The organism is Lunatimonas salinarum (genome assembly GCF_017811155.1).
Lineage (GTDB): Bacteria > Bacteroidota > Bacteroidia > Cytophagales > Cyclobacteriaceae > Lunatimonas > Lunatimonas salinarum.
Window position 1 is genome coordinate 403,698 of the sequence record NZ_JACVCV010000001.1, and the last position, 57,671, is coordinate 461,368.

At 46.2% G+C, this 57,671-nt stretch carries 45 protein-coding genes (2 of these 45 cut by a window edge); 15 read left to right on the forward strand and 30 right to left on the reverse strand.

All coding sequences use genetic code 11. The features are described from left to right. Both IAQ59_RS01645 and IAQ59_RS01650 read right to left on the reverse strand, forming a co-directional pair. On the reverse strand, positions 1 to 426 hold the 5' portion of the coding sequence (locus IAQ59_RS01645) for a hypothetical protein (protein WP_209329010.1). It extends 162 nt beyond the left edge of the window; only the first 426 of its 588 coding nucleotides appear in the window; its start codon is at positions 424 to 426; its stop codon lies beyond the left edge, outside the window. Between the two features lie 661 nt (positions 427 to 1,087). Next, positions 1,088 to 2,323 carry a DUF6786 family protein gene (locus IAQ59_RS01650; RefSeq protein WP_209329011.1) on the reverse strand — a complete coding sequence of 412 codons (1,236 nt, stop codon included), beginning with the start codon at positions 2,321 to 2,323 and terminating at the stop codon, positions 1,088 to 1,090. A 277-nt stretch (positions 2,324 to 2,600) separates the two neighbouring features. Here IAQ59_RS01650 and IAQ59_RS01655 point away from each other — a divergent pair, with 277 nt between their 5' ends. From IAQ59_RS01655 to IAQ59_RS01670, 4 genes are all read left to right on the forward strand, one after another. After that, entirely contained in the window at positions 2,601 to 3,248 is a 648-nt protein-coding gene (locus IAQ59_RS01655) for a helix-turn-helix domain-containing protein (protein WP_209329012.1), read from the forward strand. Continuing rightward, positions 3,217 to 3,450 carry a HepT-like ribonuclease domain-containing protein gene (locus IAQ59_RS01660; protein ID WP_209329013.1) on the forward strand — a complete coding sequence of 78 codons (234 nt, stop codon included), beginning with the start codon at positions 3,217 to 3,219 and terminating at the stop codon, positions 3,448 to 3,450. The genes IAQ59_RS01655 and IAQ59_RS01660 overlap by 32 nt, the downstream gene beginning before the upstream one ends. After that, entirely contained in the window at positions 3,413 to 4,459 is a 1,047-nt protein-coding gene (locus IAQ59_RS01665; RefSeq protein ID WP_209329014.1) for an amidohydrolase family protein, read from the forward strand. The genes IAQ59_RS01660 and IAQ59_RS01665 overlap by 38 nt, the downstream gene beginning before the upstream one ends. Positions 4,460 to 4,705: 246 nt before the next feature. Further along, on the forward strand, positions 4,706 to 5,716 hold the full coding sequence (locus tag IAQ59_RS01670; protein WP_209329015.1) for a helix-turn-helix domain-containing protein: 1,011 nt from the start codon (positions 4,706 to 4,708) through the stop codon (positions 5,714 to 5,716). Between the two features lie 37 nt (positions 5,717 to 5,753). Here IAQ59_RS01670 and glgP read toward each other — a convergent pair whose 3' ends face one another. Then, positions 5,754 to 8,279 (reverse strand): alpha-glucan family phosphorylase, encoded by a 2,526-nt coding sequence (glgP, locus tag IAQ59_RS01675; RefSeq protein WP_209329016.1) that lies wholly within the window; start codon positions 8,277 to 8,279, stop codon positions 5,754 to 5,756. Positions 8,280 to 8,459: 180 nt separating this feature from the next. Between glgP and IAQ59_RS01680 the strand changes: the two genes are divergently transcribed. Then, entirely contained in the window at positions 8,460 to 10,052 is a 1,593-nt protein-coding gene (locus tag IAQ59_RS01680) for a purple acid phosphatase family protein (RefSeq protein WP_209329017.1), read from the forward strand. Positions 10,053 to 10,345: 293 nt separating this feature from the next. Then, on the forward strand, positions 10,346 to 11,077 hold the full coding sequence (locus IAQ59_RS01685) for a hypothetical protein (RefSeq protein WP_209329018.1): 732 nt from the start codon (positions 10,346 to 10,348) through the stop codon (positions 11,075 to 11,077). A 190-nt stretch (positions 11,078 to 11,267) separates the two neighbouring features. On the opposite strand, the gene IAQ59_RS01690 is transcribed toward IAQ59_RS01685, so the two are convergent. The 3 genes from IAQ59_RS01690 to IAQ59_RS01700 form a co-directional block, all read right to left on the reverse strand. Continuing rightward, entirely contained in the window at positions 11,268 to 11,474 is a 207-nt protein-coding gene (locus IAQ59_RS01690; protein WP_209329019.1) for a hypothetical protein, read from the reverse strand. 202 nt (positions 11,475 to 11,676) lie between these two features. Next, positions 11,677 to 13,098 (reverse strand): sulfatase family protein, encoded by a 1,422-nt coding sequence (locus tag IAQ59_RS01695; protein WP_245189359.1) that lies wholly within the window; start codon positions 13,096 to 13,098, stop codon positions 11,677 to 11,679. A gap of 123 nt (positions 13,099 to 13,221) precedes the next feature. Continuing rightward, positions 13,222 to 13,926, reverse strand: coding sequence for an L-ribulose-5-phosphate 4-epimerase (locus IAQ59_RS01700; RefSeq protein ID WP_209329020.1), 705 nt, complete (start codon positions 13,924 to 13,926; stop codon positions 13,222 to 13,224). Between the two features lie 389 nt (positions 13,927 to 14,315). Here IAQ59_RS01700 and IAQ59_RS01705 point away from each other — a divergent pair, with 389 nt between their 5' ends. The 3 genes from IAQ59_RS01705 (at position 14,316) to IAQ59_RS01715 (ending at position 17,174) form a co-directional block, all read left to right on the forward strand. After that, a complete protein-coding gene (locus tag IAQ59_RS01705) occupies positions 14,316 to 15,065 on the forward strand; it encodes an NUDIX hydrolase (RefSeq protein ID WP_209329021.1) in 750 nt (249 codons plus the stop codon). Positions 15,066 to 15,234: 169 nt separating this feature from the next. Next, positions 15,235 to 16,251 carry a hypothetical protein gene (locus IAQ59_RS01710; protein ID WP_209329022.1) on the forward strand — a complete coding sequence of 339 codons (1,017 nt, stop codon included), beginning with the start codon at positions 15,235 to 15,237 and terminating at the stop codon, positions 16,249 to 16,251. Beyond that, positions 16,248 to 17,174 carry an NAD-dependent epimerase/dehydratase family protein gene (locus IAQ59_RS01715; RefSeq protein WP_209329023.1) on the forward strand — a complete coding sequence of 309 codons (927 nt, stop codon included), beginning with the start codon at positions 16,248 to 16,250 and terminating at the stop codon, positions 17,172 to 17,174. Before IAQ59_RS01710 ends, IAQ59_RS01715 begins: the two co-directional genes overlap by 4 nt. Here the strand turns inward: IAQ59_RS01715 and IAQ59_RS01720 are convergent. The 8 genes from IAQ59_RS01720 to IAQ59_RS01755 all read right to left on the reverse strand — a co-directional run bounded on the left by IAQ59_RS01720 (position 17,171) and on the right by IAQ59_RS01755 (position 36,277). After that, positions 17,171 to 18,862: a potassium channel family protein gene (locus IAQ59_RS01720; protein ID WP_209329024.1), complete on the reverse strand. Its 1,692-nt coding sequence runs from the start codon at positions 18,860 to 18,862 to the stop codon at positions 17,171 to 17,173. The two genes, IAQ59_RS01715 and IAQ59_RS01720, sit on opposite strands and share 4 nt — an antisense overlap. 207 nt (positions 18,863 to 19,069) lie before the next feature. Then, positions 19,070 to 21,127 (reverse strand): alginate lyase family protein, encoded by a 2,058-nt coding sequence (locus tag IAQ59_RS01725; protein ID WP_245189360.1) that lies wholly within the window; start codon positions 21,125 to 21,127, stop codon positions 19,070 to 19,072. Between the two features lie 15 nt (positions 21,128 to 21,142). Then, positions 21,143 to 21,679, reverse strand: coding sequence for a HEAT repeat domain-containing protein (locus IAQ59_RS01730; protein ID WP_209329025.1), 537 nt, complete (start codon positions 21,677 to 21,679; stop codon positions 21,143 to 21,145). A 148-nt stretch (positions 21,680 to 21,827) separates the two neighbouring features. Then, the gene (locus IAQ59_RS01735) at positions 21,828 to 22,274 is read right to left on the reverse strand and encodes a lysozyme (protein WP_209329026.1); all 447 of its coding nucleotides are present in this window, start codon (positions 22,272 to 22,274) and stop codon (positions 21,828 to 21,830) included. Between the two features lie 50 nt (positions 22,275 to 22,324). Further along, positions 22,325 to 23,212 (reverse strand): dienelactone hydrolase family protein, encoded by an 888-nt coding sequence (locus IAQ59_RS01740; protein WP_209329027.1) that lies wholly within the window; start codon positions 23,210 to 23,212, stop codon positions 22,325 to 22,327. A 103-nt stretch (positions 23,213 to 23,315) separates the two neighbouring features. Next, a complete protein-coding gene (locus tag IAQ59_RS01745) occupies positions 23,316 to 23,972 on the reverse strand; it encodes a 4'-phosphopantetheinyl transferase family protein (RefSeq protein ID WP_209329028.1) in 657 nt (218 codons plus the stop codon). A 69-nt stretch (positions 23,973 to 24,041) separates the two neighbouring features. Further along, positions 24,042 to 31,325, reverse strand: a complete 7,284-nt coding sequence (locus IAQ59_RS01750; protein ID WP_209329029.1) for an amino acid adenylation domain-containing protein — start codon at positions 31,323 to 31,325, stop codon at positions 24,042 to 24,044. Positions 31,326 to 31,336: 11 nt separating this feature from the next. After that, complete coding sequence (locus IAQ59_RS01755) at positions 31,337 to 36,277, reverse strand: polyketide synthase (RefSeq protein WP_209329030.1); 4,941 nt, start codon at positions 36,275 to 36,277, stop codon at positions 31,337 to 31,339. Between the two features lie 530 nt (positions 36,278 to 36,807). Here IAQ59_RS01755 and IAQ59_RS01760 point away from each other — a divergent pair. Both IAQ59_RS01760 and IAQ59_RS22690 read left to right on the forward strand, forming a co-directional pair. Then, the gene (locus IAQ59_RS01760; RefSeq protein WP_209329031.1) at positions 36,808 to 38,049 is read left to right on the forward strand and encodes an MFS transporter; all 1,242 of its coding nucleotides are present in this window, start codon (positions 36,808 to 36,810) and stop codon (positions 38,047 to 38,049) included. 66 nt (positions 38,050 to 38,115) lie between these two features. After that, a complete protein-coding gene (locus tag IAQ59_RS22690) occupies positions 38,116 to 38,355 on the forward strand; it encodes a CDGSH iron-sulfur domain-containing protein (RefSeq protein ID WP_425342591.1) in 240 nt (79 codons plus the stop codon). 271 nt (positions 38,356 to 38,626) lie between these two features. On the opposite strand, the gene IAQ59_RS01770 is transcribed toward IAQ59_RS22690, so the two are convergent. Genes IAQ59_RS01770 through IAQ59_RS01785 form a run of 4 tightly spaced genes read right to left on the reverse strand, consistent with a single transcriptional unit; the run spans position 38,627 to position 43,253 of the window. Further along, on the reverse strand, positions 38,627 to 39,055 hold the full coding sequence (locus IAQ59_RS01770; protein WP_209329033.1) for a (deoxy)nucleoside triphosphate pyrophosphohydrolase: 429 nt from the start codon (positions 39,053 to 39,055) through the stop codon (positions 38,627 to 38,629). Between the two features lie 45 nt (positions 39,056 to 39,100). Next, the gene (locus IAQ59_RS01775) at positions 39,101 to 40,582 is read right to left on the reverse strand and encodes a TolC family protein (RefSeq protein WP_209329034.1); all 1,482 of its coding nucleotides are present in this window, start codon (positions 40,580 to 40,582) and stop codon (positions 39,101 to 39,103) included. Then, positions 40,575 to 41,891, reverse strand: a complete 1,317-nt coding sequence (locus tag IAQ59_RS01780; protein ID WP_209329035.1) for an ABC transporter permease — start codon at positions 41,889 to 41,891, stop codon at positions 40,575 to 40,577. Before IAQ59_RS01780 ends, IAQ59_RS01775 begins: the two co-directional genes overlap by 8 nt. A gap of 48 nt (positions 41,892 to 41,939) precedes the next feature. Beyond that, the gene (locus tag IAQ59_RS01785) at positions 41,940 to 43,253 is read right to left on the reverse strand and encodes an efflux RND transporter periplasmic adaptor subunit (protein WP_209329036.1); all 1,314 of its coding nucleotides are present in this window, start codon (positions 43,251 to 43,253) and stop codon (positions 41,940 to 41,942) included. 175 nt (positions 43,254 to 43,428) lie between these two features. On the opposite strand from IAQ59_RS01785, the gene IAQ59_RS01790 reads away from it, so the two are divergent. Further along, positions 43,429 to 44,193 (forward strand): class I SAM-dependent methyltransferase, encoded by a 765-nt coding sequence (locus tag IAQ59_RS01790; protein WP_209329116.1) that lies wholly within the window; start codon positions 43,429 to 43,431, stop codon positions 44,191 to 44,193. A 43-nt stretch (positions 44,194 to 44,236) separates the two neighbouring features. Here IAQ59_RS01790 and IAQ59_RS01795 read toward each other — a convergent pair whose 3' ends face one another. From IAQ59_RS01795 to IAQ59_RS01820, 6 genes are read right to left on the reverse strand one after another with little or no spacing between them, the layout of a single operon-like run. Further along, positions 44,237 to 45,190 carry a glycosyltransferase gene (locus IAQ59_RS01795; RefSeq protein ID WP_209329037.1) on the reverse strand — a complete coding sequence of 318 codons (954 nt, stop codon included), beginning with the start codon at positions 45,188 to 45,190 and terminating at the stop codon, positions 44,237 to 44,239. Further along, on the reverse strand, positions 45,190 to 46,152 hold the full coding sequence (locus tag IAQ59_RS01800; protein WP_209329038.1) for a glycosyltransferase family 2 protein: 963 nt from the start codon (positions 46,150 to 46,152) through the stop codon (positions 45,190 to 45,192). Before IAQ59_RS01800 ends, IAQ59_RS01795 begins: the two co-directional genes overlap by 1 nt. Before the next feature lie 9 nt (positions 46,153 to 46,161). After that, positions 46,162 to 46,713: a DUF4199 domain-containing protein gene (locus IAQ59_RS01805; protein WP_209329039.1), complete on the reverse strand. Its 552-nt coding sequence runs from the start codon at positions 46,711 to 46,713 to the stop codon at positions 46,162 to 46,164. A gap of 12 nt (positions 46,714 to 46,725) precedes the next feature. Then, positions 46,726 to 47,241: a DUF4199 domain-containing protein gene (locus IAQ59_RS01810; protein WP_209329040.1), complete on the reverse strand. Its 516-nt coding sequence runs from the start codon at positions 47,239 to 47,241 to the stop codon at positions 46,726 to 46,728. Continuing rightward, positions 47,234 to 48,484: a dihydroorotase gene (locus tag IAQ59_RS01815; protein ID WP_209329041.1), complete on the reverse strand. Its 1,251-nt coding sequence runs from the start codon at positions 48,482 to 48,484 to the stop codon at positions 47,234 to 47,236. The genes IAQ59_RS01810 and IAQ59_RS01815 overlap by 8 nt, the downstream gene beginning before the upstream one ends. A 55-nt stretch (positions 48,485 to 48,539) precedes the next feature. Next, entirely contained in the window at positions 48,540 to 49,304 is a 765-nt protein-coding gene (locus IAQ59_RS01820; RefSeq protein WP_209329042.1) for an SDR family NAD(P)-dependent oxidoreductase, read from the reverse strand. 564 nt (positions 49,305 to 49,868) lie between these two features. Here IAQ59_RS01820 and IAQ59_RS01825 point away from each other — a divergent pair. From IAQ59_RS01825 to IAQ59_RS01835, 3 genes are all read left to right on the forward strand, one after another. Next, complete coding sequence (locus IAQ59_RS01825; RefSeq protein WP_209329043.1) at positions 49,869 to 50,255, forward strand: hypothetical protein; 387 nt, start codon at positions 49,869 to 49,871, stop codon at positions 50,253 to 50,255. A gap of 268 nt (positions 50,256 to 50,523) precedes the next feature. Further along, positions 50,524 to 51,471, forward strand: a complete 948-nt coding sequence (locus tag IAQ59_RS01830; RefSeq protein ID WP_209329044.1) for a nitrilase family protein — start codon at positions 50,524 to 50,526, stop codon at positions 51,469 to 51,471. A 13-nt stretch (positions 51,472 to 51,484) separates the two neighbouring features. Beyond that, a complete protein-coding gene (locus IAQ59_RS01835; protein ID WP_209329045.1) occupies positions 51,485 to 51,895 on the forward strand; it encodes an NUDIX domain-containing protein in 411 nt (136 codons plus the stop codon). 41 nt (positions 51,896 to 51,936) lie between these two features. On the opposite strand, the gene IAQ59_RS22695 is transcribed toward IAQ59_RS01835, so the two are convergent. The 6 genes from IAQ59_RS22695 to IAQ59_RS01860 form a co-directional block, all read right to left on the reverse strand. Continuing rightward, entirely contained in the window at positions 51,937 to 52,542 is a 606-nt protein-coding gene (locus IAQ59_RS22695) for a glycosyl-4,4'-diaponeurosporenoate acyltransferase CrtO family protein (RefSeq protein ID WP_425342592.1), read from the reverse strand. 186 nt (positions 52,543 to 52,728) lie between these two features. Beyond that, positions 52,729 to 53,112 carry a hypothetical protein gene (locus IAQ59_RS01840; protein WP_209329046.1) on the reverse strand — a complete coding sequence of 128 codons (384 nt, stop codon included), beginning with the start codon at positions 53,110 to 53,112 and terminating at the stop codon, positions 52,729 to 52,731. A 677-nt stretch (positions 53,113 to 53,789) separates the two neighbouring features. Beyond that, positions 53,790 to 55,187, reverse strand: a complete 1,398-nt coding sequence (locus tag IAQ59_RS01845) for an arginine decarboxylase (protein ID WP_209329047.1) — start codon at positions 55,185 to 55,187, stop codon at positions 53,790 to 53,792. A gap of 190 nt (positions 55,188 to 55,377) precedes the next feature. Continuing rightward, the gene (locus IAQ59_RS01850; RefSeq protein WP_209329048.1) at positions 55,378 to 55,812 is read right to left on the reverse strand and encodes a hypothetical protein; all 435 of its coding nucleotides are present in this window, start codon (positions 55,810 to 55,812) and stop codon (positions 55,378 to 55,380) included. Positions 55,813 to 56,027: 215 nt separating this feature from the next. Continuing rightward, entirely contained in the window at positions 56,028 to 57,452 is a 1,425-nt protein-coding gene (locus IAQ59_RS01855; protein ID WP_209329049.1) for a phytoene desaturase family protein, read from the reverse strand. A 123-nt stretch (positions 57,453 to 57,575) separates the two neighbouring features. Then, on the reverse strand, positions 57,576 to 57,671 hold the final stretch of the coding sequence (locus tag IAQ59_RS01860) for a DUF2911 domain-containing protein (RefSeq protein WP_209329050.1). 567 nt of this gene lie beyond the right edge of the window; 96 of the gene's 663 nt are visible here — the last part of the coding sequence; the start codon falls outside the window, past its right edge — the gene reads right to left on this strand; the stop codon is at positions 57,576 to 57,578.

Consider the following 57,671-nt stretch of genomic DNA (forward strand, 5'->3'; position numbering starts at 1 on the left):
GCGGGTCTCTAACTCTACCACACCAAAACCCAAAGTATCCCGCTTGGGTAGCTGATCCACTTCCTTTACGATCGCTTCCAAGTCAAGGGTTTTCCTTTGGATTGCCTGAGCTAGGGGAACTAGTTTTCTTCCTGTAGGTACTTTTCCCGGAGTAGATTCAAAAAACCAATTCACCTGAGTTCCCCTCGTTTCTTCAAAGCGGCACTGAGGAATCAGGTAAAGCTGATTCTCCTTGCACAAGCGGTGCAGAAATTCCCGAAACTTGACCCCCTGATGCCGGTCCCGCTCAATCAGCCCCTGCCTTGCCAAGATCTCATAAACCTCATTCGAACGCAAAGGCCCCACCATCCGCTCCCGATCAAAATATTCTTGAAGGGCTTGGGAAATGCGAAGGGCAAGGGTGGTATCGGCGGTGGAGATGGTCATTTTATTTTCTTATAATGAAATTGGAATTACTTGCCTCAGTTCGCTTAGATTTATTTTACCTATGGTATAGGCTTTTAGTATGATCTTTGTACTTTTGAATCATTATCAAGATTTACAGCGTTCTACGCTAGAACATTCTATATAAACCGATCAATCTTCCAATCGGTAAAGATAAGTCGACTCGGTTTGGGCCGCTAGCCCAGATCGGGCCGCAACAAAGTCCTCGGTTCTTGAACCGAGGCTTTTTATTTTCTAACAATTCCAAATTCATCAGATCTACTGGCTTGCTTTAACAGAATAGGTTCTAACTTTTCGAATAGATGTTCAATTCCAAATTTTTTCAAACTTCCCTTTGGATATTCTTTGCGGTAAAGAAGGTGAGCAACCAAATCCACCGATTGAAGAAAATAGGAATGATACGAGGATCTCGAAAAGGTGTCTTCGATAACATTATCAATTGGGGCATTATAGGGTTCGGAAAAATGAGACGGCGTAGGATTATAAATTCTCATTTTACGCTGCAAAGCCATCAGTTTTAGACTATCCGTAACCTCTAAATTAGGTAACATCACCCTTAAAATGACACTTCCGCTGATAAATTACCTGTAGAATCTTCGGATAGGCTTTCCGGCCTGGGTTTACGTTTAATGAAGTCGATCTATTAAAAAAACCCTTTCAAGCTGTCAAGCGTAATACCAAAAATCTCCCCGAGGAGACTATCCATTTGCTCAGCAGGACCCTCAAAGTGATAGGTGCGGTGAACATGTTCCAACCGCCCCCCGGGCGAAAGGAATGCCGCAGGGGACACCGTTTCCAACTCATAGAATGGCCCCATCTGTGTGCCGTCCTCTAATGGTCCATCGTTATAGGAATTAATCGCATCGCCAGCATATGGAAAATCCTGCGGACCCCACACTTGATTCAAATAAGGCAGATCCTCCATTGGCTTATTGTAGGTGACCACAGTCAATACATTATTTTCCACATCAAAACTTCCCAGCAGGGATTTGGCCCTCTTTGGCGACAGCCCCAATTTGCTTCGATATTTTCCGTCTCCCCGAAAAACCAACAGACCATCAGCGGCACGAATCCGGTCATCCGGAATTTCTCCGAAATAGTCCGTGGTTGCGATGTCTCCAAGCTCATCCTCAGACCCGTCGACGTATGGAACTAATACCAGCAAATTATCTGAGGGATTAAACATCCCCAAAACCCACAAGCAAAGGGCGCCCTTTTCCTCCTCCCATGGTGACAGACCCGTATTCGTCACTCCGTTCACCGATTCGAATCCTACCCACGAAACCGATCCGGGAAGTGAAATGCCCAAATCCTCCTGCATGCTTTCTGTGGCAACCAAGCTGACTGTTCGGTCCAGCTTCGCTCTAAACGTTGTTCCCGAGTAGTTTTCTAATTCCAAACTTTTAGTCATAACCACACTTTTTTCGGTGGATTCAACCAAGTCCCAAGCCTCACTATCGATGCCTGCCGGTGTCTGCCAGTTTTCAAAGACCATCTCAGATCCCGGTGGAAAATAGATGGAAAAAGGGCCTCCCTCCGGACCAAGCCACAGTCTGTCCTCTCCCCCATAAGCATTGATATGAGCTGCAACAGTTCCTGATCCAATGGCGTCGTAGTTCATCCATCCGTAACTGGTGCCCGATAGGCCCTTTGCAGTGCTGGTAAAAACCTTCCCTTGAAACCGCGGAGAAAGCAGGATCTGGGAGCCTCCATCCGCCAAGACAATAAAACTCTCATCAACGCCAGCCAAAAAATCTACATCGTAGCCAAAACTTCCTTCCGCATAGGGTTGGATTTCTTCCTCCTGAATATCTCCTTTCTGGCAGGAGCAAAAGCAAAGGAACACAATGGGAAAAAACAGGATTCTCGCCAAATTCATACGTATCATGGTTTTATAAGTAAAAATAGTCAATTTTGAGTAACACCAGGGACAAAAGCGTACAAAGGTTGCTGTAGAAACATAAAATCGGCAAATCAACAACCCATCGACAAAATGCGCCACACTGGTTCCGTCCATGAAAAACGCACCCAAAAGTGTCCTTTAAAATAAAACCGTTCGGATGGGATACCTCCATGGGTGAAACCATCGATCCAAATTTAATTGCTCTGTGACAACACGCTATCCGTATTTGAAATCCTGCCAAAAAAAGTTAGACTTGACAAAATTATTCAAAGCAAAATTGATCAAAATGGACAGCTTCGGCGAAACGATAAGAAAACTTCGGGTCGATATGGAATTGCCCCTGCGTACCGTTGCCGCATACCTCGATATTGACCAGGCGATTTTGAGCAAAATTGAACGAGGGCATCGGAAGGCGAGCCGTGAACAGGTGATAAAACTTGCCGAGTATTTCAAGATTAAAGAAACGGAATTGCTTGTTTCCTGGCTGTCTGACAAGCTGATGCATGAAGTGGCGAATGAAGAGGTGGCTTTGCAAGCGTTGCAAGTGGCAGAGGAAAAGGTAGGTTATCAAACATTATCAAAAGACACGATAAACACACTGATATCAAACATAAAAGGCATACTCGAAAGTGATGGCAGGGTAGCTTCTGCTTGGCTTTTTGGTTCAATGGCAGGGTTAGATGCCAAATCAACGAGTGATGTTGATATAATAATTGAATTCAACGAGAGAAAAAGGTATTCAATGTTTGATCTTTTGGATATTGCTTATCTCATAGAAACCAAGATTAACAGGAAAGTGGACATCACAGAAAAAGGGCAATTGAAAACTTTTGCGCTTGAAACTGCAAACAAAAATTTGAAAAAAATCTATGGACAAGCCCACACCAAGAGAAAGGGCTGAACATGTCCTTGAAGCAATTGAATTAATCAAGGAATATGTTGATGGTGTGGACGAAAACACCTCTTTGGAAGACCTAAAAATTCAAAGTGCCGTTCAGTATCAGTTTTTAATTATAGGTGAAGCTAGCCGTCATACAGATGACCGCATTTTAAATAAATACGAATATGACAACCCAATACTATACGCTAGAAGATTTCCGTAAAGTGGAAAAAATAGATGCCCATATGCATATGTGGGAGGATTTTGACACCTTGTTTGCCGATCAGGCGATCCTTGATCATTTTTCGCTGGTAAACGTAAGCGTTTTTACCACCCCCACCCAAAGTCCGAGACAACAGGATGAATTCTCGCTCAGCATACTCCCCCGATACCTTGGCAAGGTCCATTTTATCACTACATTTTCGTTGGAGGGCTTTCACCAACCCGGATGGGTGGAATCTGTGGTAGTTTATCTGTCCGAGATGGTAGGCAAAGGCGCAATTGGGGTAAAGGTCTGGAAAAACATCGGAATGGACCTGAGGGATAAGAACGGCGATTTTGTCATGATCGACCATCCTGCCTTCAAACCGATCATCGAGTTCCTCATCCAACAAAACATCCCGCTACTGGCACACCTAGGTGAACCAAAAAATACTTGGCTGCCCCTCGAACAAATGACGGTGCAAGGCGACCGGGCTTATTTCAGGGAAAATCCCGAATACCACATGTTTTTGCATCCTGAATACCCCAATTACGACCAACAAATTGCGGCCCGTGACCGCCTCCTTGAGAAACATCCGACGCTTAATTTTATCGGGGCCCACTTGGGAAGCTTGGAATGGAGTGTGCAGGAACTGGCCAAAAGGCTAGATAGATACCCGCACATGAACGTGGACCTTGCGGAACGCATCTCTCACTTGCAGCATCAGGCAGTAAGCGACGGGCAAAGTGTCCGCGATTTTTTGATCAATTACCAAGACCGTATTTTATACGGGACCGACCTTAGAAGCAACGCTCTCGATATAACGACGAAAGGGCTAACTACTAAATCCGACCTGATGGAACATGCCCATCAGGTTTGGCTTCGGCATTGGCGCTTCTTCGTGACCGACGAAAAGATGGAGGCGCCCAAAGTTACAGGAAGCTTTCGCGGAATGAAGCTCCCGAAAACGGTTGTAGACAAAATTTATCGGACAAATGCACTTCGTTGCTATCCAAAGTTGGCAGAATAGGAATAGGTAGCCCTATACCTATCCAGCTTCGTGCAGCAAATCCTACAAAAGGACAAAATTATCTATTATATTTTTTGACAAATTTAAAAAGATACCTAACTTATGAAGCCATAAGCCACTATTATTTCGGCATTTGCGAAGATATGCGAATCAATCCCTACTTTGGGAATTTGATGTGAAAAGTGTTGCCTGAAGCCGAGCAAACCATTTGTTTGTTTCACCCGATTTCGCTGCTTTTAATCAACTATGCAGGACGCTGACTTCCAACAAGGGTTTTTTGATCACTTGAAACCCCTTATCGCCCCACACAAATCTTTGGTCCATGAAATTTCGGACATGTTGAACATCAGCCTGGATTCTGCATATCGCCGGATACGAGGAGAAAAAATAATTAACCTGAATGAGATTCGAAAGATCTGTGAGTACTTCCAACTTTCGTTGGATCAATTGCTAAACCTGAACACCAAAGCGATATTGTTTCATGGAAAGCTAAATAATAGCGGGCCAGATCGCTTTCAAGTATGGTTGGAGGATATGCTGTTGCAATTGGAAATGGTAAATAGATACAAAGAAAAACACGTATATTTCCTATTGAAGGATATCCCACCGTTTTACCACTTTTACCATCCAGAGTTGGCCGCTTTTAAGTTTTTCTTCTGGATGAAATCGATACTACATTATGACGAACTAAAAGACCAAGTATTCGATTCATCTGTACACAGATACCCAAACCTGTACCATCTTGGCCTGCAAATAACAAAACTCTACAACCAAATCCCCTGCACAGAAATCTGGAACCCGGACAATATCCAAACCACCCTTCGCCAAATAGAGCTGTACGAGGAAATGGGAAATTTCGTGCGTCAGGAGGATTCCAAAATTCTCTACCAACAGGTTTTGGAAATGATCGAACACATCGAACAGCAGGCCGAAAGCGGACTCAAATTCGGTATGCATGGCCACCCGGACGAGTCATCGGGAACTTTCCGGCTTCTCACAAACCAGTTCATCTTGGGAGACAACACATTTATGGCTGAGTTGGACGGGCAACGGATCACCTACCTTAACCACAGCGTCATCTATTTTCTTGGTTCCTTTGATCCCAATTTAAACGATACCATGTTCAAAAGCTTGGATAACCTCATCCGCAAATCCACTCTGATCAGTTCGGTGGGAGAAAAAGAAAGGTACCGGTTTTTTCGAAATATGAAGGCCCAGATAGGTGAGAAACTCAATCGGTTTGAAATAATCCCTTAACAACCCGGTCATTCCAAGATACCACGCCCTAACACCGCTATTCCCACCAACGGATCAAATCGACCTCCAACGGATAGGATAACCCCTGTAACTTAGGAATCATTCGAACCGAATAGTGCTCCTGCGAACGATCAGTTGCAAAATACAATGAATAGGATGTATGTCCGTTTTTTTCGTCAAAATCTCCCTTGTCGAAAACCCATGTTTCTTGCTGATACCCATCGGTTGCCTCGGCATACAATTGGAATGCTATCCAATCCGGGTTCATCCGACCAAGCCCGACCACAAGGGACACCCGCCGCCCCGATGTTTCCTCAGTCCAGACTTTATGTTCAAACATGATTCCATCCCAATTTGCATGCAGCTCCGCCCTTTCCTGCAAAAACCGCTCCGAACGCTCCCCGCTTTGGATGGCCCTTTCCATGTAGCGGGTTGCAGCGGGAAGATAGTAGGATTCGGTATATTCGCGGACAGCCCTGTTTGCCGAAAAGCGCGGCGTAAGGACTGACATACTGCACCGTATTTTGTCCACCCATTTTTCCGGAATCCCATGCGCGTTTCGCTCATAAAATTCAGGCACCACCTGCTGTTCCAGCAGCCGAATCAACTGCTCTGCTTCCCAATCATCCCATGTAGGATCCCCTTCATGATCCTGCTGATCTCCCAAGGCCCACCCAAACGAAGGTTCATAGGCCTCTGCCCACCACCCATCCAGTGTGGACAGGTTGAGACCACCATTTACTAAAACCTTCATACCACTCGTTCCCGATGCTTCCCAAGGGCGTTTGGGAGTGTTAAGCCATACATCTACCCCGCGCACAAGCTGCTTGGCTACTGCCATATCGTAATCACTTAAAAACCCTACCTTGCCGTGTAGTCCAAACTCACGAATAAAGGTCACCCACTCCCGGATAAGGCCGGTACCCACTTGATCCCCCGGTCCCGCCTTACCGGCAATAAATAGCTGAACCGGCCGATCTGAGTTTCTTAGCAACGCGGCAAACCTGTCTTTTCTCATTAGCAGCAAATTGCTTCGCTTATAGGCTACAAACCTCCGGGCAAAACCCAAAGTTAGGGCATCTTTCGAAAATAGCTGCTCCGACTGTGCGGCTAGGCTTTCCTGCCCCCCCAACTTATATTGATTTGCCAAATGCCGTCTTGCAAAATTGACCAGATGCGACCTTGATTCATTTCTCATCTCCCACAAATCGATCGATGGCACCTTGGATATCTTGGCGGACACCGTCTCCAAATCGCCTCGCCACCGGTCCTTCCCACAGGCCTCCGTCCATAGTCTGTCTGAAAACTTACCATCCCAAGTGGCCATATGAACACCGTTGGTAACGTGTCCGATGGGAACTTCAGATAGAGGCCACCGTGGAAACAGTCCGCTAAACAACTTTCTACTGACCTCACCATGTAGTTTGCTTACCGCATTTACCCCCGTACTTCCCCTAATGGCCAGAAAGGCCATGTTGAAAGGCTCATTTTCGTCATGCGGATGCCTTCTCCCCAATGTCATCAGGGAATGAAGATCGATGTTTAGCTCGCTCGTCGCATAATCACCTAAAAATTGCCCAACGAGACTGGCATCAAACCGGTCAAACCCTGCCGGTACGGCAGTGTGGGTGGTAAAAACGTTTCCTGCTCGGGTCAATTCCAGGGCATCCCAGAAAGAAACCCCATACGTTTCTTTGTACCAATTAGCCCTTTCGAGTACCAGAAAGGCAGCATGCCCTTCGTTTAGATGGCATACATCCGGCAGCTCACCTAGCGCTTGCAACAGCCTCCACCCCCCAATGCCCAAAATGATCTCCTGCTTGATGCGGTGGTCGGGGCCACCGCTGTAGATTTCGTTGGTAATCGTTCGGTGCACAGGGAGATTTGCCGGATCATTGCTATCCAACAGATACAGCTTCACTCTTCTGGCGCAAACTTCCCAACACCTCAACCAAATGGTGAAGCCGCCAAATCGAACCTGCACGCGTAACCACTCCCCATCCGCCTTACGCAAAGGAGACACGGGCACCTGACCTGGTTCGTTGTATGGCTGCCGCACTTGCTGGTTCCCAAACCGATCAATTTCCTGACGGAAATACCCCTGCTGATAAAACAGCCCCACACCGACCACCGGAACACCCAGCTCACTGGCAGCCTTGAGTTGATCGCCCGCCACATTACCCAGCCCTCCCACATAGATGGGAAGGCCCTCATCCAGCATAAATTCCATGCTGAAATAAGCCACTCGCCGCAAGTGGCTTTCCAAATAGGTTTGCTGAAACCAAGCTGGACATTGGTAAGCGGCTTCCCTTTCCTTGATTAATTCCTCCAAAAGTTCCAAAAATTGCGGTTGGGAGAACACATAAATAAGCCTATCCATGGAAACACGCTTCAACATCAACCACGGATTTTTGGTGGCCCGCCAGAGTGCCGGGTCAATCTGTCTCCATAATGTGTCCGTCACGTGGCTCCATGACCAACGAATATCCAGCGCCAACTTTTTTAGCAGGCCCAATTCGCGGCTATATTGATGGTGGAAATCTTCTAGTGCGGAATTGTCCATAAGAAAATCGGTAGTAGTTAAAAAGAAATCAAGGGTTTGTAAACTCCAATATATCGAAAAATGACGAAATTTACCGCGTATCCAAAAAAAGGGTGAAAATCAACGAAACACTAGTCGTTTTCTCCGGGCACGAAGTATTCTTCATAATTCAATACTCCCCTTATAACCCACTTATCACCAATGTCCTACACTTCCCTCATTATCCGAAAAAGCCTCGTCCAAGTAATTGCACTATTCGTTCTCTCCATGGCACCCACTTTGGCGCAGCGTGTGGTCGTAAATCCTTATCTGCAAAATGCCAGGCCTAACAGCATACACATAAGCTGGGAAACAGACAGCGGAGAGGAAAGTATCGTCGAATACGGACTGTCCAAAAAACTTGACCTGAACACAACGGGAATCCACACCTATGTGGCGTATGAAAACTCTATCCTACACCATGTCGGGTTAACCGAATTGCAGAGTAACACCCGGTATTTTTACCGCGTAAAAACCGGAGGCTTTACTTCCGCCCTATACGAGTTTACCACCCCTCCGAACCCCACCACCGACCCGCTGTCTCCGTTTCAGATAGTCGTATTCAGCGACTCTCAAATTGATGGACAGTTACCTGACAAGTTGGAAGAAACCGTGCATCAGGGCATTCTGAAATACTTTAATGCCAGTCCACAAAACCCTTTGAATGACAACTTGGCTTTCGTCATGGTAACTGGTGACTTGGTAGCTAGGGGAAAAATCTACGAACAATGGCCTCAGCATTTCTTCCGGCCAACGGCTCCTCTTTTCAACCATGTGCCCGTTTACCCGGTAACGGGCAACCACGAAGATAATTCTGATTATTTTTTCAAATACTTTCACCTGCCCCAAAACGGAAATGCCGCCTACGATGGCCATTGGTGGTACAAGGACCATGCAAACGTCCGGGTCATTGGCCTGGATTCGAACACACCCTATCGTATCAAAGAGCAAATCGACTGGCTGACGGAGGTATTGGAAAAAACCTCCTCTGATCCCCATATAGATTTTGTTTTTCTACAGATACATCACCCCTTCAAGACAGAGTTTTGGCTGGTGGGTGAATTGGAATATACCCGACAGGTCATCGACCTATTGGAGAAATTTACCGAAGTGTCGGGAAAACCCTCGGCCCATTTGTTCGGACACACCCATGCGTATTCACGGGGGCAGTCCAGGGACTACAGGCATCTTTGGGTCAATGTGGCCTCCGCAAGCGGGCGAATTGACTATTGGGGCGAATACGCACAGCGCAACTACGCGGAATTCAGCGTATCCCAGCCGGAATACGGATTTGTCGTCATCGAGGTAGACCCAAACAAGGACAACCCTTCCTTCACCCTCAAGCGCATCAGCCGGGGAAATGAATATACCCCAAAAGACAACGAACTAAGCGACCAAGTAACGGTTTGGAGGTATGGAATCAAACCCGACCAGCCTAGTACCAAGGGCGTAGTCGGAAATGGGGTGGACGGTCAGACCATTTTAAAGGCCTCCGGCTTTGCCAGCAAGCGACAGGGAGCCGTTCATTATGCCTCCCATTGGCAGATTGCTACTACACCAGATTTCCAGGAAATACTTCACGAAAGCTGGAAACAATCCGAAGACTACTTCTACAACGTAAACCAGCAGGCCGGTGACGATCTCACGGATGAGCTGATTCTGCGGGTACCTCGTGTTCCAGACCGTTACTTCCGAGTAAGGTACCGCGACCAACACCTGGAATGGAGCGACTGGTCCGAACCAGAAAAGTTTTAGGATAGGCCACTGTCTTTTGACAATCCATGGCGTTCGCAGCGTCCAGAAAGACGTCCAAGTCGTCTTTCTGGACGCTCTTTTTTTAGCTAGACCAAAAACGGGTTGGATAAAGTGACTAAGACTTACCTCTGCGGTCGATATCCCATTAGCATATATTAACACGGAAATTTTTCGCAGGTGAAAGGCAGGCTGTACCTTAGTCAGTCAAAGTCTGGTGGTATATAAACTGGTCGGAGGGCATTTCACATGCCGTAGATAGGATTTTCTTTACCACTGTAAACAATCGCTTGTCTATGAGATCCATCCTACTTTTTTCCTTACTATTCACTACCGCCTTTTCTGTTCAGAGCCAAGTGCTGACAGGGAATATCATAGATGTATTCGATCATTCCTACCTACAGGGAGTAAAGGTGGAGAATATGCGGACAGCTGCAACTTTCACCAGTGGTCACCTTGGGCATTTCCGCATGGAGGTGGTACCGGGAGATTCAGTAGTGTTTAGCAAAGAGGGCTATGTTACCCATACAATAGTGGTTAATGAAACAAACCACCAAGTGGTTTCCATGATCTTTGATGCTGTGGGGTTGCCTACCGTTAGCGTTTATGGCGAACGACCATCTATCTATATACCGGGTGTTTCCCTTGACAAGGATCCGACCAGAAAACCAATGGGCCCGGGAAGGATTATGCCCGGCCACAGTGGGTCTCTTACAGAGATGACACCGGGCTTCACCATAGACGGCCCTATCTCCTATTTTACCAAAAGAGAAAGAAACAAAAGACAGTACAAGCGGGCTTTGGAAAAAGCCACTAGGCAAGCCGCCTATTTGGAGATCATACGATCAGATTCCATAAAGCAGGTTTTAATGGACCGCTTCGAGCTTCGCGAACCCGAGCTGGACGAATGGATCATCGGATTCAATAGGTACCACCGTGAACACGAATTTTTGGATATGGACCATGAGACGGTTCTCGGACTGCTGTATGAGTACCTAAACCAACATGCCATAAGGGGCAGGGAATAAAAAGCTGTTTGGACAATAAAATCCTTTAGGTGATTCAAAAAAACACCCTCAATTTGAGGGTTGCTAGGGGGACTTTGCTCATCTATTTCCCTGCCGGCACTGAGCAATGCTATGGATATAACGTGAAAGAAAATCAGGAGTGAAAAACCTATTGCTTTATTGCCATCTAGACGTGAGGGTGGTCTTCTACCTAGGCATCTCCCTTCTTCAGGTGACCAAACCTGAACAGTGCGAACAACTTAAGTACAATCGATAGACTGAAGAAAATAATCCATACGGCCACGTTAAGCTTCCCATAGATCATCCCATAGAGCATGTATAACCATCCCAAGATTAAGATCAACGCCAATAACAGAAATTGGAAGTTGTTCAGAAATCGAAGAACCAATCTAAGCAAACGTTTTATTCCCATAACTCAAAGAAAGAACTCCTCACTGAAAAAACATTTCAGTGGCAAAATAAAATGCTCATTTTTTGATCGACATCATTTATAGTGAAAGCACTAATCCAGTATCAAAACGCAGCTCGGATATGCCAGAATAAATGGAATCTGATGGTGTGAGGTTGGTTATCCAAAACTTTACTATACACATCCCCTATTAGGGTGTTTCTAGACGTGACTCAAGGTTTGTAGGGGCAGGAACCAAGTTGCTTCGGTGTTTCTCTACCATCTCAGCTATTTCCTCCAATACCTCCGGATGCTCAGCGGCAAGGTCATATTGTTCTCCGGGGTCATGCTGTACCTGGTACAGTTTAGCCTGGTCCAAAACCTCCATTCGCTCGGGATAGCCACGGGGATTGTTTTGGAAAAAATGGGCCTTATAGGAACCCTTTCTGGCTCCAAAGAGCCGGGTACCATGATAGAAATACATTTCCTCGCGCGGGGATGGCAATCCTTCAATCAAGGATCCACTCAAGTCGTAGCCATCGTAAACTCGGTCATCCGGCAGGGCGATATTGGCAAGCGAGGCAATAGTAGGCAACAAATCCAAAGTACTGCCCATGCCCGTCACCATTCGTGGATGTATCGTTCCCGGCCACCAAAAAATTGCCGGTTCCCGCACACCTCCCTCGTAACTGGTCCCCTTGGCTCCATAAAACAAGCCTGCACTTCCACCATGATCATCATAGGCGACCCAAGGTCCGTTGTCCGAGGTAAATACCACCAGGGTATTTTCTGCCAGTCCGCTGGATCGCAGGTAATCTAAAATCTGTCCTACACCCCAATCAATTTCCTCCACCACATCCCCATATAAACCCCGGTCACTAATCCCAACAAAATCCTCGGAAACGAAAAGGGGAACATGGGGCAGGTTGTGCGCCAAATAGATAAAAAACGGTTGTTCCTTGTGCGAGTTCATAAATGCAATGGCCTCTTCCGTATACCGCTTGGTAATAGTAGTCTGGTCTGCCGGTCTTTCGATGATTTCGGTATTGCGCATAAGGGGTACGTGGAAATACTCGATTTTGGCGTTCCAAAACCTCTCCCGTCGATCCAGATCGTTTACGGCGTCCATATCGTTACTGTAGGGAATGCCAAAATAGTAATCGAATCCGTGGCTGGTAGGAAGGAATGGCTCCAAATGGCCCAGATGCCACTTTCCTATCGCGGCTGTTGCGTAGCCCGCCGGCTTAAGAATTCTGGCGATGGTGTTTTCGGTTTGGGGCAGACCTCCAGCAGAATTTGGAAACAGCACCCGGCGAACATCACTGCACATACCGTTTCTAATCGGATATCTACCGGTCAGCAGGGCGGCCCTAGAGGGCGTGCACACATTTGCTGCCGAATAAAAATTGGTCCATTTCTGTCCTTCGGCTACCATGCGGTCTAGATGGGGCGTTTTTATACTGGGATGCCCGTAACTGGAAAGGTCCCCGTAACCCAAATCATCGGCAAATATAATCACCACATTGGGCGGACCCTCCCGATGAAAACCAGCATCAGAAGAGGGGTTACTGCAGGCAATAACGAATATCGAAAACAAGGCTCCAGACAGCACATTAGACAAAAAGGTTCGCATATGATTTTTCTACTTAAGATTTACATGTATTAAATTACTAAAATGCTCCGCCAACAAAAGGATTGGCGCCTAAATTTTCATGCAAGAAGCTGTTTAGCAAGGCATTCCTGTTTCAGGTGTATCTCAACAGCCTTGCCCATAATAGGCATCTTTACCGTGTTTCCGATCATAATGTTTTCTGACCAGGGAATCCTTTAGACGGGGCGCATTTGGGTTAATTTGCAGGGTCAAATAAGCCATTTTAGCGATTTCCTCCAATACCCTGCTATTGTATACTGCTTTAGCGGCATCCTTTCCCCAAGTAAATGGGCCGTGATTTCCGATCAGCACCATTTCCACCTCTCGGTAGGAAAGCTTCTTTGATGCAAAACAATCCACTATTTGGCGGCCGGTATTGTGTTCGTAATCGCCTGCAATCAGCTCGTCTGCCATAGGGGGGGCACAGGGAATATCGCTGGTATTGTGATCGGCGTGGGTGGTACCAAGTAAGGGAATATCCAGCTGGGATTGGGCCCAAGCGACCGAATAGGTGCTGTGCGTGTGGCAAATGCCTCCTATGTCCTCCCAATTTTTGTATAAAAAAGCATGGGTTTTCGTATCCGATGACGGCCGCATAGCCCCAGCTACTATCCGGTTTTCAAAATCCACCACGACGATATCTTCTGGCTTCAACTTTTCGTAGGGAACGCCACTTGGTTTAATGGCAAAGACCCCTTTTTCTCTATCCACTGAACTGACATTTCCAAATGTGTAAACAACCAAATCCATTTTTGGCAGTTCCATATTGGCTTCGTAACATGCTTCCCTTAATTGCTTGTAAGATCCCATATTGAATATTTTTTATACTGTATCCCCTACCGCCTTCCCATGCCTGTGATATGGAGACAGCCCCAATACGCAAGGAACAGTAGTCCAATTCCCAAATCTGTGGGTATATTACCCATAAAGCTGTAATTAGCACCAATCCTACTTGTTCCCCAATTACCGCCCATTCTCATTTAGTGTATGCAATATCCAAAGTTATATTGCCAATTTCAGAATAGAAAGATGAATCTAACAAAGGTTGGCAAAGAAGGTAAAATAAATTTTCAACTTGTTTCCTTGGCATAATAGTTTAATTTTGGTTGCGATTTTCAAAAAAACAGTACGCCAAGCTATCATTGCGGCTATTAAACTAACCAATTCACCAATTATCCAAATCAATTTCAACCATTTATATGATCAAATATTCAAATCAAACCCGCATGTTGGTATCGGTAGACTGCGTTGTAATTGGGTTTGACGGCGAAGACTACAAATTACTGCTTATCCAACGAGGATTCGAACCGGAAAAGGACAAATGGAGTCTAATGGGTGGATTTCTCCAGCCGGATGAATCCTTGGATGAAGCGGCACAACGAATTCTAACAACGCTCACGGGATTGAAGCATGTGTACATGGAGCAGCTGCACGCATTTAGCCAGCCACACCGAGACCCTGTGGAACGCGTCATTGGCGTGACCTATTACGCATTGATAGACATCAAGCAATATGCCAAGCAGCTAAGCGACCATTACCAACCAAAGTGGTTTAAGATGAAATCACTGCCCAACCTGATTTTTGACCACCAAGAGATGGTAGATCTATCCCTGAAACAACTTCGGTACAAGGCGGCAATGCACCCGATATTATTCCAACTTCTTCCGGATAAATTTACCCTACCACAGCTTCAAATTCTGTACGAGGGACTTTACGATATCAACATTGACAAGCGAAACTTCTCGCGAAAAGTGCTATCCACCGGTATTATCAGCAAAGAGGAGGAAAAAGACAAATCTAAATCGAAAAAGGGGGCCTACTATTATACCCTCAACAAGGAAAATTATCAAGCACAATTTCAGCGGGTGCTAAACTTCATTCCCAGAAACGAAATACCACTAAGCGTGGAAACGGATCGGAAGGAGTCCGTGGCATTTATCGATAATTAGTCCTTACACGTAAACACGCCATCGCATTGACACTCGGTTTCCTCAAATGGATTCCTTCATGCGGTAGCGCATCAAACACAAACAGCCGGTATGCGATTAACTTGGGAAGAAATGCCATTTTTCTTTTTGGGCTAGAACACCTAACTTACTTCTTTATATTCAGTCAAGTATGATACATTCTTCCCATTTATTCAAGCAACCTTACTGGATTGCCTGGTTGTTGGTGCTGACCAGTTGGGTTGGCATGGCAAAAGCCCAGGATTTCCCATCCACAGAGATCCAAAGCGATCACCTTCGGGTCAGCCTGTATCTTCCCGATGCCTCAAAAGGATATTATAAAGGCTCCCGATTTGATTGGTCTGGTGTCATCTCCCAACTTACTTTTCAGGGGCACACGTACTTCGGGCAGTGGTTTCAGCGGTATGACCCGTACCTGCACGACGCGATTTTAGGGCCAGTGGAAGCTTTTGACCCGATCGGATACGAGGCGGCAAAGCCCGGTGAAGCGTTTCTTAAAATCGGCATTGGGTGGATACGGAAAATAGACGAACAGCCCTACCGCTTTACAGCTCCCTTTGAGATCACCGATCATGGAAAGTGGCGGGTCAAAAAAACTAAAACCAGTGTCACATTCCGGCAGAGCCTTTCGGAAAAAAACGGCTATGGCTACCAATATACCAAGACAGTGGAACTGGCAAAAGGTCAGCCGGAAATGAAGTTGGTGCACCGACTGGAAAATACCGGCAAAAATCCCATCAAAACCCGCGTATACAATCACAATTTTTTTATGTTTGACAATCAGCCCATAGGCCCTGCTTACGAGGTCTCATTCCCTTTTCGGCCGACGCTGATTTCAAATACCCGGGGCATGGGCACAGTCACCGAAATTTCCGGCAATAAAGTGGTATTTAAGGAGGCTATCCCACCCGGAGAAAGCATCTATTTTGTGTTGGGAGGCTACTCGGAAGAAGCTTCGGATTACGACATCACCCTAACCAACCGAAAGAGCGGCTATGGAGTACGAATCACCAATGATCACCCCATCGTATTTTTGCCGCTTTGGGCCATTCACACGACCCTATGCCCAGAACCGTACATGGATGTACACGTAATGCCAGGCGAAAGCCAAACCTGGACCACCACCTACTCATTCTTTTCTACCCATTCGTCACTACAACAGCCATGAGCCAACCACTTTACCACACCATCTTGGGATCTACCGGAAATATCGGAAAAGCCCTGGCGATGGAACTCGCTAAAAATGCCCTCCCTCTCCGATTGGTCAGTAGAAACCCTTCGAAAGTCAACCCAAGCGATGAGGTGTTCACCGCCAATTTATTGGACGCGGAAGCAACTGATCGCGCTGTAGCTGGTTCAGACGCGGCTTACTTAGTAGTGGGAATAACCTACAAAACCAACATTTGGGAAAAACAGTGGCCCGTCATCATGAGAAATGTCTTGGACGCTTGTATTGCCCACGGCACCAAGTTGGTTTTTTTTGACAACATGTACGCATATGACCCCGCACATGTAGGGAAACTCACGGAGTCCAGTCCCATCAATCCGTCCAGTAGAAAAGGAATAGTTCGCGCCAAAATTGCCCAAGAGATGTTGGATGAAATCCGTTCGGGCAGACTCAAGGGAATGATCGTTCGCGCAGCCGATTTTTATGGGAAAGATGCCCGGTTTTGTATGTTGAACGAATCAGTCATCAACCGCATGAAAGCGGGGAAATCCGCGCAGTGGCTCTACCAAACCAATAAAAAGCACTCCTTCACCTATATCCCTGATGCTGCAAATGCCACCGCATTTCTAGCCCAACAGGATGCCGCCTACAACCAAGTTTGGCACTTACCCACAGACCGCAGATATCCTTCAGCGGAAGATATTGCAGCTATTTTAAGTAGATATCTGGGCATGGAGGCAACCATTCGGCGTATGCCACCCCTGTTGATGACACTCTTATCGCCCTTTATACCCATTCTCTCCGAAATAAAAGAACTGAGTTACCAGCTTGAAAACAACTATTGCTTTGACTCTTCCAAAATTGAAAAGGCCTATGGTTTGAAGCCAACCCCTATCGAAGAAGGCTTGAAGGCGTGCCTTTAGTTTGAACCGTACCGTTCAAAAAACTTCTTTTCGGCCTCTACCGTGCCTATCAGGATAATCTCGGCATCCTTTTGCAGTACCATATCGGGTGCTGGATTTACATGGGTGATGCCCTCCGCCTTCACGGCAATAACAGTACAGCCGGTTTCCTTCCGTATACAGGATGCCGCTATGCTTCTTCCCTCCAACGACTCCGGAACGGCCACTTCGATGAGGTCCAATCCCTCGGCCACCATCAGAATGCCACTACGCTCCAACAGGTTAAAGATCGTGTTGGCGCCCATGGAGGCATAGGACATGACAAAATCGGAACCTGCCCTATGCATGATTCCGATATTCCGCTCCAAATTTGACCGTGTGATCACCTGTACATCCGGGCGCAAAAGCCTGCAATAGATGGTCAGGTAAACGTTGACATCATCGTCATGGGATGTGATGATGACACAGTGGGTTTCGTCAATGCCGGCTTCCTTGAGCACTTCCAACTCGGCAGCATCTCCCAACACCACTCGCTCCTTTCCCCTCGCCCTCTCGGGATCCTTCTCGACAATTCGGTAATCCAGTCCCCTGGCAATCAGGTTACGACCCGTAGCACGCCCCACACGCCCTCCCCCTATGATCAAAACAGGCGCCGCCATCACGGCCTTCACGCAAAAGGTCTGATTGTACGATTCTATCTGTTGGGCTGTCCCTGCCAACACCAACACCGTACTGGAAGAAATCAACGTATCTGGCTCCGCAGCCTGAAATTTACCCCGCTCCCATACACCCACCACACTCACGCCAATGTCTTGCCGAAGTCTCGTTTCTCTAAATTTAAGTCCAACCAAGCTCGACCCGGTCACCAGCGCTTCGGCAATCTTCAATTCGTCAAACTCGCCAATTAAGTGGGCGCCGGCATCGCCGCCATTGGCTCTCCTCGATAAAAACAACCCCATTATTTCTCCCAGATGCAACACATGATTACAGCCGGCCAATTTGAGTATATCATCGGAGGCTGCGTAACTGCAGGTAGCGATGATCTGAACGTCTTTGCTAATACCCCTTACCGTAAATGCAACGTTGGTGTTTATGACATCTGATTCTGTGGTCGCTACCAATGCGGCCCTGCCTACCCTCGCCATCCGGTAGGTTTCCGGATCGCCCAAATCGCCCAGCATCACATGAACCCCGAGGTCCCGTAACCGCAACCCCTCCTGAATATCCGCTACCAATACCACATACTCGTAGTTAAACTGCTTGAGCTTCTTGATTAGCACTTCGGCTATGGGCCCGTATTTCGTCAGAATAACGTGACCGGAGATTCCCTCAGGCAGATCTCTAGGAACCTTCGCCAGCTCTTGGGCCTTCATCCAGGGAGAGTAAAAAAAATTGATAAAGGTAAACGGAAAGAGAATGAGGAGAAAAAGCATGCCAGATACCAAAACGATCACCGAAAATAACCTGCCTGCATCTCCTTGGAAGGTGATATCACCAAATCCTAGCGTCGACATCACGGTGAGTGTCCAATAAAATCCGGTTACCAAAGAATACGACTGACCTTCACGCTCCATCAAAAAGTGAAATAGCAGCGTGTAGACCAAAATGATTATTAGCAACAATAATAAAAACCGAAACAATAAAAGTAGGTTCTTTCGGTCCGGCTTATTCCGAAGAAAGATAAGTACCTGAGTGGTTAACATCTTCATCGCTCAAAAGTAACTAAATATGCCCTCTTGAAAAAGGGGGGCAACCGAAACGAAGCTATTTATTGAAGGGGCAAGTCACAAAAATCTGTTCCAAAAAAAACAACAGCTGGGTAGGAAGATTCCCATTTCACGAAGGAAACCAACTATAGGGCCTGCCAAAGGTAATCCATGATGGCAGTCATAAAATCCAATTTTTCAGAATTAGCCCTATTGCTCTCGTAGGAGTGCTACCCCATCGGTACCGGCATGAGGAATAGAAAGTACCCACCGGTCACCGGCCACCTCCACCTCAACACGTAACTCGGATTCAGTGGTGTCTATTACCGAAGCCCTAGTAACTACACCGGATCGCTCTGACGGGATCAATACCCAAACAAACTGTGAATTTTCCGAAATAGGCATTTGGTAAATTGAAGTAGTATTGGGACCATATACATTGTATTCTGGACTATACCAACCCTGAATGACCGGATCCTCCTGACCTCGTACTTGGTCAATGCGCCATCCACTTGTTCCCACTGGTACAATAGTTAGATTACCCAATGAGTTATTGGTTTTGATCCTATTTCCATCGATCACGGGGTCACAGTCGGGGTGCCAATGCCACAGCGCTTCAATGGTTCGGGGTCTATCGGTGATCACCCTATCCACTACCACCCAAAAGTGATCCCTGACGTACATCATCGACCTCGCGTGCGAGGCTTCTCCCTCCAAATCCAAAAAGCTATCAAATATGCCATAGGCGAAATCAAAGTCCTCGGTAATGACAACATCCTCTTCCGTTAGAGGCTTTTCGGCATGCGTAGGCCCTTTTCCCTGTCCCTTACCGTCAATTAACAGTAAATTGTGCCCTGCACTGCTGAGCGCATACGGTCTAAATTTTTCTGCCACTGCACCGGTATAGGCAAAACGACCAGCATCCACCAATAAGTCCCTTCCATAGGCCGCAATCGATAGATGTAGCTTGTCGTTATGCTGATGTCCGCTGCCCCAAGGTCCCACGTCAAAAAAGGACCAATGGGCATGGGGGCCATATCCGTTTCTGGAAATCAACTGACCTGCCCAGGGGAAAAAGAACGATGGTCCCTCAGCAGGAATCGACCCGCGCAATCCATTGGTTGCGATATATTCCCAATCTGCCGCTTGGTATTTTTGGGCCCCTGCCAAAATCAACTCACGGTCACTTCCCCTATCCCCATCGTTATTGAGTATCCGATACCCATCGGGTCTCACAGCATGAGCGATGTATCGGTACATACTCTCTATGGTATTTTCAAAATATGCCGGGAGGGACCTGCCGGCCTTTTCACAAAGCTCTTTGAACAACTCAAAATTATGTAGGGACACGTTATGATAGTGAGATGCCAGTTCTGTCTGAACGCCATCCGGGTAAACCTGATTGCGCATGCTCTCTACCATGGCATCAATGGAATAATCCAGCCACGCCTGCGACTCTCTAAATTCGGGAAAATACGCTGCAATCGTAGACAAAGCGGAAATTTCCATGGTTAGCCAATTATTGCCCCCGTGAAAATTACGGTTATAGTGGGCATGATCAGGCAAGCTTCTCAGAATTAATAGGCGGGTAGCATCAGATAACTGCTCACTTCCACTCATGGCATAAAATAGGCGCGTCCAGACCTTTGCCCTTGCAGCTACCTCCAGCCCTCTCCAGATCGATTCTGACCCTTTTACAGCGGGGTAAGGCAAACTTTTCAGAATGAAGTCTTTGAGAAAATCATCTACAAATACCGCATACTTTACATTTCCGGTTTCAAAATACGCATTTACCACCTCGGCCAATTGACTGTGCCGATTGGAAAGCCAAGCCCACTCCCTATCATTGTTTGGCCCTTTGTAATACCAATCCCTATGCCCATCGGAACCCAACGGAACCACGCCCCGTACGTTCTGAATAGTAAAGACATAGTTTAACACCGTGTCTGCTGCCGCCACGGATAATCCCGAAGATGGGGGGATTTCCCGAGCAAGTTCTTTGGCATTTTCCGATGTTCGGTAATGATGAAGCAGTGCCTCAGCAGCTGAAACCCAATCCTCCCGATTATAGGCCATTTTCACCTCTTCCAAACCAGGCAAATCCAGATCAATTGGCTCAAAGACCTCCATAACCAATTCCGGATATATTTTGTAAAGGTCCGAAACGGTTTGCATGTTCCTCCAAGGTTCCTGTCCATACGTATGGGTGGTCATTGCCAACAGCAAGGCGGTCATCAGCATCGCATTCAAAAAGCGGTATTTTGTCATGGATTTATTGCTTATCTATTCGTCTTCAAGTAAATCTCTTATTTCATCAAGGATTTCCGCACCCTCGGACTTTTTTAACTCAAAGGATTCCTCCTTTGAGGCGTTGCTTAGAAAATGATTCCAATGCTTCTCTGCCTTCTTCAGGGTTCGTTGCGTGATATCAAACTCCACATAGTCTAGATAACCCTTAGCAAGCGTCGAAGCCTTGAAGTTCCCAAACAGAAATAGGCGGAAGATGTCGACAAAATATTCGCTGAGATCAAAATCCTCCAACAAAGAAACAAGCCCCCCGTTTTTGTCCCTATTCGCCGGACGATGAATAGTGGCAAATAATTCCCTCAGTACATCTCCCTTATTCTCCATCATAGAAAGCGCCTTGACCGCTAGATATGCATTGTCCATATCCTCTCCCCTGACTACTTCAAGGAGTCTTTCTTTCACTTCTTCTGTACCGATCTTAGCCAACTTCTGCCCAAAATACAGGGGTGTTTCGGTAGTTTTATTCAAAAAACGTTCGAATAACCCATCCAAATCCTCTTGATTATCTCTCATCCAATTTTTTCTTCTTAAAGCTGATTAGTTCAATTCATTCTTGAGCCGTGTACAATGAAGCCATTCTTACCAATTGGCTAACAAAAATGATCGGCCCAACATGTTCTTCTATCATTTCGCAGCAATCGCGGCGGAATTCCAACAAGAATTAATTCGCAAAATAAAGATTCGCTTCCGCTTGCCTTCGCCTGACCAATCCCTGAAGCACCCGCCCTCCTGCTCTCGTCCACCTCAAAAATTCATCCCGAATAGTCGGATCATTCGGATTTGCGTTAACCTTTTTGAGCAGAGTCGACCTCTGCAAATTGCCCAAACCCAAATTATATGCGAAGGAGACCAATGCACCGAATTGATTTTCCGTCAGCGTTACGGTGATTAATCGACGAACTCCCTTCGCAAAATCATCAGCGATATTCTTAAAAAGCTCATCGGCCCTTTCTTTGGTGATCGAATCTCCCATTTTAACCGACTGCCCATTCTCATATTTGGTATTCCCCCAGCCAATCGTCGGAATTTTAGCGGGACATAGGTAAGCATTGAGTCTGAGCCCCTCGAACTCGTGCATTAATGAAATACCCCTATCGTTCAAATTCATCGTAATTACCGTTTTCAGTAAAAGGAAGGTTAAATTTAATCCGGTTTAAATCAGCCTAAATGTTGCTTAAAAAAGGCAACGGTCCTACGCCAAGCTAATTCAGCCGCCTCTTTGTCATACCTCGGAGTAGAATGATTATGAAATCCATGGTTAGCCGCCGGATAAAAATGCACTTCGTACCGGATACCATGGGCCTTTAGTGCCACCTCATAGGCTGGCCAACCCTCGTTCACCCGGGTATCCAACTCCGCATAATGGAGTTGAAGGGGAGCTTTTATGTGTACGGCATCCTCTGCCGATGCCTGTCCTCCATAAAAGGGTACTGCTGCACCCAGATCGGTAATTCGGACTGCCATCATATTGGAAACCCAGCCTCCGAAACAAAACCCTACCACGCCTACTTTACCGGTACAATGGGGTTGCTTTTTTAGAAAATCATAGGCGGCGATGAAGTCCTGTAGCATCTCCTCCCGATCCCGCTTTGCTTGCATAGCACGACCCTCATCGTCGGTGCCCGGATATCCACCAAAAGGCGTCAACGCATCCGGCGCAAATGCCACGAACCCATCCAACGCTGCCTGATGCGCCGTATCTTCTATATAAGGATTTAATCCTCGGTTTTCATGAACCACTACCACTCCAGGAAGCTTTCCCGCCGCATTTGCCGGCCGGGTGAGCAACCCCTTCATGGTTCCACCACCTTTGGGGGACTCGTAGGTGACATATTCAGATACCAAGCGGGGATCCTGCGGACCAAAGCGTCTAGCATGGGCATAATTTGGCATCAAAAATTCCAATAACGCAGAAACCGTGATGCCCCCTACAGCATACGCAGAAAGGCGGCCTATAAAATCCCTTCGGTCGATCTTGCTATGTACATACTCATCGTAGATATCGAATACTTCCTGATTTATGTCTTCTTTCTTAATTGGCTTCATGCTGATTTGTTGGCGTGTCTGATAGAATAGGAAAAGGCATATAAGGCAGGAATATACACAAAAGCCGCCAATTTCAGTCAAAAAGACCTTGGAAAAAATACGTTTAACCTCCCAAAAAGGAAAAATCCACTTCAAAGCCAGAAATGCCGCAAGCGACACTTATCCGAAAATTCCCATCAAGTGAATAGCTATTCACTTGCCAAGTTCCGGTGTGCAGCTGAATGGAACCCTTGTTATTCGTGGTGATAGATTGAAGAGCAGGCACGGCATGCAGGTCATCCACCAACCCTATCCCGATAGCCTTCAATATGGCCTCCTTCCTGGTCCAAAGCAAAAAAAAGGCATCCGAAGAATCATCGGAGGAGTCAATAAAAGCAGCTTCCCTAGGCGAAAAATAATGTGCCACAATATCTTGATAAGCAAAATCATCTTTTATCCGTTCTATATCTATGCCTAGCGGAAAATCCGCCAAACCAATCAGCAGAACGGTTCCGGTGTAGCTAAGGTTGAAGTGCAGCGAATGGATGCCACAAAGCCTCCATTTGCCGTAAAGATCTTGCTCAAAACACAAGCTACCCGGATCTAGATTTAGCATTGCGCCAATTTGTTGCCGAAGCAAATACCTCCCCACCAAATACCGCTTTTTCAGCCAATCAAACGCAAAGGAATTGGCTTTTTCCTGCTCTTCGGTCGACAAAACCTCCCGATAAACACCCGGCAGAATTATCGAGTCAGTGTCGACCATAAAGAGCTTAACCATTGGTTTATGGGGGCAAAGGTATTTGGCAGGTAGAATTCCAAGATCCAAAAACCTAACAGCTGCATCCATCTAATCCTGAAGTATCTTTTTAAGATTTTCAGCCAGTAGCTCCACGTTGCCATCTTCGAACATGGCCACGTGTTCCCCTGCTACCGGTACCACTTGAATATGGTTTACAAAAGGCTTCCATCCCAAGTATTTGAGGTCGGTTTCATAGAAATCCCATATTCCTGCCCGAAAGAAATATACATCGCCTTCGTATTTCTGGGCATGGTAGTTGCAGGCAGCCCGTTTATTTATGGCAATAATCCGCTCCTGCGTCGCCAAAATCCCTGATTTTTCAGCCGGTTGCGCCTTACCCAACAGGTTCATTAATGTTGCCTTCTTTTTACGATAAGAGCTTAGCTTTTTGTTTTTAAATACCCGAGGATGCCTAATGAGCAAGCTTAACTCAATTGCCCGTTTGCCGATCTCGTCCCTGATGGCCACCCAAACTCGTTCCTTTAAGTTACTTGGCTTTTTGTGCTGATTTGCATAGGTGTCGAATAATATCAGCTTTTCCACCTTTTTGCCCATTTGGGTAAGTTGTTGTGCCATTTCAAACGCGATGACTCCTCCGAAGGAATACCCAGCTAAAATATAGGGGCCATAGGGGTTTTGGTTCAAAATCTCCGACAGGTAATAAGCTGCCATCTCTTCAATCGTTTCAAACGGCTCGTCAATGCCATTCAAACCCCTAGCCTGTATACCATATATCGGCTGGTCGGGATCCAGTTTGCCTACCAACTTATAGTAAGGTGTCACATTGAGTCCTCCTCCATGCACGATATAAATCGGCTTCTTCATCCCTTCGGGTTGTACAGGCACAAGTGAATCCCACTTGATGGCCTCCTTTTCCAAATCCAATTGGGCAGCTAGCATTTCTACGGTAGGATGATTGAATAAGGTGATCAACGGCAAACGTGTGCCTGTCTGCTTTTCAATTTCAGCCATCACCTTGATGCCTATCAAGGAGTAGCCGCCTAGTTCGAAAAAATTATCCCTAGCACTTATCGTATGCTGATTGAGCCATTTTGCCCAAATGTTGCACAATAAGCGCTCGTTGGTCGTTTTGGGAGGAATATATTCCTTACGTCCACGACCCTGAGCAGCCCCTTCGACCTGAGGCAGCCGCTTTCTATCAATCTTTCCGCTGGGTGTCTTTGGGAATTCCGCTATGTCAACCAATATAGTGGGATGCATGTAGCTTGGCAAACTGCTTCTTAACACCTCGAGTACCGCCTCAATCTGCTGATCGGTAAGCTCTGAAATGACGGCGTGCATTTCCTCCTTGCTTCTCTCTCCAGAGGATATCCCATTCTTGTCCAGCGGAGAATCCGTTTGGAGGTAGGCGACGAGCTCCTGCTGCCCCAGCGAATTCCCTTGAACCTTAACCACAGATTGCACGACAAATGGCAGGGTATTTATCACGGCTTCTATCTCTCCCAATTCGACCCTAAACCCTCGGATTTTAACCTGATGGTCACTTCGTCCCAAAAAAACGAGACTGCCATCCCAGCTCACCTTTGCCAAATCGCCTGTCCGGTATATGCGGTGTGTGCGGTTTTCAAAATCGATCCAATTGCAAAACTTTTCGCGGGTAAGCTCCTCGGAACCTAGGTAATAGGCTGCAAGGGGCAACCCTGCAACGCAAAGCTCACCTACTTGCCCCGGACCGACTTCCTCCAAACCCGAACCCAAAATACTAATAGAGGTATTGTCTATTGGCTCACCGATTCCTGGTAAAGACGGCCATGTGCTGGGATCTCCATCTAACCTCAACTCGGTAACTACATGTGTCTCAGTAGGCCCATACTGATTGAATAGAACCGCACCACGTATCGCCTGAAAGAAGGTAACTACCTGAGGTGTAACATGCAATTGTTCGCCCGCCGTCATCACTTCTTTCAACGTCTTGGGAAAAACACCCCGGTGTACTGCTGCCTCGCAAAGCGACTGCAGTGCCACAAATGGCTGAAACAAGCGGTTGACTCCTCCCTTTTCCAGCCGATCCAATAACCGGTTGGCGTCCAATCGGTCTTCATCTGAAATCAGCACAAGGGTTCCGCCACTACACCAAGTGGCAAAAATTTCCTGAAATGACACATCAAAGGTAATGGGAGAAAACTGGATAGTCTTCCAGTCGCTCGTTGCAGCTGAGGCATCTAATTGCCATTGAATCAAATTTGACAATGCTTGGTACCCCATACACACCCCCTTCGGCCTACCCGTCGATCCGGAAGTGTGAAGCACATACACAATTTGTGATTGATCGATTGGTCTGGTCAAGACCGAGCCATCGAAATCGGCGATCTTAGCTGAAATATCCGAGTCGTAAATAACTTTTTCCTCAGGAAAAGACCAACCTTTATCCTTCTTGGAAAGGATTAACTTTAGGTCCGCATGATCAATAATTGCCTGTACCCGATCAGGGGGATAGGTAACGTCCAGCGGAACATACGTAGCACCCGCCTTGAGAATTCCCAAAAGAACGGTAAGTTGATCCGGAGTTCGGTTCAAATAAAGCCCAATTCGATCATTAGGATGGATATTACTTGCGATCAAAAAGCGGGCAAATTGATTGGAACGTTTATCCAACGCTGCATACGTAAGTGAGATGCTGTCTGTGGCGACGATAGCCGCCTGATCGCCAAAACGACTCGTCATGTCGGCAAATCGCTCTAGAAACCCCATTTCCAACACCCTAGTCGTACCAGTCAGCTTGGCAGGACGAAATCCTTGATCAAATAGCAGCGGTAAACTGCCCAATTGAATAGCTGGATTTGCCACCACAGCCTCTGCAATCTTCAGGAAGTTTCGGTGCCACCTCGAAATGGTGCTCTCATCAAACAGTGCAGTTTGAAAACCCCAGTTAAAACGGAAGCCATCTGCCTCCTCACTCACATTTAGTACTACTTCGAAATTTTCGAAACTTCTCGGGTTACTGATCAAACGCACCTTCAGGCCCGGATACAAAGAAGTTAAGTCCTCCGCTTTTTCGTAATTCAATACAAACGAAATCAAGGGAGGTCGTCCTGCGTCTCTACTTACGCTAAAATCCTTCAGAATACTGCCATAGGTGTAGGACTGATATTGAAAATCGGTTAAAATTTCCTGCTTTCTTCTTTCTATGTAATCCCGAAACGTTAAATCACCGCTGAGGTCCGCCTTAATAGGCAACATATTGACACAGTGGCCCACCATATCGTGGTAGGCAATATGCTCCAAATGCCCTGCTACCGGCATACCAGTTACGATAACCGATTGGCGGCTGACTCTAAACAGCAGGGTCTCCAGCACCACACGAAGGAAGGTTGCGGTATTTGTCCCAAAGTTTTTAGAGCTGTGGCTCAGCTGAGAAAATGCCGTAAATGGAACAAAAAAATCGGCTCGTTTGCTATTAAAGCGACGGGTAGAAAGGCGCTCACGATCCGTAGGCAATTCCAGTACGGGAAGTCCCTCCTCAAATTTCGCCTTCCAATAAGTCCCTGTAGATCGGTAGTCATCTGACCGGTAATAGGCTTGTCTTTCTATCGCAAAACTACTGAATGCCGGAGGAAGAGCCTTTGAGAGCGACTCTCCCTGAACAAGCTTACGGTAATATGATCCGAATTCCCTGAATAAATTATCTACAGACCAGCCATCACAAACAATGTGATGCGCCATAATGGTAAATAAATGGGTGTACCCAGGCAGCTTGATCAACGAAAACCTAGCTAAAGGACCTCGCAAAAGATCAAACACTTGATTTACACTTTCCTGCTTGAAGCGGACCAGAAAAGCTTGTACTTCGGAAGCAGACTTTGTTGAAAGATCCACATATTCAAATGGATTCGAAGGTATGGCGTGCACATGAATCTGTAAACCGTCTTCCGAAAAGGTAGCCCTTAACATCTCGTGCCGCTGAATGTAATTTAGAGCCTGCTCAAAGGCTTGCATGTGCAAATGTCCTTCAATTTCCAGAGAAAAGGACAGGTTGTACGCCCTATTTGCGTCTTCGCCACCCAATAAACAAGCCGCAAATATCTCTGTCTGAGGCTCCGTAGCTTCAAAGGAAAGCTCCTTCATATCCGGCATATCTACCGGCTCGACAAAACGCTGTTCGGGCGCTTCGGGAACGGCGGCCTCATCCGGCAAAATGTACCCACAAAAATCACCGAAAACCGGATACTGAAACACAGTGACCACCGGAGTTTTGGTAGATAGGAGCTGATCTACCTTGGCAATCATCTTTACCGCTGTTAGAGAATGCCCCCCTAAATCAAAAAAGTTGTCCGACTTCTTGATCTTTGGAACGCCAAGGATCTCTGCCCAGATCGAGGCTAATTTACCCTCAGTATCACTTAAGGTTTCATCCACCTCTGCCTCCATGTGCCCCAACTTCAAGGGATGCGGAAGTGCGGCTCGGTCGATCTTCTTATTTGGGGTCAAGGGATATTCTTCCATCATCACCCATGCAGCCGGAACCATATAAGGTGGCAGTATGGCCTTGAGTTGGCTCCTCCAAATGTTCTGATAGGCGTCAAATAGTTGTTGATCCGTAATTCCGGGCTTGATAAACGCCACCAGTCGATCATCTCCAGGCCCATAATTTCTGACACCCACAACTGCCTGCTTCACGCCCTCCAATTTCTGGAGCGCATACTCGATTTCTTCCAATTCAATCCGGTAGCCACGGATTTTCACCTGATTGTCTATTCGACCCAAACACTGAAACTCACCGTTTGGCAGCAATTGGGCCAAGTCGCCGGTTTTGTACATGCGGCTTCCCACTGCCTGCGAAAAGGGATCCGGCAAAAAACGTTCCGCAGTCATCTCGGGTAAATTAAGGTAGCCCAACGCTACCCCGGCACCACCAATAAAAAGTTCGCCCGGCTCCCCAGGGGAAGCCGGATTGCCGTCAGAATTCAATAAATAAAATACCGTGTTGCCTATGGGCTTGCCAATGTTGACACCGTTTGCGGAAAGGCTAATCTTCTTTAGCGACGACCAGACCGTGGTCTCCGTGGGACCATAACCATTCCACAGCTCCTTTACCCTTGGAATTAGCTTTTCAGCAAGGTCTCTTGCCAAGGCCTCTCCGGTAGAAATGGCTCGCAATCGATGCTGAAAATCCCAAACCTCTTGTAGCATTAACCTCCAAGTAGGAGGGGTAGCCTGTAACACCGTGATTTCCTTTTCCCTCACTGCCTCCACCAGGCGCCGACCATCTTTGGCCAGCTTGTTATCGGCTATGACAACGGAAGCTCCCGAAACCAACGGAAACAACAATTCATTGATGGAAATATCAAATGAGATAGTGGAGACGGCAAGCCATTTGTCCGTAACACCCAGGCTTAATTCCTCCCTAAGACTTAACAAAAGATTCGTGAGGTTTCTATGGGTTACCATCACTCCCTTGGGACGTCCTGTGGAACCGGAGGTGTAGAGAATGTAAGCTACCTGGTCTGGTTTGACCGGCTGATCTGGAAATTCCGATTTCTGGGCAGGCAACCATTCAAAGACGTCTTCGAGCACGATCTTCTCTGCCGATAAGGATTCGAATAGACTACCGCCCCCCTTGCTAACAAACACGAATCGAGCTTGGGCATTTTCCACCATATAATTGATCCTATCAGATGGAAATTCTGGATCCAGCGGTAAATACGTAGCACCTGATTTTAAAATAGCGATGATCGCAACGAGCATTTCCATGGACCGTTCCACGGCCAATCCAATTACGGTGTCGGTCCCTGCCCCCCGCTGTAAGAGGTAATTGGCCAATTGATTGGTCACCACGTCCAACTCCCTGTAATCCAACAACCTGTCACCAAATAGTGATGCTGGATATTCGGAATACCTCTGAGCCGTTTCATGAAAAAGTTGCTGAAAAGTTAGCTCCATCGAATAGCTGCGAGGATTTGAAACCGAATACCCGGTATTCGGATCCAATTTTTCACCATCAATCGAGATATCTTTGATCAAGACTTCAAGATCTGAACTAGCCGCCTCCAATACCGCCCGTACACTTTCCATGAAGCGTTTGATAGTGGTAGGCAGGAACAAACCCGAATTATAAGTCCATTCAAATGAAAATCGGGAACCTGACCCTACTACATTCAAAAATATTTCGAAATTCTCATATGCTCTCGGATCATTTGACATGCTAGCGGTAAGTCCGCGGAAAGACAAGCCCTCCTCCGATTCCATGTCAATATTCAATACAAATGGAACGAGAGGCACCCTAGAAAAATCACGGAACCGCTGCAATGTGCCTAGTAGCTTGCTAAATGTGAAATTTTGGTGATCCAAATCGTCCAGCAGTGACTTCCTCCTACGTTGCAAATAAGTTGAAAATGAAGTGCTCGAAGTAACATTGGCTCTAATTGGCAACAGATTTACACAATGTCCTACCGTGCTAAAATCTCCATTTACGACCTGTCCTGCCGCTGGCAACCCGATTACCACATCGGATTTTCCGCATAACTTGGAGAGTGAAATCTCCGTAGCGGCCATAACAAGGTTGACCAGGCTACAGCCCGTTTCTTTTATAACCCTTCGAAGGTCAACGCCAAGTTTTTCGTCCAGCGCATAAATTTCCCGAGCTGCGTCGTAGGTTCTCACCGGAGGACGAGGAAAATCCAACGGAAGGGGAAGATCGCTGGTATACCCCTTGAATTTCTCTTCCCAATAGCGCTGTGTTTCCTCATATTCTTCCGATCGCTCAAACTCCAACAGCCTCTTAGCATAGTCCGAAAAATCCGAATCCTTGTTTATTTGTGGCTGTTTACCCTCCGATAGTAAGGAATAGTTTCGTGCCAACTCCTCTACGATTACATTCAGCGACCAACCATCACAAATGATGTGGTGTGCCGTTATGTTCAAAAGATGATTATCTCCTCCCCTTTTGATAACCGTAAAGCGGATCAACGGCCCCTGCTGCAGATCAAATCCACGCATCGAATTGCGCCGATAAAAATGTGCCAATTCCAGTTCTTCCTCTTCAGGTGGCAGGACCGAAAAATCCAACTCTTCGATCGCTAGATCTGCCCGTTGGCTGACAATGAGGTTCTCTCCGTTTCCGCTGATCTTGCTACGTAACAGTTGATGACCTTGAAGTAGCAGGTCCAAGCATTTTTTCAACAGGTTGGTCTGGAGAACACCCTTCAACTGAATGGTGATCCCCTGATTATAGGCCAGATTCGCTTCTTCTCCACCCACCATACAGGCGAGCCATATCTCTCGTTGGGGTGGAATTACCGGAATAATCCGTTCGATGGGATTACCTCCAAATGGATTAAAACTGACGGGTTTTGCTTCTGCTGATTCATTCATCACACAAAAAATTAAGTTAGCTGTAAATAATTTCCGGGATTCTTCTCGTCCTCCAAAAACCAGGCTGGATTACCGTCTTGGTCTAGGCCGAGCCGGGCATTTGCCACGGGCGGGCAACTTGGGTCAAAAGAAGGAGCTGATGGCTGGATCTCAGCATTTTCCTGAACGCTCACTGCCTCCTGAGTAGATGCCCTAAGATAATCCAAAAGCCGCCCCGGCGTGGATAATTGCTCACTGAGTTGTCTGAAGGAAACGGGCACCTGAAAGGCCTTTTTAAGGGTAAATGCCAGCTGAGTCAGTAACAGCGAGTCGAAGCCCTGCTGTAAAAACGACTGTTCCATTTGGATCCTTTCCGCCGGTAACCCGGAGGAATTTTCCAATATTTCCAATAATTCACCTTTTAGGCTATCGGAGTTATTGGTGGCCGGAGGAGCTGTCGTTCCACTATCAACTTTGGTAGCTACTGGCTTTTCGGAATGGATGCCACTGGGTTCGGATACCGTCTTTAATTTCCCGGGTTCTACCCAGCACCGAATTTGCTCAAAGGCATAATGCGGCAACTTGCAGGTAGCCGGATAGGAACTGCCATAAAACCCCTTCCAATCTGGTAGTAGTCCCTCTAGCCACAAATCTCCAAGTACCTGAAGCAGCCCGGTCGTATTGTCTGCGGCTGTTCGTTCAATCGAATGAAAAATCCCACCTACGTTCCTGCCAATTTGTTGTCTAGCAAGTGAACTCGTCACGGTGCCCGGGCCTACTTCTACCAGTAAGGGACTCTCCATCGTCGCCAAGGTGGCCATTGCATCACTGAAACGCACGGTTTGTCGCAGGTGATTGGCCCAATAGGCCGGATCCATTGCTTCCGATTCCTTGATCCAAGTACCGGTTACTGTTGAAATAATGGGGATATTCGGCCTGGAAAGGGGGATTCTTTGGACCAAAGCTAAAAAATCAGGAACAATAGGATCCATCATATGTGAATGAAAGGCATGGCTGGTTGCCAAAACCCGGTTCGGGATTTCCTGCTGGTCCAATATTTTGGAAAAGCTTGCAACCAGTTCATCCTCACCTGAAACCACCACCGCATTGGGACTGTTGATCGCTGCGATAGAAAGGCTATCCGGTAGGATACGGCGTAGCTGATCTGGCTCCATTCTCACTGAAAGCATGCTGCCCTTTGGAAGCTGGGAAACCATGTTTCCGCGTACACTTACCAAATGCAATGCGTCTTCTAAACTCAGCACACCCGCCAAATGTGCCGCTACGAATTCCCCAATGCTGTGTCCGCACAGGGCGGAAGGTCTTATGCCCCAGTGCATCCAAAGTCTCGCCAAGGCATAACTGGTTACAAAAATTGCCGGCTGGGTATATTTGGTATCATTGAGCCTTTCTTCCTCCAACCGGCTTCCAGATGCCGGATAAAGAACTTGCCGGATATCTTCGTTCAAATATTTCTCTAAGACTTCCGCACAGGTATCTACTGCCTCACGATAAACGGGTTCCTTCAAATATAGTTCTTTGCCCATATTTGGGTATTGGGCACCCTGTCCGGGAAAGGTGAATACCATATCGCCCGGAATCCGGGTCAGTACATTGCTTTTTATGGAGGACTCCGATTTACTTCCCAATTGGTCGATCAAATCACCCACTGAGGCCGCTACTAAGCAGGCTCTGTGGTTAAATCCCGCACGTTTGGTATGCAGCGTGGCGGCGATTTTCTCGAGCGGCGTTTCCGGGTGCTCGATGAGAAATGCCCGTAATCGCTCTCGGTATCTTTCGAGGCTGCCTTCGGACTTAGCGCTCCAACAAATCAAATGAACCCTTCGATCGGTTGGATCATTTACTTCGAGATTGTCAAAACCCTCTAATACCAAATGCACATTGGTACCCCCTACTCCAAACGAGCTGACCCCTGCAAAGCGCTGGTCAGCCTGCGGCCAAGGCCCTTTTTGTGCGTTGACAAAAAATGGCGTTCGGGAGAAATCAATTGATGGATTTGGCGTTTCAAACCCAAGGGAAGGAGGAATAGACTTGTTGGTGAGTGCCAAGGCAGTCTTTATGGTGCCTGCTACGCCCGCAGCCGCGGTGAGGTGTCCGATATTGCTTTTTACTGATCCGAGGGCACAGTACTGAAACCGATCCTCTACCCCAAAGGCAATCCTTAATCCCTCCACCTCGATTGGGTCACCAATGGGCGTACCGGTACCGTGCGCTTCCACGTATTGAATCTGCCTTGGATCAATCTCGGCATCCTCTAGCGCCATCCTTATTGATCCCGCCTGTCCAGCTGCACTGGGTGCCGTAAAACTCCCTTTTTCACCACCGTCGTTATTGACCCCGACACCTTTGATCACCCCATAAATGAAATCGTGGTCTCTAACGGCTTCGTCTAAATCTTTCAGCAACACCGCCCCTGCACCATCGTTAAACAACGTACCGGTTGAGCCCTTCTGAAAAGGCTTGCAATGGCCATCGGCACTGAGCATTGAGCCCTCTTCGTATCGGTGCCCAACTTTGTAAGGTGCACTTACGGATGCACCCCCTGCAAGCGCCATGGCACATTTTCCGGACCGAATTGCATCCACCGCTTGGGCAATGGCCAACAACGATGTGGAACAGGCTGAAAACACACTTACAGCAGGTCCCTTTAGATCCAAATGATAGGCAGTACGTGACGCGATATAATCTTTTTCATTAACAGTCGCTACTTGAAAAGCCCCTACTTGTTGAATAAGATCAGGGTGATGGATGACGTGATTAATGTAGTAATTATTGGTATAACAACCTGCGAAAACCCCGATTTGATCGTGGCCATATTGCGGAAAATAGCCCCCATCCTCCAAGGCTTCCCAAGCAACCTGAAGAAATATCCGTTGTTGCGGATCCATTAGCGCAGCTAGCTTTGCATTTATACCAAAAAATCCGGGATCAAAATCCTCCACTCCATTAATTACTCCTCGCGCCTTTACGTACGTCGGATCCTTTCTGAGCTGTTCGGAAACCGAAGGATCCAATTCAGAATCATCGAAGAAGGTAATCGTCTCCTCTCCATCAGCCAGCACCCGCCAGAAATCCTCCAAGGTATCTGCCCCCGGAAACCGCCCCGCCATGCCAATAATCGCAATTCCTTTGGGAGAGCCCCCGGCCAGATTGGCCCTTTTTTTGTTGCCCGAATGAAAAGAGCGAGGCTCAAAGAAAGCGGCCATACCCCCTACCGTTGGACTCTGATACAGCCTAGCAATAGGTAACCTTCTCCCCAGTTGATGAAAAATCTCAGCTACGACCTTTTGAGCCAGAAGTGAATTGCCTCCAAGTTCAAAAAAATGGTCATCTGCACCGATTTGGTCAAAGCCCAAAACAGTACGGACAATCTCGGCCAATTGCTTTTCCAGTACGGTAGCCGGATTCCGAAACAGGGTCTTTAAAGCCGGTCTTTTTTGGATTGGAACGGGTAAAAGTTTTCGGTCGACCTTCCCGCTACTGGTCTTGGGAAGTTCCTCCATTTGAATGAAAAAAGAGGGGATCATGTAAACCGGCAGGCGATCCTGCAAGTATGCCTGCAACGCCTCAATTTCCATCTCCCCTGCCTCCATTACGATATAGGCTGCCAGGTATTTATTACCAACTACCTCTTCCCTTGCAACGACAACAGCTTGACTCACGGAAGGCATTTGCATAAGTGCAATCTCAATCTCAGATATTTCTATCCGATTACCTCTGATTTTAACCTGCTGATCCCTCCGGCCTTCAAATTGTATATTACCATCTTCCAGCCAACGCCCCAGGTCGCCAGTCCGGTAAAGCTTGGTTTTAGTGTCGCCATCGGCCCATGGAAGAAATGAAACCGCAGTCAATTCAGGGTTGTGGAGGTAGCCGTTGGCTACGGAAACACCGCTTACGCAAATCTCTCCCGTATGTCCAAACGGAACCTCCTTCAGATGCTCGTCCAGGATATGGATTTTTACGCCTGCAAATGGCTTCCCAATACACGGTAACTCCTCCCAAGTCGAAGGATCTGAGGGCAATTGATATCCAGTAACGTAAATGCAGGTCTCCGTTGGCCCATATTTATTGTTAAACCTACAACCATCCAATTGGCTGAAAAGCGTCCTAATCGGTGGCGTAATCTTGAGCGTTTCTCCTGCGGTGGTGATCTCCGTAAGCGAAGCGGGAAAGATGGAAGAGCGAACGGCCTCCTCCGCAAAATATTGAAGCTCCACGAACGGAAGATACAGTCTATTGATCTCCTCTTGCACGATATAGTCTAGAAGCGCTTTAGAGTCCAACCTCAGTTCGTTATCCAAGAGGTAAACCGTTCCTCCTGTCACCAATGGCACAAAGATTTCATCCATGGAAACATCGAAACCAATATGGCAAAACTGGGCGGTCTTTGATCCTGCCCTCGCTTCCGACGTTTTTATATGATGTTCCAAAAAATTCACCAATCCTGCATGCGGCACACAGACTCCTTTTGGGGTTCCCGTAGATCCAGAGGTATACAATATACATGCGTCAGGCTGGGAAAAAGCAACAAATGGCTTGGTGTATGAAGGAAAGGAATCACCATTCAACGCGATAGTCTCACATCCCAAAGCCCTAAAAAACGAAAACTCCTCCTCCAGGCATACCACCGCCTTCAGATTCGAATTTCCCAAAATCTGTTCAATACGGGCTCTCGGGTAGTTTGGATCCAACGGAACATAGGCCTTACCAGCTTTTAAGATTGCCAATATCCCGACAAGTAAATCCAAATGACGGGTAGTGCTGATGCCAATTAAAGACTCGTGGGGATACCTAACCAAAATTTCTGCCCCCAATCCGTTAGCCTTTTCATCTAACTGCTGATACGTAAGAGACTCGGACCGAAAAACGACCGCCTCATGCTCTCCCCTCTTCCCAACCATCTGTTCCACCATTTCGTGGACATACAAATTGATTTTTTCTGTCTCCATATCTTCTTTACTTCAACTGCCAAAAAACTACCGTAAAACTAGGAAACTAACCGCTAATATAAAAGGCAAATTCAAAAATATTTTTTAATAACCTATTTTATAGTATTTTTCATTTATTTTTTAAAATATTTAAATATTTTAAACTTAATTAAATTATTATAACGATTATTTAAAAGCTAAAATAAAGGAATTACATGAAACACGAAAAGACTTTTTTTAGATTCAAAATGCGTTTTATTTCATTTTAATCTAAAACTAAAAGTGCACGAAACGAAACCATAGAAGTATATTACAACTAATAGAAGCCGCTGTATAAACTAATTTTCATTTTTTTTTAAAACAATCAGGTTTTCAGGTATTTAAAAATTTGGCTATCCGAACACTTAACCTTTGAATTACGATGTCCATCAAATTTTTCGGGAATATTTGTTAGTTGATTTCAATGGTAAGGTCAATTTTTTTTATATTGTCGCAACAAATCAGTTAATCAACCTAAACACATTTTCTAACTCATTCAAAACCCAAAGTCAATGAACGAAAACATTAACCGAAGCGCGCTTTTCAACGGAAGCTGCTTTGCCTTGATCACCACCGCCTTTACGTTCGCTATTCGGGCGGGGATTCTACCCCAACTTGGAGAACAATTTGGCCTCAATGCCGAGCAATTAGGCTTTATCAATTCCATGTGGTTTTTGGGATTCCCTATTTCAATGATCATCGGAGGGTTGGTTTATCACACCTTCGGACCCGCTAATATCATGCGGGTAGCTTTTGTAGCGCACACGCTTGGTATCCTATTGACCATCTACGCGGGAGGATACACCACGCTGCTAATCTCCACCCTATTTATTGGGTTTGGAAACGGCTGTACGGAAGCTGCCTGTAACCCTATGATTGCGGACATGTATTCCGGCGACAAGCTAAATAAGATGCTCAACAGGTTCCACATGTGGTTCCCCGGTGGCATCATGCTGGGAGCCATTATTTCCAACATCATGACATCCATGGGAGGTGTGATGGGTGCATGGCAAACGCAAATGTGGGTGCTTATGATCCCTACCGTTATCTATGCGGTTCTTTTCTACGGCAAGGCATTTCCTAAGCCAAAAGTCGAAGGTTCTGCCTCATTGGCGGAAAACTTCAAGGCAATGGTCAGCCCTGTTTTCTTGTTTTTGTTTTTCACCATGGCGCTTACCGCCATCACTGAATTTGGTCCGCAGCAATGGGTGAATATCGTACTGAGCAAAAGCGGTGCTAATGCCATGCTAATCCTTGCCTTGACCACGGGCATCATGGCTGTTGGCCGGTTCTTTGCCGGCCCGGTAGTAGCTAAGCTTGGGCAAACCGGCGTATTGCTCTCAGGCGCAATTCTGGCCACCATCGGCATTTACCTTTTCAGCGTCGTAACCGGAGGAGTTGCTTACTTTGCGGCTATTATTTTCGCCTTGGGAGTTTGTTACTTCTGGCCCGTAATGATCGGCGCCGTAGCACAACGCGTCCCCCTGAGTGGTGCGCTGGGAATGTCCATAATCGGTGGAGTAGGCATGTTTTCTACGGCAATCTTCCAACCCATTATAGGAGGATGGATCGATGGTAATATGGCTGCTAAACAAGCAGAAGGATTGACCGGTGAAGAACTTGAATTGGTAGCGGGACAAGCTACCCTGCTTAACATGGTGGCCTTTCCAGGCATCTTGATCGTCCTGTTTATCATCTTCTTCCTTTGGCAAAAAAATGCAAAAGCCCCTGCAGGGGTGGCCGCAGCACACTAGTAAAATCAGCCGATAAATCTGAAAAGGCAGCCGAAGCGTTCGGCTGCCTTTTTTTTCTTTGACCCGATGAATGCCGCAAAAGCTCCCGAACAAACCTGTAAACCTCTTAAGGTAATCTTGTCTTCCGAAACACGGGAGGCCTGGTGCGCATGCGGCCATAGTGCACGATACCCTTTTTGCGATGGCACTCATCGAACGCTGGAAATGACGCCCGTAAAATTCTTCCCACCACAGGATGGTGAGTTTGCGATTTGCACTTGTAAAAGAACCAAGACTCCCCCCTACTGCGACAAGCAACCTACTTGACGTAAAGCCAATAGCTACCGCTCAATGGGCCATATGAAAGTGGACTTTGCAAGGGAACCTCGCTTCATAAACAAACCGCATCCAAACCTTTATGCAATAGATTCGTTATAATAATCTATCCGGTGATTTGGACGCAACAGGCTCCCGGAATTGGTATTAAAGTAAGAGAACAGTTTATAGCCGCTAAAGACTGTGTGTGATTTATCCACCTTAGAAGGTAATTATGGCACAGTAAAAAAATTCATACCAAACCAACTATTATTTATTACCATCAAGCCCGGCGAAGATTTGTTCTGCCGGGTTTGTTGTTTTCAAAGACCTTCGCTGCATTTAACTGATCAAGTACTCCGAGGTCAGCCTCCGACCAATCCAACTCGTAAAGCATTTCAAAAGGCAACCAAACCAATTCACTATGGTCTACCAATCTAACCGCTGGATTGGTAACGGTAGCTAAAAATGGAATAAGTCGTATCCGAATATCCGGATAGCTATGTTCTACTGGGTTCAGCCGCGCTCCGATGACAATTTCAACGCCCAATTCCTCCAAAATCTCGCGCTTCAAGGAGTCAATTTCCGTCTCTCCCTTCTTTATCTTTCCTCCTGGAAACTCCCACTTACCCGGTCTCGGCTTACCCATGGCACGTTTCACACTCAGAATACGTCCATTCAGGCAAATAACAGCACAAGTAACCTCAATCATGTGGATTTACGCGTTTTATTAGCTAAAGTAGAAAATTGGCTCATGCTACTCCAACGCAGGATTATACAAAAGTTCACCCTTTTCGAAATCATACAGAGTCAATGACCTCATTTCGTAATACGCAGTCCAAAACTCCCGGAGGGACTCTATATAGGCACGCCGATTTTGATCCTTGTCCACCTGGGCTATACCTAAATCGGTAATGGTCACATTCCCGTTTTGGTAACGTTTGAAAGATATTTCGTACCGTTTATCTGCCACCTGATCGGAGAGCTCGGTAATTGCGATTCGATCGCGCAGCATTTCAAAGTTTTTTACCTTCGTAAAAATCTCCTGCTCAAAGTTTATAATTTCCTGATCCAGGGTATAGTTTATCAACTTCTGATTGGCCTTTGCCTGACTCATCCGAGCTTTGTTTCTTCCCCAGTCCAAAATCGGCACTCCTACCCCTAAGCTTACCAACGCCTGTGTATTTGGGTTGGTATAAATATCCCGAAAATCCAATGCGGCATTGTTATACCCATAGCTGGCGTTCAAGCTCATCTGAAAACGTTGTCCTCTGGCCTGCGCCACACTACTTTCCGCCTCTATCCGTTCCCTTTCAAAAGAAACTGCGTCAGAGCGGTTTTGAAACGCCCGGTCTATCGCCTCTTGGACGTCAATCCCGTAAGTCGGGATATCAGAAGGCAGTATTAGGTTGATATTCAATGCCTCGTTTAAGCCCACATAAGATTTAAGCGCAAGTGAACTTGTCTCCATCTGTAGCCTCGCTCGGGCCAGATCCTGTTTCGCCTGCAGGACCTGCAGCTCTACCTGCAAAAGCTTGTCCTCGTAGGTAGTCCCTATATTGTACCTTCCCCGCTCAATTTGAAGAATGGCTTCTGAGTTTGCCAAGTTTTTGGAGGCGATTTCCAAATCCACCTGGGCAACCAAAAAATCAAAAAACATGGAAGAAACCCGCCGGGCTATGTTTTCCATCTCCTCTACGTAGCCACGCTTACTTTCCTCATACAACAGCGGCTCGATCTGCTTATCCCATTTCAACCTGTTAAAGGCAAAAATAGGCTGCTGCAACCTTATATTGACCGGGACACCGCTCCATCGGGTCTGTGGATCAAAATTGGATGCCATGAAATTATCAAAACGGTTCGTACTGCTGTTTACTGATATTGTTCCTCCTGTTGCCGCGATTTCCTGGCGTAGTCCCAGCTCTACATCCATTAGGTTTTGGCGTACCTCTCTAAATTCAACGGTACCGTCTGGCTGGGTCACGCTAGCAAACTCTTGGCTATATCGGGGAAGCGTACCCGAAAGGTAGAGCTGTGGGTTGTAGTTGGAGCGGAATAAACGATACCTCCAGTAAAGATTCTCCCGCCGAGTCTCCGCTTGAAGTGCAGCAGGGGACTGGGCTTTTGCTCTGGCAATAATTTCCTCCAATGTAAACTGTGTGAGATCCTGTGCAGATACAGCAGTGATCATCAAAAAACACGAAAACGTGAGAAATTGAAACGTAATATTTTTACTCATAGCGCAGTGAAGTTATGGGATCCTGACTTGCAGCTCTTCTAGCGGGCATGATTCCAAAGACCAATCCCACTGTGGCAGCCACTCCAAACGATAATATGATCGAAGGCATCGTAATGACGGTCGGAAACTCCGCAAAGGTAGAAACCATGTGAGCCAACACAACTCCTAAAATCACGCCTATAATTCCGCCTGAAATACTGATCATTACTGCCTCGAAAAGAAACTGATTTACAATATCGGATTTTTTTGCTCCCAACGAAAGTCTTAGTCCGATTTCTTTGATTCGTTCCATCACAGAAGCCAGCATAATGTTCATAATCCCGATTCCTCCCACCAATAACGAGATACCCGCAATTGCCCCTAATACAATGTTGAAAATATTTTGCGTTCGCTGCTGTTGTTTCAATAAAAGCTCAGGAATGGTGATTTCAAAATCAACCACATTAAAGTGTCTGCGTTCCAAAATCTTTGAAAGTACCTCAGCGGTGGGAGTTAACAGCTCACTTTCCTCTACCTGTACCACCAATTTGTCCAGTTGATGGTAATTAGAGCGGGAGCTGGCAGATTCGGAACCTTGCAGGGCAGATTGAGTTACAAGGTCTCTGTTTCTAAAACGTATCAGCATAGTTTGTACCGGAACATAGACATCCATATTAAAATCCCGAATGCCCAGTTTCGATATACTGGACTCCGATACAACGCGTTCCTCTAAAACGCCGATTACCTCCAACCATTGATTCCCGCTTTTGATTCGCTTGCCTATGGGGTTTTCCTTTGGAAAAAATCTGGACTGCACATTTCGCCCAATAATACAGACCGCATCGCCCTTTTTCAGATTTTTTTCGCTAAACATGCGCCCTTCCCTAAGTCTGAAATCGAGCACATCAAAATATGCGGGAGTAACCCCAACAAGCTTTGCTGAACGTCTTAACCCACTCTTTACGATGTGGGTATCAAAAACAATTTCTGGGCTGATTTTTTTGATGCCAGGAATCGTAGCGGCTATCGCTTCCACGTCCTGAAGCTTCAGGCCTGGAGAAAACCTAGGCCTTTCCATCTCCAAAAGGCTATTTTCATCAAGCTCTTCCTCCACCTGCTCTACTACAGGCTCGATCACAATGTTATTTACACCCACCAATTTGATCTGCTCCATGATTTCCTGCTGCGCACCCGTGCCGATGGCCAACATGGCAATCACCGCCGCAACGCCAAAAATAATTCCCAAAGCAGTGAGCAGGGAGCGAACCTTGTTCGCTAAAACAGCTTCAAAGGCAATATAAAAATTAGCTAAAAGTCGTTCATTAATCATACTATTACTTTAGGTTACCGACGCGTAAAATAGTCCCGTTTTTGAAAGTTATGGTATAAATCCCTGGACTCGATCAGCGGTAACCCTCGGTTCGTCACGATCCAAACTTCGCTTTCCATTCAGTTCATCTAACAATTTAACGGCTAGATTTTCTCCCCAGTTCGGAGTAGAAAGATAGACCTTATCGCCTTGGTTTAATCCCTTTTCAATTACGACATCGTTGGCGTTTGTCAAGCCCATCATCACCTCCTGCTTCACACCACTTTTGAGATACACAAAGTTAATCGAGTCATTTTCGACATTGATCGCTTCCAAGGGCACATACAGGACATCTTCCAGTTGGTCGGCAATGATGGCATTACTGGTGGTCATAGAGGGCCTAAGTAGATCATCGCTCTCATTGATCCGAATAATCACTTCAAATACCTTCGCATCCGAATTGGGTCGCTGCTGACCTACATTGGCTACTTTGGTTACCTTGCCGGTAAACCGCTTATCCGGGAAAGCATCCAACCCGATTTCCACTTCCTGCCCTATTCTGACACGACGTATGTCCACTTCATTTACATACGTAATACTCTGCATGGTCGTGAGGTCCGGTAAGGTAGCCACTACTGGGTTCCAAGAACTGATCTGAGAACCCTCTCGTACCTTCGTGCCTCTATTCGTCACATAGATCACCATGCCATCCTGTGGAGCTTTTACCACAAATTTGTCCAAGACTTCGATCATCTGATCCACCTCGGTCTGTACCTCCCGCAACTTCGCGCCGATCTCCACCATACGGGCCCTTTCCTGTAGGGTCTTGATACGGTACCGTTCTCTTGCCTGGCTAAGCTCTCGCTTTGCCTTCTCCATGTTGTACTGATTCTGCTTGATAATTGCTGGCGGTTCATATTGGGACTGCTCCAGAATCAACTCCTGTTCCTGTACGATATATTCCATGTTGAGAATATTGTCCCGCTCTTGCCGTAGATTTAACGAGGTATCCAGCTGTATTTGCTCATACTGCGCCTTGGTTTGGTCTAGTTCTAGCCGCTTATCCTCAAGCCGTCCAAAAAGCTCTGTCTTGTCGATAGAGCAAATAAAATCACCTTGCTTCACCACGGTCCCTTCATCTACCATTTTATCAATCGTGAAACTTCCTATTCGAAAGCGCCTGGCGTCATTGGGTCCGAATACCTGCACCGACCGCAGCGCCTCCAACTCACCGGTCGTGGTGATCTCCACTTTAAATTTACCCATCTGGACAGTAGCAGTCAGCTCATTTCCGTTACCTACCCGATTTGATCCCAGTGAAAAATAGAGTATTGTGATCACTATGACACTTCCAAGGGCAACATATATTAAATTCTTATTCATCAAATTGCAATTTACATCTACAAATTTAAACTTTTCTATGTTATTAACGAACCCGATAACCCTTTTATATCACCACTGACATAATATTCCGCTCATTCAGTTTCTCTCAATTTCGAAATCGCAATCGAAACAGATTGATTATCTTGCAGGTCCGTTCCTATACTACCAAATTATGATAAAAAGATTGATCAGCTGGGTAATCCGTTATGTTCCAAGAAAATACCTTCAATTATTCAGCCATAGTTTTTTAAAAATAAGTGTTTTATTCTATTCAGGCAAAAATGTCTCCTGTAATGTGTGCGGTAAGACCTTTCGAAAGTTTCTTCCCTATGGCCGAAAAGCACGTGAAAATGCCCTTTGCCCAAATTGTTTGGCGCTGGAAAGACATCGGCTGATATGGCTTTTTTTACAGGAAAAAACGGCCTTTTTTACCCAAGGTCTCAAGGTACTTCACGTGGCTCCCGAACACTGTTTTATTGAGCGATTTGCCAGTCTCCCCAATCTGGATTACATCACGGGAGATTTGGAGTCCCCTCTCGCCCAGGTTAAAATGGATATCCACCAAATACCCTTTGCGGACGAGACATTTGATGTCGTCTTTTGCAACCACGTGCTGGAGCATGTGCATGACGACATCAAAGCCTGCCGAGAAATAAACCGCGTGCTTAAAAATACCGGGTGGGGCATCATTCAGTCACCGGTTTACGATATGGAAGTGACCCTGGAGGACGTATCGGTCACCGAACCTGCCGAGCGGGAAAAGCTCTTTGGGCAACGGGATCACGTTCGGAAATATGGCAGAGATTATGCCCCACGCCTTAGCCAGTCTGGCCTAAATGTACAGGAAAACGACTTTGTGAAAACCCTCTCAGAGGAAGCGATAAAGAAGTTTGCCCTCCCTCCAAATGAGATCCTGTATTTTTGCACGAAAGGAAAATAAATTACAAACCTTATGCGACAAGTTCGAATCACACCTACAAAAGCTACTTGAGACCAAGGAATCCCAAGGCTATTCCCGCACCATAGCAGGTAAGCTGTAACATGGAAGTAAGGACTGCCAAAAATCCCACACGGATCGATCTGACCTCCAAAGTTGCTGAAATCAATATAGCACCCACCCAAAAGAGCAAAAAAAACATGCCAATCCAGCATAACACTGGCATGACAATATAAAAAACTGGCAGAAGCGATATGCCAACCAAAAAAAACAAAGGCAGCAAGTGCACAACCTGCAACGCACCGGGATGGAGGCGATTTACATGTATCCTGTTTTTTCCAAATTGATAGCTCTGCTTGGCAAAGCCCCAAAGGGAGCTTTTCCGGTGGTGGTAGACCCAGGCATCCTGAACCAGTTCCAGCTTGAAACCGGCTTTCTTTATCCGGATACTTACCTCTATGTCTTCCGCCCTATTTGCATCCCGAAACCCGCCAAGTTCTTCGAAAACTTCCTTTGAAAACCCCATGTTATACCCTCTCGCCTGATATTTGGCAGGATCTTTTAACTTCCCACGTATACCTCCGGTAGTCCAGAATGATGTCATGCTATAATTCATGGCAAGCTGCAACAAATCAAAGTCTTCCCTCGCTCGGTCTGGCCCACCAAACGCATCCAAACCTCGGTCAGAGACGGCAGCGGCTACCCTACTCAGGTAATCTGGAGGCAGCATGCAGTCCGAATCCAAAAAGACAAAAAAATCACCTTTAGCCTGCTGCATTCCCTTATTGCGGGCAAACCCCTGTCCGGCATTCTGCTGGTAAAGATAGGTGACATCCATTATATTATTAAAGGCGAGTACCTCCTTTTCGCATGCAATATCCGAACCATCATCTACCACGATGACTTCAAAGTCTCGGAACACTTGCCCTGCAAGGGTCTCTAACAGAGCTAAAATCTCCAATGGCCTATTGAATACTGGAATGATGACCGAAAAATGCATCAATCTCCTAGGTTGATTTTCTCCGAAATGGTGTAGTCAGTCCTCCTTGAAGTATTGGAAGTCATCATCTCAGCCAAAAAGCCGGTCAGAAACAACTGTACACCCACTATGAGGGCCACCAATGCGAGAAAGAAAAGCGGTTGATCTGTTATTTCGCGCACCGGTTCGCCAAGTCTTAACCCTTGAATTTTTGCATACACCAACTTAAAGGTAATGATGAATCCGGTGAGAAAGGAGAGCGTGCCCAGCGTACCGAAAAAGTGCATGGGGTTTTTCCGATATCGGTTAACAAAGGAAACTGAAATCAAATCCAAAAAGCCGTTTATAAATCGTTCAATCCCGAATTTGGTGGTACCGTATTTTCGGGGCTGATGGGACACCACCTTTTCTCCGATTTTTCCGTACCCGTGCCATTTCGCAATCAATGGGATGTACCGATGCATTTCCCCGTAGATATGGATATTCTTAACGACCTTACTTTGATAGGCCTTCAGGCCACAATTGAAATCGTGTAACTTAATACCGGAAATAATCCGGGTCACCGCATTGAAAAAGCGGGAAGGCACGGTCTTGGTAACGGGGTCATGCCGCTCCTTCTTCCACCCGGAAACCAAGTGATAACCCTCCTCTTTTACCATCCTGTACAGGTCCGCTATCTCATCAGGAGAATCCTGCATATCTGCGTCCATCGTAACCACCACCTCTCCCGTAGCCACGGAAAAACCTACATCCAATGCTGCCGATTTCCCGTAATTGCGATTGAAACCAATGCCTTTTACGACGGTATCCTTAGCCGCAAGCCTCCGGATTACCTCCCATGAACCATCCGTACTCCCATCATCCACCAAAAGTACCTCGTAGGTAAATCCCTGCTTTTTCAGCACTCGATTGATCCACGCAACAAGCTCAGGCAATGATTCTTCTTCGTTAAAAACAGGTATAACAACCGATATTTGCAACATTTAAACGAATTAATAGTCCAACGACTTATCCCGCTTTTTGAGTATAGCTGCTAAGATAAGCGCCATGATTGCGTAAACAATCAGTCCAATTCCAAATGATTTAACCTGGCCGGAAATAGAAAAATTTGACTCTATCCCTACCCTAATTTCATCCAACTGATCCCCTGAAATACTATCCCCCGCACCAAAGCGATCCATCATGTTCAGCATGTTTTCCAACTGTGCATCCACCAACATCTGAGGTAATTGCGGGTCAATGACTTGGTATAAGATCAAATTACCGATCAAACCGATCAAACCGCTTACCAATAATGTGACGAAGGAAAACATAAATGCCGGGCCATATTCCAGGTATCCACCCGCTTCTTTCCTGTATTGAAAGCCAAAAAACAGGATTAAGCCAAAAAACAAGGCCAAAATTACGATTCCAAACCAAAAGGACACCAGAATGGTGTAATCGACAAAATAGGCCAATAGTGTCAGGATAAACATGGTCAAACCCAAATACAAACCTGATTTGAACGCTGCTTGCGAAGGTGAATTAGTCAATCTATTTTCCATAGCTATTCAATTTTATGAGGTTAAAGTCCTCTTTAAAATTATGGAAATTATTATTGTAAAAAATAATCCGGGGAAAATTTTTCGAAGAAAATCGTTTAAAACCACATCAAAAACCGACATATCCTGAATATTCCTATAGGTTTCTTCAAAGCTCTCTTCTCCAAGCTGCTCCGTCAAAAGCCCCCTCTTCTCCTCCAATAAGGCTACATTAGAAGCCTTAAACGCCTCGAATACCTCTGGTTTAAATGCCATAAACCCCCAAATGAACAAAGCGGAAATCAGCGCCATCAGAATGTAAACCAAAAAGCCAATGCTCATTCCCTGACTAAAATACAGCGCACCACCGTTGAATTTGTCTCTGAATTGCTTGATCCCCGCAAATACAAACACCGGAACGACCACATAGCCAAAAATAAGCAACATGCCTACCGGCTCGGTACCGAGCAAATACAGGAAAAGAAAGCCTAGAACCAACAAAAACCCGCCCACCATCCCAAAGGGCAACGCGGCATGTACCAATTTATTCATAAAGCTTAAGAAACCTTCCCTTATTGACCATAAATCTTACCTGTCCTTTGAGCGACTTTCCAAGCCAGGGTGAATTTTGACTAACAGATACGTTGTTTCCCACGTGATACTCCCATACATGAGAAGGGTCAAAGACCGTGAGGGTATCAAATTGATCTACCGGCAACCTCAAGACCTGCCTAGGACCGGCGGTGAGCTTTTGGATAAGCAAAGGCCAGCCGAGCACCTGCTCCAAATAAACCATAGCCGGCAAAAATGTCTGCAACCCAATCATACCAAAGGGAGCAAGATCAAATTCCATAAACTTGGCGTCTACGTCTTGGGGTACATGATTACTTATAAGCGCATCAATGGTTCCATCCTTCAATCCATCAACCAACGCCAACCTGTCTGCCTCATCCCGAAACGGTGGTACTACTTTATACGCGGTGTCAAAATCAATCAAATCTTCCGCATCAAATATCAACTGATAAATCGACGTGTCAGCAGTAACCTGCAATCCCATTGCTTTTGCTTTCCGGATCTTTTCCACCCCACCGACAGTACTTAGGGCTTGAAAATGCATACGGCCTCCGGTGTATTCCAAAATGGACAGATTTCTATCTATCGCTGTTTCTTCGGAAAGTCGAGGAATTCCTTTTAGCCCTAGCAGCGTGGATGTGTTGCCTTCGTGCATTTGGCCAAATAACGCCAATAAAGGATCGTAGGAGTGATCAAAAAGAACCCCATCAAATTTCTTTAAGTACTGTAGCGCCTTCATCATCCGATCTGCATTTGCCAACGGCAAAAGCCCCTCACCAAAAATCCGAACGCCCTGATGATACAGGTCGATCATTTCCGTAAAATCCTCCCCTTGGGTATCTTTCGTTACAGCTGCTTGCAGGTGGATCGTGGGAAAAAGTGCCTTGGCCCGATGCTGCACGAATGCCACCTCATTGACTGACTGAATTACCGGGTGGGTGTTGGGAAGAATGACGGCCTCACAAAATCCACCCGATACCAACCCCGCCTCCAAGCTTTCAAACGTTTCTCTTGACTCTAACCCTGGTTCACCCACAAAACATCGCAAATCGACCCACCCCTTAGAGCCCAAAAGGCCATCGCAGTCTAGCACCTCCGCCCCCGCAGGCAATTCAGCGCCATGAGGGAATTCTTTTATATCCTGACCATCAAATAAATAGTCTGCGGGAGGGAGGATGCTTTTATCGGAAATAATGCGCAGTGACTGAAATATTTTTTGCATAGTAAAAATACTTTCTGCAAAACTGCGATTTTCTTTGATAAAAAGGAAATTAAAATCAGGCCTTCATACCTCCGTCCACCACATAGGTGGCCCCAGTGATAAAGGAACTGCGGTCTGATGCCAGAAACAATGCCAACTGGGCAATATCCTCATTGGATGCATACCTTCCCAATGGTATCATCTTGGTGAAGTTTTCCTTCGCAGCTATGCCTTGTCCTGGCGCAAACCCTTCTTCCAACGACCTCATCATGCGGTTATCTACCGGTGAGGGGTGTATGGTATTTACACGGATTTGATCCGGCGCTCCCTCCAGTGCAGCGGTGCGCATCAGTCCGATAGTGGCATGCTTGCTGGCCACATAGGCACTCACCGAAGGCGTGCCTCCCAAACCGGCCACTGAAGAGGTAATGATGACACTTCCCCCTCCATGTTGCCTAAGCAGTGGAAACCCGTACTTCATGCCCAACCATACGCCTTTGACATTAACCGCCATGACCTGATCAAAAACATCTTCGGGGTAATCGATCATCGGTCTTACAACCCCTTCTACCCCCGCATTCAGAAAAAGTACATCCAGCCTTCCAAAAGTGGACGCCACTTCCTTCATGTATTTCTGCACCCCTTCGGTGGTGCTGACATCGGCCTGAATCCAAATCACCCGGTCATCCGAAAGCGCCTGCTGTGCGGCATCCAAATTACTTTGATTAAAGTCAACCACTGCAACTCCAGCAGCCCCTTGCTCCAAAAAAAGGCGGGCTGTTGCAAGCCCAATGCCACCGGCACCACCAGTGATGACGGCAATTTTCCCATCTAGTTCCATGATTTTAGCCATTTTAGGTATACAAATAGTTCATTCCACTCGAAGGGCATCCCTTACCTTCGACTGGAATACTAAAGGTAGGGCTATTGGAACTGAAACAATATGAGCAGATCCAGTAAAAATCCTGATAAAAATCATCTATTTGCTCTTCAATAACGTTCAATGGGCTCGATTTTACCCAGGTACCCTTAGTAATCACTTTCAATTTCAACTTCCAAGCCAAGGATTGTGATGTAACCACGAAAACCAAATTTGATGACACTATTGCGCAGTGAAAGGTTCTTTCTATACACCTTCCTACACCCCGATTAATACCGACAATACAATCATTAAACCGTTCCTCAGGAATTTTTTCCGATTTATTTCCAAATTTATTGGCAAATCACTATGAATTACAAATGGAAGAACCTACCTTAGAAGGTATAAAATAAACTCACACGCTGTAATACATGACGCAGGGCAGAGTGCAATCGACGTAGAGGAAGATCGTTTACTACCGGTATACCCGACCCCATGAATGCCCAGATGCGGTCATTTTACCACAATAAAACCAATGATAGCCATATGAAAAAGCTGGTCTATGTTTTCTTATTTGCCTTGAGTTATTCTGCCTATGCTCAGGATGTCATCAACATGAGCAACAATCCTGAAAAACCAGGCTCTATCTATCAGGAACACGATGCATACCAGCTCGACGAGACGTTTACCGATGTGGTGACAATGACAGAATTGAAACTTGCTGACCCAATGACCATGCCCATTGCGGTACCGCCATTGGGAAACTATTTGAATATAAAAATGAAGAAACTGATCGTGCCGGATGACCCGCGGCTGCCCGCTTTTGAATCCAACGGTAAAGTGCGAATAAATGAAGACGCTAGGTACTCGGAAAAAACCTTTTACCTTGTATTGCCAGACCCCTCAGCCCGTGTCGAGAGAGACCTCGATTAAACAACTCATTCTTAAGATTTTCCCGCTGTAGTTTCCAGCGTTACTGAATTTTTATCCATTCTCTCAAAGGGAATGGATTTCCTTTCTCACAGCGGTTTGATTTTCATTTTTTAAAAAATTAGGTTCTGTCAGCACCCAGATTGCCTAAGAGCTGTGGAATTTTTTTTTAAATTGACACAAGATGACTAACCGCTCCGATTGAGGTGTTTGCGTGCGGCTGAATTAGGTAGTATATTCGGGCGATCCATTCAATCGAAAACCCATTTTTATGGAGCCCCTTAAGATCGCAACGGTACAGTTTGAAAACAAGAGCGCAGACAAGGCTTATAACCTAGGAATCATCGAACACTTTGCTTCACAAGCTTCCCGACTCGGTGCCCATGCGGTAGCTTTTCACGAGTGCTCGGTCACGGGCTATACCTTTGCCCGGCATTTGTCCAAAGAAGCACTACTGGAGATTGCGGAACCCATACCTGATGGCCCCAGTATACAAAGGCTAAGGGGTATCGCAGATGCTAACAACTTAGCGGTCCTCGCAGGGCTTTTTGAACGGGAGAATGACCGTATTTACAAGGCTTACGTTTGTGTGGACAAAACAGGAGTAATTGCGAAGTTCCGGAAATTACATCCCTTTATCAATCCGCACATTGAACCGGGGAATAGCTATTGTGTCTTTGAGCTAAACGGATGGAAATGTGGGATACTGATCTGTTACGACAACAATATCATAGAACATGTGCGTGCTACCAACCTGCTTGGCGCTGATGTACTCTTCATGCCACATGTGACCATGTGTACGCCTTCCTCACGCCCAGGTGCTGGGTTTGTGGATCCCCGCCTTTGGGAAAACCGAGAAAAAGACCCTACCAGTCTACGAGCTGAATTTGACGGGCTGAAGGGTCGCACGTGGCTGATGAAATGGCTTCCTGCGAGGGCCTACGACAATGCCATGTATGTGATCTTTTCCAATCCCATCGGGATGGATGACGATCAGCTCAAAAACGGCTGCAGTATGATTTTAGACCCGTTTGGGGACATCCTTGCAGAATGCCGAAAGCTGGACGATGACGTTGTCGTAGCTACCCTCACACCGGAAAAACTAACCCAGGCTGGGGGATACCGGTACAAAAAGGCACGTAGGCCTGAATTATACGGAGAGATCATTTCACGGAAACACCGATCGGAACAAAAAGTCGCTTGGCTCTCCAACAACTAAACCAGACGAACTAATGCAGCTACCAGAATGTTTTTACCGGGTCAGCGTAAAGGCCCTTGTAATGGAAGGTGAGAACCGCTTTTTGCTTGTAAGGGAAGACAATGGCTTTTGGGAACTACCGGGTGGAGGGCTCGATTTCGGGGAAGATCCTGAGCAAGGACTTCGGCGTGAAGTATCCGAAGAAATGGGTTTGGAGATTGCCTTCCTTGCCGAGCATCCTAGTTATTTTTTCACTACAATCAACCACAAAGGCATTTACATTGCCAACGTCGTTTACCTAGCCAGGTTCGAACACCTAATGTTTACACCCACACCTGAATGTGTAGAGGTAGCATTTTTTACCCCTGACGAAGTATTGGCTGCCAAGAACATGTACCCTAACGTAACCGAGTTTGCGAAGATTTTTCGTACCGGTAGTAGGTAAGTTGTTTTAGCCTATCTTCATTGTGGCTTTATCAGATTCCACTATTCCAGAAGCTCTTTGGGGCAACTCTCCTGAGGCGAGCTCCCCTCAAAACGCCTTTTTAGGCTGGCTATCTTGATACGATGAGTCCTTTGAAGTACTATTGGATAAAAATTAAAGATAAAATTTATCATCGTTGTCAAAAAAGCTACCAAGTAGTGGCTCTTTATGAGGATAAGCCCCACTACAAGTTGTATCGACACCCATGCCGCCAAGTGTCCAAATTCCGATTGCCTTGTTTGAAATTCAAAGTTTGATAAACCGGATTTTGTGCCGTCAAAAAACCTAAGCCGGTTACTCCTTTTGCCCCAAAACAACAAAAGTAGCATTTTCCGGAAATAACCGATTTTCAGTACGAGACCTAGATCCATTATTAACCGTTCATTTTTCACCCGGTAATAACTTTCACCTAACAATCTACTAGTTGCATAAACAAACCCTGGAAAAGCGAATATTCCGGTGATAAACAAATTTACTAAAACGGCGAAGAAAACTTGGATCGCCAAAGGAACCTGAGTTGGGCTTAGCAACCACAAAGTCATTACCAATTCAAAAGCCCTATAGGCCAAGAATATTGCGATAAGTGGAAAAAGGATCTTCTTTGCCATAATTTCGAGATGATCTACGAGCGATACAACCCAACAGACCCTTTGTAGTAAGTACGCTAACACGCAAAACGAATTTATAAAGGACTGACTGCTATCCGAATACGCTGCTCTATGAGATACACCAAAAGGACTTGCCTTACAATGCACGCCCACCTTCAAAATTCAACCACCTTTTAACAATCAGCACTAATTCTGATGCCCTAGTATCGACTTCCAATCAAACAGAGAATTAAAAGTACCCCTATCCATCAAATCAATTTTTCCGAAGGCCTCGAAACTGGGAGAAATACAAAGCAACATGTCATTGCATAAACGTTGATTAGAGGCCAACTTGCGCCGTAAAAGCTGGATACGAAAATCACAACGCTTGATCTCTGTCATTAATTGCTTGATTTCTTTTTCTCGCTTGATACGCAAAAAGGGGCTGGCGGAACAATAAGTATCTCCTTTAAATCTATGAATTGACAGCAATAGCCTAGATATCAGGGCATTTTCGGCGTTAATTTCCTTCTCAATCCCTTCGTTTAGTTTAGCTAAGCGCTTGATTTGGGCAATTTTTTCCAGAGGCATAACAACAAGTAACGTTACGAAAGGTAATTTAAGCAAATAATTCCTTTGATCACAAGGAAAAAGGATTCAACCTAATGACTCAAAGACTAGTAGTGCATCGGAAAAAGCCTTATTCCCATTACTATCATTCGATACAATCCAAACGTTAATCGAACAGGATTAGTATACCAGTCAAGACAAGAGGAATATTGGCAAATCTAGCATCAAGTAGCCAACACATACACCGGGACAACTATCAAACACGCAGGACTGCACTCCAATAAACTGAGACCGGTAGTGACTCAGAAAAAACAATTATAGACACATGAAATCGAGCGCGAAGCAAGCGACACACAGAGGGACGACTGTAATTCGTGCGAGATTCCATCTGATCGCTTAAGAACAAATTAAAAACAGATGAAATCGAGCATGACGCAAGCGACACACACTGGGATGACTATCCGCCATGCGAGATTCCATGTGACCGCTGAAAAACAATTATACACACATGAAATCGAGCACGACGCAAGCGACACACGGAGGAACGATTGTAATACGTGCGAGATTCCATCTGACCGCTTAAAGACAAATTATAAACAGATGAAATAAATGGCTCCGGTCAATTCCTTTGTTCCTTAAATGACCAGCCAACTGTCAGGCTACTTTTGATTAAAGACAGAACATTTTCGCGAAGGGAACTACCTCCCTTGGTATCCCAACGTTTTCATCATACTTTCATGGGTCTGTTCAGGCGCAAACAGCCAATGCTTCACGCTGCCATCTGTGTCTCTATCGATAATCACGTGCTTGGGCGCCGGAATAAGGCAATGCTGTATGCCACCGTACCCTCCGAGAGACTCCTGATATGCCCCGGTGTGAAAAAAACCAATGTACTGTTTTTTACCTTCTTCCACCTTCGGAAGATAAATATTGAACTGGTGTGCCTCCGAGTTGTAATAATCCATGCTGTCACAGGTCAGACCGCCCAGATTGATGTTGTGATATTCCTCGTTCCAGTTATTAACCGCCAGCATGATGTATTTCTGATTGAGCCCCCAACTGTCCGGCAACTGGGTAATAAAGGAGCCATCTATCATGTACCAAAGTTCCTTGTCATTTTGAAGCTTCTCGGCCAATACACTATAGAGCACGGCACCACTCTCGCCAACGGTGTAACTGCCAAATTCCGTGAATATGTGGGGCTCTACGGTGTTATTCTTCGCACACATCCATTTGATGTTTTTCACAATTTGATCCGCCATATATTGGTAATCGTAATCAAAAAACACATTGGTCTTGATAGGCCAGCCCCCTCCTACATCCATGGTATCCAATTCCGGCGCAATTCTTTTCAGCTCTACGTATTTTTGGATAAAACGGGTCAACTCGGACCAATAATAAGCTGTGTCGCGTATTCCGGAATTGATGAAAAAATGCAACAGCTTAAGCGATACCTTCGGATTATCTTTGATTTTTTCCTCGTAAAGCCGCACTATGTCGTTATACCTAACGCCCAAGCGAGAGGTATAAAACCCAAACTTAGGCTCTTCGTCTGCAGCGATTCGAATACCCACCTGGAAAGGGACATTCACGTGCTCCAAGTAATAATCGATTTCCGTAAGGTTATCCAATACGGGTATACAGTTCACAAAACCGTCGTTTAACAACTCGGAGATATATTGCTTGTACAGGTCACGCTTAAACCCATTACATACGATGTATGTCTGCTTGGTAATCTTGCCCTCTGCATAGAGACTTCTCACCAGCGGAATATCAAAAGTAGAACTAGTCTCAATGTGAATATTATTTTTCAGCGCCTCGTGAACAACAAAACTGAAATGCGATGACTTGGTACAGTAGCAGTAGGTATAAGAACCCTTATAGTCATGCGCCTGAATGGCGTTGTTAAAATACGTTTTGGCATTTTGAATGTTCTCAGAAATCTTTGGAAGATAGGTCAATTTCAGAGGGGTACCATATTCCTGAATAATATCCATCAGATCCACCCCATTAAATTTCAACTGATTGTTTTCTACGGTAAATTCTTTGGTGGGGAAATCAAACGTTTGCTTAATGAGATCGATGTATTGGTTCATGTACTTTGGCTGTTACGAAGTGAAAGTCAATTGAAGAATCAAAATTTGCACATATTATTGAAATTTCAAACCGAATGCCAACCATTTCGATATTTCCGCGCCGCTTATTTCACCATAGGGCTTCACCATAACAAAAAACCACGGCTACATACGCCGTGGTCTTCATCTACAAATTTCAACGATTCCGCATTTAAAACAACTGCTTGTACAAAAGCTCATTTTCTTGCTCATGCTTTCGCTGTATCGATATTACCTTGTGTAGGATTTTTTTAAAATGCATTTCTCTTTCTAACACTGAAAATATCAGTTCTAGAAACGAACGCACTTCCTGCCTAGCCTCTGCTTTGAAACGAAGGGTAAAATTCCGATAAGTATGGTTACTTCGTATGTGCGCCACAGGACTCCTGTATAAGTCGCACAACCCCCTAAGGATCCCGTACAAAGATTGAAAACGTTCGGATAACTCAAAAGTAACCTCCGAAAAGTCACCCCTTTCCGCGGCTTGCCGACCAACTAGCCGAACACCTTGCCGTTCCAGCGCCTCACCGGCAGACAATACTTCGCGTTCTACTTCTTCACGGTTCAAGTAAACCTCTGAATTTAAGGAAGTCGCATTATGTTCCATCGAGTTTGCCAAGTGTCTTAACATCTTTAAGTATAGGTAATAGTACTGAATTTCTGAATAGTTTGTTTCAATTAACAACGCAAAGTTATGAAATATTTTTTCTTTTATATTCTTTCCCTATAGAATTTATAGACTATTTAGTTAAAAATCTGTAGATGAACCTATTAATTTTCAAAAACAAAATGATATTCCTCTAAAAACCCATGAAAATATCGCTAAAAAAGATCCTTGATCACTTGCTGCGCTGCATGGAATCCACACATACCGTGCACCCCACCCCCTGGAGGAGTAGAGGAAGAACATATGTAGATTCCTTTGGCAGAGGTACGATAAGGGGAAACACGCAAGGCAGGCCTCGTGAAGATCTGGGTGATGTCCTGCACTCCTGCATTGATATCCCCTCCCACGTAGTTGGGGTTATACGACTCCAAGTCCACGCTGTTCATCGAATGGCTGCCAAGCACCAGATCCTTAAAGCCTGGTGCGTATTTTTCAATTTGATTTTCGATAATACCTGACATATCCCTCGTGGATCCGGCAGGTACGTGACAGTATGCCCAAGCGGTATGCTTGCCTTTCGGCGCGCGCAAATCGTCTACTAAGCTCTGTTGCGCTACCAAGACGTAAGGGTTTTCGGTATATCCTCCTTTCCATATAATGGATTCACTGTACGCTATTTCCTCTAAAGTGCCTCCAAGATGTACCGTACCCGCCAACCGAGCTTCCTCCGATTTCCAGGGAATTGCCCCGTCCAAGGCAAAATCCATTTTAAATACCCCGACACCGTATTTATACCGGCCCAATTGCCATTTATAGGTGTTCGAAAAACGGTCGCCCGCAATCTGTAGTAGCTGCCGGGGACTCACATCAAAGAGGACGGCTCTTGAAGGGGGCAATTCATCTATGGAGTGTATCATATGACCTGTGCGAATCTCTCCTCCCAACGATTGGAAATACGCACCCAATGCGTTCGCAAGGGATTGGGATCCGCCCTTGATTACGGGCCAGCCAACATGGTGCCCGGCCGTTAACAACACGAGGGCTATAGCGGAAGTGGCAAGGTTGGTTAATGGCTGAATACCGTGTGCTGCCATACCAGCCCATAGCGCACGTGTTGATTCTTCTCGAAAGGTTTTGGAAAGAAAATTGGCCGGCTGAAGTGCCTTCAAACCAAAAGAAGCCAATGCCAAAGGATTTTTTGGAAACCGCAACGGCCCCAAAAAATCACCTGAAAGCTCGGCCCATTTGTCGCGTATGGGGCCAATAAGCGAAAGGTATCGCTGCTTATCCCGTCCAAGCCGCTCCGCAGTTTGTTCCAAGGAATGCAGCAACACCGCTGCATCGGCCCCCTCCGGAAATGGGTGGGCAGCCAAGACTTCCGGGTGAAGAAACTCCAGGCCAAACTTTTGCAGCGGTAGGGTCTTGAAATACGGTGCGGCTGCAGCCATCGGATGAATAGCGGAACAGACGTCATGATGATAACCTGGAAGGGTGAGCTCCATAGTCCGCATCCCCCCTCCTATGGTCTCCTTGCCTTCTACCAGCAGTACTTGAAGCCCTTTCGATTGCAACACAATTGCCGCAGCAAGTCCATTCGGACCCGAACCGACAACTACCGCGTCATAAGCATGTTTACCCATCCTACTTCTTGATTTGTTTAATTTGCCTCACGCATCCCCCGATACCGAAGACGGTGGGATGATCCTCAAACTTCCTTGGCATCCATTTGTTTTCTATCTCCCAAACACCTTCGGGACCTGCCTTTACTTCACCTCAAAAGGCATCTCAACCCTAATTTTATCCCAACTCAGGGCTATGACCCCATGCTTGGGACCTCTTTCTTCTACCGCATAATTCAG

What these genes read in the sequence shown, in the direction of transcription:
- IAQ59_RS01650 (WP_209329011.1), bottom strand. Translation starts at nt 2,323, where the DNA reads ATGAATTTGGCGAGAATCCTGTTTTTTCCCATTGTGTTCCTTTGCTTT.
- IAQ59_RS01660 (WP_209329013.1), top strand. Translation starts at nt 3,217, where the DNA reads ATGGACAAGCCCACACCAAGAGAAAGGGCTGAACATGTCCTTGAAGCA.
- IAQ59_RS01665 (WP_209329014.1), top strand. Translation starts at nt 3,413, where the DNA reads ATGACAACCCAATACTATACGCTAGAAGATTTCCGTAAAGTGGAAAAA.
- IAQ59_RS01670 (WP_209329015.1), top strand. Translation starts at nt 4,706, where the DNA reads ATGCAGGACGCTGACTTCCAACAAGGGTTTTTTGATCACTTGAAACCC.
- glgP (WP_209329016.1), bottom strand. Translation starts at nt 8,279, where the DNA reads ATGGACAATTCCGCACTAGAAGATTTCCACCATCAATATAGCCGCGAA.
- IAQ59_RS01680 (WP_209329017.1), top strand. Translation starts at nt 8,460, where the DNA reads ATGTCCTACACTTCCCTCATTATCCGAAAAAGCCTCGTCCAAGTAATT.
- IAQ59_RS01685 (WP_209329018.1), top strand. Translation starts at nt 10,346, where the DNA reads ATGAGATCCATCCTACTTTTTTCCTTACTATTCACTACCGCCTTTTCT.
- IAQ59_RS01695 (WP_245189359.1), bottom strand. Translation starts at nt 13,098, where the DNA reads ATGCGAACCTTTTTGTCTAATGTGCTGTCTGGAGCCTTGTTTTCGATA.
- IAQ59_RS01700 (WP_209329020.1), bottom strand. Translation starts at nt 13,926, where the DNA reads ATGGGATCTTACAAGCAATTAAGGGAAGCATGTTACGAAGCCAATATG.
- IAQ59_RS01705 (WP_209329021.1), top strand. Translation starts at nt 14,316, where the DNA reads ATGATCAAATATTCAAATCAAACCCGCATGTTGGTATCGGTAGACTGC.
- IAQ59_RS01710 (WP_209329022.1), top strand. Translation starts at nt 15,235, where the DNA reads ATGATACATTCTTCCCATTTATTCAAGCAACCTTACTGGATTGCCTGG.
- IAQ59_RS01715 (WP_209329023.1), top strand. Translation starts at nt 16,248, where the DNA reads ATGAGCCAACCACTTTACCACACCATCTTGGGATCTACCGGAAATATC.
- IAQ59_RS01720 (WP_209329024.1), bottom strand. Translation starts at nt 18,862, where the DNA reads ATGAAGATGTTAACCACTCAGGTACTTATCTTTCTTCGGAATAAGCCG.
- IAQ59_RS01725 (WP_245189360.1), bottom strand. Translation starts at nt 21,127, where the DNA reads ATGACAAAATACCGCTTTTTGAATGCGATGCTGATGACCGCCTTGCTG.
- IAQ59_RS01730 (WP_209329025.1), bottom strand. Translation starts at nt 21,679, where the DNA reads ATGAGAGATAATCAAGAGGATTTGGATGGGTTATTCGAACGTTTTTTG.
- IAQ59_RS01735 (WP_209329026.1), bottom strand. Translation starts at nt 22,274, where the DNA reads ATGAATTTGAACGATAGGGGTATTTCATTAATGCACGAGTTCGAGGGG.
- IAQ59_RS01740 (WP_209329027.1), bottom strand. Translation starts at nt 23,212, where the DNA reads ATGAAGCCAATTAAGAAAGAAGACATAAATCAGGAAGTATTCGATATC.
- IAQ59_RS01745 (WP_209329028.1), bottom strand. Translation starts at nt 23,972, where the DNA reads ATGGTTAAGCTCTTTATGGTCGACACTGACTCGATAATTCTGCCGGGT.
- IAQ59_RS01750 (WP_209329029.1), bottom strand. Translation starts at nt 31,325, where the DNA reads ATGAATGAATCAGCAGAAGCAAAACCCGTCAGTTTTAATCCATTTGGA.
- IAQ59_RS01755 (WP_209329030.1), bottom strand. Translation starts at nt 36,277, where the DNA reads ATGGAGACAGAAAAAATCAATTTGTATGTCCACGAAATGGTGGAACAG.
- IAQ59_RS01760 (WP_209329031.1), top strand. Translation starts at nt 36,808, where the DNA reads ATGAACGAAAACATTAACCGAAGCGCGCTTTTCAACGGAAGCTGCTTT.
- IAQ59_RS22690 (WP_425342591.1), top strand. Translation starts at nt 38,116, where the DNA reads ATGAATGCCGCAAAAGCTCCCGAACAAACCTGTAAACCTCTTAAGGTA.
- IAQ59_RS01770 (WP_209329033.1), bottom strand. Translation starts at nt 39,055, where the DNA reads ATGATTGAGGTTACTTGTGCTGTTATTTGCCTGAATGGACGTATTCTG.
- IAQ59_RS01775 (WP_209329034.1), bottom strand. Translation starts at nt 40,582, where the DNA reads ATGAGTAAAAATATTACGTTTCAATTTCTCACGTTTTCGTGTTTTTTG.
- IAQ59_RS01780 (WP_209329035.1), bottom strand. Translation starts at nt 41,891, where the DNA reads ATGATTAATGAACGACTTTTAGCTAATTTTTATATTGCCTTTGAAGCT.
- IAQ59_RS01785 (WP_209329036.1), bottom strand. Translation starts at nt 43,253, where the DNA reads ATGAATAAGAATTTAATATATGTTGCCCTTGGAAGTGTCATAGTGATC.
- IAQ59_RS01795 (WP_209329037.1), bottom strand. Translation starts at nt 45,190, where the DNA reads ATGCATTTTTCGGTCATCATTCCAGTATTCAATAGGCCATTGGAGATT.
- IAQ59_RS01800 (WP_209329038.1), bottom strand. Translation starts at nt 46,152, where the DNA reads ATGTTGCAAATATCGGTTGTTATACCTGTTTTTAACGAAGAAGAATCA.
- IAQ59_RS01805 (WP_209329039.1), bottom strand. Translation starts at nt 46,713, where the DNA reads ATGGAAAATAGATTGACTAATTCACCTTCGCAAGCAGCGTTCAAATCA.
- IAQ59_RS01810 (WP_209329040.1), bottom strand. Translation starts at nt 47,241, where the DNA reads ATGAATAAATTGGTACATGCCGCGTTGCCCTTTGGGATGGTGGGCGGG.
- IAQ59_RS01815 (WP_209329041.1), bottom strand. Translation starts at nt 48,484, where the DNA reads ATGCAAAAAATATTTCAGTCACTGCGCATTATTTCCGATAAAAGCATC.
- IAQ59_RS01820 (WP_209329042.1), bottom strand. Translation starts at nt 49,304, where the DNA reads ATGGAACTAGATGGGAAAATTGCCGTCATCACTGGTGGTGCCGGTGGC.
- IAQ59_RS01825 (WP_209329043.1), top strand. Translation starts at nt 49,869, where the DNA reads ATGAAAAAGCTGGTCTATGTTTTCTTATTTGCCTTGAGTTATTCTGCC.
- IAQ59_RS01830 (WP_209329044.1), top strand. Translation starts at nt 50,524, where the DNA reads ATGGAGCCCCTTAAGATCGCAACGGTACAGTTTGAAAACAAGAGCGCA.
- IAQ59_RS01835 (WP_209329045.1), top strand. Translation starts at nt 51,485, where the DNA reads ATGCAGCTACCAGAATGTTTTTACCGGGTCAGCGTAAAGGCCCTTGTA.
- IAQ59_RS22695 (WP_425342592.1), bottom strand. Translation starts at nt 52,542, where the DNA reads ATGGCAAAGAAGATCCTTTTTCCACTTATCGCAATATTCTTGGCCTAT.
- IAQ59_RS01840 (WP_209329046.1), bottom strand. Translation starts at nt 53,112, where the DNA reads ATGCCTCTGGAAAAAATTGCCCAAATCAAGCGCTTAGCTAAACTAAAC.
- IAQ59_RS01845 (WP_209329047.1), bottom strand. Translation starts at nt 55,187, where the DNA reads ATGAACCAATACATCGATCTCATTAAGCAAACGTTTGATTTCCCCACC.
- IAQ59_RS01850 (WP_209329048.1), bottom strand. Translation starts at nt 55,812, where the DNA reads ATGGAACATAATGCGACTTCCTTAAATTCAGAGGTTTACTTGAACCGT.
- IAQ59_RS01855 (WP_209329049.1), bottom strand. Translation starts at nt 57,452, where the DNA reads ATGGGTAAACATGCTTATGACGCGGTAGTTGTCGGTTCGGGTCCGAAT.